This is a genomic window from Streptomyces sp. NPDC058773, from assembly GCF_042746015.1.
In the GTDB taxonomy this organism is placed as follows: Bacteria; Actinomycetota; Actinomycetes; order Streptomycetales; family Streptomycetaceae; genus Streptomyces.
In genome coordinates this window covers 56,390-114,060 of the sequence record NZ_JBHYPE010000022.1, presented here as the reverse complement: position 1 = coordinate 114,060, position 57,671 = coordinate 56,390, and the positions used below count along the sequence as shown (strand labels likewise).

Sequence of the window (57,671 nt, the reverse complement as noted above, 5' to 3'; positions counted from 1 at the left end):
GGCGGGGGTGCGCCGCGACGTGGCGGCGCAGGGGGTGGGATACCGGGCACCGGCAGCGCCGGGAACGGGAGTGCCGGGAGCGGCCGGCGCCAGGAGCGGGCGTACCCGGATCGGCCGGCGCCGGGAGCAGGGGCACCGCGAGCTGACGGCGCCAGGAGCCGCAGCCCCGCGCCCGCAGCTCACTGGCGGTAGAAGATCCGGTCCCCGTAGGCGCTCATCACCCCGGCGTTCCACTCGTGCCCGCCGTCGACGTTGCCCGAGCGCAGCAGCGGCGGGTCGATGCCCCGCTCGGCCAGGGTGCCCGCGGCCGTTGCCACCACGGCCTGCATGATCGCGCTGGTGACGACCGTGGAGGCGGGGGCGAACGGCGCCTCGATGCCCGGCAGTGTCAGCTCCGCGTCGCCGACCGGGACGCGGCTGTCCAGCACGAGATCGCAGTGGTCCTTGAGGAAGCCCCCGGACGCGTGCCGGGAGGCGGTCCGCTCCGCGTACGCCACCGACGTCACGCCGATGACCTTGATGCCGAGGGCGCGGGCGTGCCGCGCCATCTCGACGGGCAGCGCGTTGCGGCCGGACAGCGAGATGATCACCAGCACATCACCCGCCTCCAGCGGACTGGTGTCCAGAACCGCCCCGGCCAGCCCGTCGACCCGCTCCAGCGCGCTGCCGAGGGTCGCGGGCCGCACGTCCACGCCGACCACGCCCGGCACGGACAGCAGATTCATGATCGCCAGGCCGCCCGCCCGGTAGACCGTGTCCTGGGCAGGGAGCGAGGAGTGCCCGGCGCCGAAGGAGAAGACCCGGCCGCCCGCCGCGACGGTGTCCGCGATCAGCGTGCCGGCCGCGGTGATCCGGTCGCCCTCCGTGTCGCGGACCTGTTGCAGCAGGTCGATCGCGGCGTCGAAGTACTTCCCGGCCAGCCGGTCGCTCTCAGCCATTGCCGCGGGCCCCTCTCGTCGGATCTCGGCGCATCTGATCAGTGGCGCGGATCACGTTGCGGTCTGGACCAGTGCCCTGTCAATACGACCGGAAAAGGCGGGGTGCGTGGACGAGGTCACATACGACCGGAAGGGCTGGCGCGTGGACGAGGCGGCACCGTTGTCAGCGGGATGCGTCAGAATTGAGTCCAGGGCCACCGCACCACACATCTAGGGGCACGCATGTCCGGACTGATCGACACAACGGAGATGTATCTCCGCACCATCCTCGAACTGGAAGAGGAAGGTGTGGTGCCCATGCGCGCCCGCATCGCGGAGCGGCTCGAACAGAGCGGCCCGACGGTGAGCCAGACGGTGGCGCGCATGGAGCGAGACGGCCTGTTGCAGGTCGCGGGCGACCGGCATCTGGAGCTGACGGAGGAGGGCCGGCGGCTGGCGACGCGGGTGATGCGCAAGCACCGTCTCGCCGAGTGCCTGCTCGTCGACGTCATCGGGCTCGAATGGGAGCAGGTGCACGCCGAGGCGTGCCGCTGGGAGCATGTGATGAGCGAGGCGGTCGAGCGCCGCGTCGTGGAGCTGCTGCGGCATCCGACGGAGTCCCCGTACGGCAACCCCATCCCGGGGCTGGAGGAGCTGGGCGAGAAGGCCGGGGGCGACCCGTTCCTGGACGCCGGCATGGTGAGCCTGATGGACCTGGACGCCGGGGCCGACGGGAAGACCGCCGTGGTGCGCCGGATCGGCGAGCCGATCCAGGCGGACGCCCAGCTGATGTACACGCTGCGGCGCGCCGGTGTGCAGCCGGGCGCTGTGGTGAGCGTGACGGAGTCGCCGGCCGGGGTGCTGGTCGGCAGCAGCGGCGAGGCCGCCGAGCTGGACTCCGAGATCGCCTCGCATGTGTTCGTGGCCAAGCGCTGAAACCGTTTTCAGCCGGGTTTCCTTTTCGCACTCCCGCCCATACCGCCTGCCGAGCCCGCTGAGCTGCGCTGACGCGCCGTTCGGCGGGCTCGGCAAGTTCTTTCCCGCTGAACGGACTTGTGCGAATCCGTGCGATACGGCCGGTGCCGTGTCACCCTGACGCATGGCCATGCATCGGCCTGTCCTGGCCAGGGAGGGGGCTCGGATGCATCCACTCGTACGGGAGACAGTCAGGGCCCCGGCGCTGCGAGCAGCCGGGGCCCTGCCTCCCCATGTCCCCCACCCAAGACCCGGAGCCCCGAGCTCCCAGGGTCTGTCCCCACGGGCCCCCTTCCCGGTAGGGCCCGCCTCCCGGCAGATGTCTCCCCGTGGCGCGCGCGGCCAATCCTTGAGCGAGGTCACTCGAACGAGGGGTGTTCCGCGTCGGAACGGCGCGTTCGAATAGAGGTTCGATAGTGTGAAGCTGCTCAAGGGACGATTGGGGGTGCCAGGGCACATGGTGCGGCGCATCGATGTAGCAGGGGCCGGCGACGTGCGACTCGCCGCCTGGGAGTTCACCGACCCGCCCAAGATCGGCGGCGGGCTGGAGGAGGGTGAGCAGCGGCCGGGTGTGCTGCTGCTCCATGGCCTGATGGGGCGCGCCTCGCACTGGGCGGACACCGCCCGCCGGCTGAGTGCCCGTCACCGCCCGGTCGCGCTGGACCAGCGGGGTCACGGCCGCAGCGATAAGCCCGCCGAGGGACCGTACGACCGGGGCGCGTACGTCGATGACGCCATCGCCGCCATCGAGCAGCTCGGCCTCGCCCCGGTCGCCCTTGTAGGGCATGCCATGGGCGCCCTGACGGCATGGCAGTTAGCGGCCCGGCGCCCGGATCTGGTCAGTGCGCTGGTCATCTGCGATATGCGGGCGTCGGCGCTCGGCGCGGCCTCGCAGCAGGAGTGGACCGAGTGGTTCCGGTCCTGGCCCGTGCCGTTCGCCACCCTCGCGGATGTCCGTAAGTGGTTCGGCGAGGACGATCCGACCCTGGAGCGGCCCAGGCCCGCCCGTGGCGAGTTCTTCGCCGAGGTGATGGCCGAGCGTGCCGACGGCTGGCGGCCGGTCTTCTCCCGCCGGCAGATGCTCAGCGCCCGTGAGACCTGGGTCTATGACGCCCATTGGGAAGAGCTCGCGCAGGTGTCGTGCCCGGCGCTCGTGGTGCGCGGCCTCGACGCCGAACTCGGCCGCGCCGAGGCCCAGGAGATGGTCCGGGTCCTGCCCCGCGGCGCCTACGCCGAGATCCCCGACGCCGGGCATCTCCTCCCGTGGGAACAGCCCGACGCCTGGTGCGCCGCCATCGAACCGTTTCTCCAGGCGGCCACGATGACGGCTTAGGGGGGACGCACTCCCTGGGGCCGTTCTTCAAAGCCGCGAGGCGGGCGGGAGTGTGACGACAGGTCCTGGCGGGCCGCCTGCCGTGCGCCGAGGCCCCGCGGACCTGGCGCACGGCACGCCGTCGGCTCAGCCGGCGTTGTCGAACTTCCATATCAGCGGGGAGCCGCTCTGGCCCTCGCCCGCCCAGTGGACCTCCACGGACTTCGCGTCCTTGGGGATCATGTAGGTCTGGCAGATGGTGTGGCTCTGCCCCGCCTTCCAGTTCTCGATGTCGAAGGTGTCCTCGCAGCCCGGACCGTCCTCGGCGGCACCGATGAGCAGGCCGCCGCGCTGCCCGTCCGCGTAGATCTCGGACTCGTCGGCGACATCCGGCGATTCCTTGACGACGCCGCCGCCCTTGTTCGTGTACTTCACCCAGGCGGTGGCCGCCACCAGGCCCTTGGCGCGCTTCGGGTCCGAGACCAGCTTCTTGGTCTCGGCCTCGGTGCTCACCTTCACCTTCTGTGCGGCGACCTCGTAGGTGATGGTTCCGCTCTCTTCCTTGAACTTCCCCGTGCCGCTCTGACCGGCCTTCAGTTCACCGCCGCCCGCCGGGGCCGACGAACCCTTTTCCGTCTTGGGCACGTCGTCGGTGTGGGCGCCGGTGGCGCTTTTCTTGTTGCCGCCGCAGGCGGTCAGCGCCAGCGCCAGTACGGCGACGGGCGCGGCGGCACGCAGCAAAGCGGTCTTCTTGTGCAGCACAACATGCTCCTGGCAGTCGTTCTCCCCCGTCGCACAACGCAGTTCCGCGTGTGTGCGAACGGCTGTGTCAGCGGGAGCATAGGAGGCGGCTTTCGGATTTGTCGAAGCATTGCGGGGAAAGGAGTTCGGGGCTGCTGCAAGTGATTCGCGTGAAATTCCCGAAAAGGGTGGGGGGTTTGCCGGATTCGTTGTCCAATTGGGGCTGAATTCAGCGCGATTGCTATGCGCCTTGAATTGATGGAGGAATCGGTGGGGGAGGGGCGTTGCCGGGGCAGGGCGGGGTGGCGGCGCGAGGTGGCAGGCGTTGGTTGCGAGCCGTGCGCCGTGCGCCGTGCGACCTGTGCCTCGCGGCCTGTGCCCGCGACCTGCGACTTGTGCCCCGCGACCTGTGCCCGGCGCATCCGGCGCCCGGGGCCCCGGCGTCCGGGGGCTCTGCGTCATGCCGACCCGGAGCGGATGAACAGCCCAGGCCCGTACGCCGGTTCAGTCCCGGCTGCGGGTGAAGTCGCCGCGCTGGACCCGGGCGGCGAGGGAGTCGTCGGGGCCGTGCAGCAGTGAGCCGTAGCCGGTGGCGGCCCAGAGGCTGTCCTCGGCGGGGACCTCGAAGTACGGGACCGGGTGGCCGTCCCGCCGGTCGGTCAGCACCTCGGGGGCCCGCCGGGTGCGTATCGCGCGCAGACAGGTCTCGCAGGCGGCCACCCGCAGTTGTTCGCGCCGGCCCAGCGGGCGCCAGGGTATGCGCCGGACGGCCGGGCCGTGCAGGGGGTGGAAGAAGCACGGCGGGAGCGCGGCCGCGGCTCCGGAGAGGGCCGCCCGGCCCTCCGCGACCAGCGCGAACACCCCTGCCAGGTCCGGGACTCCACGTGCCCGGTCCAGGACCGTACCGGCCGCGGCGTACGCGTCCAGCGCCCGCTCGACGGCTGCCGGCTCGCCCTGCGCGCCCCGTGCCTCCTCGCCCAGCCGTACGACCTCCTCGGCGGCCCGGTCCCGCACCCCCGCCTCGTCCGAGTGCCGGGCCGCGGCGAAGACCGAGCGCGGCAGCGCGAACGGCGTCGAGAGGTCCCGCAACCGCGACCGGCGCCGCAGCAACAGCCCGACCGCGGCCAGCAGCAGCACCGGTCCGACGACGAGGGACAGCAGCCGCACCACCGGGGAGCCGGGCCCGGACGCGGCCTTCGCGTCCGCGGCGCCCGCCGGGTCCGGCGTCGGCTTCGGTGCGTCAAGATCGGCGGTGGCCCGTGCGTACACCGCGTCGCCGTTGCCCGCCTTGATGATGTCGATCGCGCGGGCGACCCGCTTCGCCGGACCCGCGCCCTTCATGTCCTTCTGGAAGTACACCGAGGCGGCGGCGTGGAACGCCTGATGTGCGTCCGAGGGCCATTCGCGGGCGGAGATGTCCTCCGGGTACTCCCCGAGCGTGACCAGGATGGCCGGGCCGCCGCCCATCCGGTCATGGACCACCTCGGCGAGCTGCTCCGGCTTTCCGCCCCAGCTGTCGCCCTCGACCAGCGGCACCAGCGCGACCCGGATCGGCAGACGGGTCCGCTGGATCTGCGCGGCCAACTCCCGCTGCTGTCCGGCGTCCACCGCCGAGGCCAGGGACGGGTCGACATACACGGGGGAGCGGCGCAGCGCATCGGCGATCTTCTGCCCCGGGCTCCCGGCGGCGGCAGCGGGCGCCGCGGTGCCGCACAGCAGCGCGGCGGAAGCGGCGCCGAGGGCCAGGGCCCTGTGCAGCCGGCGGGGGGTGGCGGCCGGCTGCGGGCCGGCGGGGCGGAGGAGGTCAGTGCACACCGAAGTACTCCCGTACATCGCGGGTGAGTTGGTCGATCCCGACGCCGTCGGCGAGCGCCGTCAGCGGTCCGGGCACGGTGGTGTACGGGGCGTACGCGCCGCGTCCGTCGCTCCGCGGGCGCAGCCGCAGCACCGGTCCGGGCGTCACCCGGCAGGCCTCGCACACCGGCAACGACCGCGCCGGGCCGCCACCGTCGGGCCGTATTCGTTCGTGTCTGTGGGCTGCCCCGTGCAGCGGATTGCGGTGGCAGACCTTTCGGGCGGCGGACGGCTGCGCGCACGTGGTCCGTCCGGCGCGGGCCAGCACCACGGCACAGGCGAGGCCGGCCGGGCCGGCCTCGGCGTCGATCCGGCCGTCGCTGTCGCCGTCGACCAGCAGCGCCGCGGCGTCCAGGCATTCCCAGGCCAGGCGCCGGGCCCCCTCGGGCAGTGAGTCCGGGGCCTCCAGGGCGGCGGTGAGCGCGTCGAGTTCCTGCCGGGCGGTGCGCCGCAGCCAGGACAGGGTGGGCCGGTCCGGCGCCGCGGGGAGCGCGGCGCGGCCCCTCGCTTCGCGGCGGCCCGGCCTCCTGCGCCGGACCCGCCGGCGGGCGAGGGCACGGGCCGTCGCCACCAGCCAGAGGACCAGCCCTGCCGCGAACATGCCGACAACCATGCCCGGTTCGAAGTCCCCGGTGAACAGACCGGGCAGCGCCTTCTCCTCGACGGGGTCGGCGGCGGGCGGCGGATCGTAGGGCCGGGTGCCCGTCTTGGCCTTCGGCGCCTTGCCGACATACGTCAGCAGCTCGTCCAGATGACGGCCCAACTGCTCCTCGGCGGGCCCGGTGTAGGCGGTGTCGCGCGGGCGGTCGAGGAGATATCCGTCGTCGATACGGCGGCTGTAGTTGACGAGTTCGATGCTGCCGTCCGCCGGGTCGGCGAACACCATGAGGGCGTCGCGGTGGAGCCGGTCGTGCAGCTCCTTGGCCAGCAGCTCCATGCTGCCGCCCGACTCGTCGTCCGGCGGGGTGGGCACGGCCGCGACCAGCACCGGAACGTCCAGTTCGCGCAGCCGCTTGCGGAGCCGCTCACGCTCGGCGCCGTCCAGCCGGGTCCGGCTCTCGGGGTCGGTGTAGAGCGGGTCGCGGCGCAGCCCGGCGGACACCCGGTCGAGCCGGGCCCGCATATCGGCGGCCGTGGGGCGGGAGCCGTCGCCGCTGGTCGTGTCGTTGAAGATCTGCGACGCGGTGAAGGCGATCAGTCCGCCCAGCGCGGCGGCGCCCAGCATCAGCGGCAGCAGCCGCGCGCGGGGAAGGGGGCCGGGGCCGCGGCCCGGTTGCTGCCGGGTGCTTACCGCCGTGCCACCGCCGGCCTTCTTGCCACCACCCCGCGGGCCACCGCGCGCCCCCGGTACGGGCACCGGCCCGCCCGCCGCCGTGGCCCGCCGCGCCCGGCGCCACTGCAGCGTATGGATCGTGACCAGCAGCACGGTCAGCGGAATGCCGAGGACGGCCATGCCGGTCACAAAGCTCTGGTCCGCGCGCTCGGTGGGGTCGGTGTGGAATCCGGCGGGCTCGTCCGAGCTGCCGTCGTACGCGGCGCGCGCCTCCTCGGCGCGCTCGTGCGCCTGCCCCGAGGCGAGCACCTCGACGAAGTGCCGGAACACCTCGGGGGGAGTGGCGTCGTAGGGCACCGCGTACACCGATTCCGTGACGGCGTCCGCCGTGCCGGGCAGGTCCACGCCGTAGGTCTGCGCCGCGTCCAGGCCCGATTCGCTCAGGGCGACATACAGGCCCTTGCGCCCCAGCCGGTCATGGACACCGGCCAGCAGGCCGTCCACGGCGCTGCCGTAGGAGGTGTCCGGCAGGACCATGACGTACACCGGAACGCCCAGCCGCCGGGCCTCCCGGGCGAAGGCGGGCGCGGTCGACCGGGGGACCTCGCGCGGGAGCTGGTCGCTGACGTAGACCGGGCTCTTGCGGAGCTGCGCGGCGAGGTACGCGAACTGCGTCGGGTCGCCGGGGGCGTCCGGACCGGCCGGCGCCGCCCGCGCCGCACCGGCGCAGAACACCACCACCAGCCAGCTCGTCACCAGCAGCCATCCGGTGCGCCGCACCGCCCCCACCACCCCTCGTTCAGGTCGTGGACGACGCTACCGCCGCCGCGCGCCGGCCGCTGCGGCCTGTGGATAACTCCGCCTCGGCCCGCCCCGGCCCGCCTCGGCCCGCCCCGGCCCGGCCGGCGCGCGCCTGCTCAGCCCTTGCTGACGGCCCCCAGGATCTCCGGCAGCCGCCCGGCGACCCGCGGCGCCGCCAGCCGCAGCCCCAGCTCCGCGACGCCCACGCCGTAGACCACCCCGACCGGCAGCAGCACCCACAACAGATGCTGCAGGCCCGCGACATGCAGCCAGATCGTCAGCGCCAGCAGCGGTGCGCACAGCACCGCACCGGCCACGACCCCGCCGAGGAGGCTGAACCAGGCGATCGAGCCCTGCCCCGGCGCGACGCTCTTGTTGCCCTCCGAGGGGACCGAGTACGGGAAGAGCGCCGACGACAGTGCCCCGGTGGCCAGCAGCGCCCCCAGCACCGCCAGCGAGAGCCCGTACACCTCCAGGAAGTCCGACCACGGCCCGATGAGGGCCGCGCTGCCGACGACGACCACCGTGACGTACGGGAAGGCCACCACCACGAGCGCCAGTGCGCGGGCCCGCAGCTCCTCGTAGGCGTCCCGCGGTGTGGCGATCGTCGAGGCGACCATCCAGAACGCCGAGGTGTCCTGCCCGAACTGGTTGTACATCTGCAGGCCGAGGAGCGTGGCCGCCGAGAAGGCGGTGTAGATGCTGCCGTTGCCCTGTACGGCCGAGACGACCGGGACCAGCAGTCCGACGCCGAGCGCGGTCGCCCATGACATCTTCGACTTGGGGTCGCGCCATCCGTAGCGCAGCGTACGGAGCATGACCGTGCCGGTGCGCCCGCGCGACAGCAGCCGTGCCAGGCCCCGTTCGCCGCCGCCCCGGCGTGCGCTGTCCTTCTCCACCGCCTGGAGGGTGGAGGAGTCCGGGGACGTCATCAGGGTGGTCAGGGTGCGCTGCCACCACCACAGCAGCAGGATCAGCGCCAGCACCGTCAGCCCGAGCCCGGCCAGCGCCCGCCCGTACGCCCCGTGTCCGGTGTCGTCGACGGCGCCCACCGCGGAGACCGGCGGCACCCAGCGCAGGATGTCGCCCAGCGGCTCCAGTACGGACAGGCCGTCCGGCCGTCCCAGTTTCTGGGCGGCGATGTTGACGCCCTGTGCGCCGAGGGCGATGAACAGGCCGCTCAGCACGGCGAGATCGCGGCCTCGCCGGCTGGTCAGCAGCCGCACCGAGGCGGTGGCGACGGCCCGCGCCAGCGACACACAGACCAGCACCACCAGCACCACGGCCACCACTCCGACGGCCGCGGCGGCCGCCCCGTCCGCCACCGCGACCACCGCGCCGGTCACCAGCGCGAGGGTGACGACCGGGCCGATGCCGACGAGCGAGGCCACCAGCAGCGAGGAGATCAGCGGCCGCGGCCGCAGCGGCAGCATGACCAGCCGGGTCGGATCGAGTGTCTCGTCGCTCGCCGGGAAGAACAGCGGCATCACCGCCCACCCCAGGGTGAGGATGCCGGTCAGCAGCACGACCAGCGCGCCGACATGGGCGTTGCCGCGCAGCGCGACCAGCCCCGCCACGACACCCGCGGCGAACAGCAGGCCCACGACGACGGAGGAGACATACGCCAGCGTGCGCCCGGCCGACTGGCGCAGCCCGTTGCGCAGCAGCGTCAGCTTCAGCCGGACGAAGACGGCGGTCAGGGACGGTGCGGCGGCCGGCCGTGCGGCCACCGCGGCGGATTCGGCGCTCATCGGGCGTCGCCGCCCAGCCAGTCCAGGTGCGCGCCCGCGCCCCGGTCACTCGCGCCGACGAGTTCGAGGAACGCGTCCTGGAGGGAGGGCGCCGCGCCGCGCACCTCGGCGAGCGGACCGTCCGCCCGGATGCGTCCGGCGGCGATCACCGCGACCCAGTCACAGAGCGACTCGACCAGCTCCATCACATGGCTGGAGAAGATCACCGTCGCGCCGGAGGCGGTGTAGCGCTCCAGTACGCCGCGGATGGTCTGTGCCGACACCGGGTCGACGCCTTCGAAGGGCTCGTCCAGGAAGAGGACTTCGGGGTTGTGCAGCAGCGCCGCCGCCAGCCCGATCTTCTTGCGCATCCCGGTCGAGTAGTCCACCACCAGCTTGTGCTGCGAACCGGCCAGATCGAGCACGTCCAGCAGCTGAGCGGCCCGCTTGTCGACCTCGTCGCCCGGCAGTCCGCGCAACCGCCCCGTGTAGCCCAGGAGTTCGCGGCCCGACAGCCGCTCGAAGAGCCGCAGCCCCTCGGGCAGCACCCCGATCCGGGACTTGACGGACACCGGGTCCTGCCAGACGTCGTGCCCGCCGATCTCGACCACCCCGGCGTCCGGCCGCAGCAGGCCGGTCACCATGGACAGGGTGGTGGTCTTGCCGGCGCCGTTCGGCCCGACCAGTCCGATGAAGCGGCCGGCGGGCAGCGTCAGATCGATGCCGTTGACGGCGATCTGCTCGCCGAACTTCTTCCACAGGCCCTGGACGCGGACGGCGGGCGGACCGGCCGCGTCGCCCCGGGGAGCCGCGGGCGGCCCGTCCGGCACAGCGGCCGTGGTGCGCTGCGGCGGTGCCGCCGCGCCCGGATTTTCGGTGTGTTCCGGCTCGTTCGCCACCGGTCCTGCCCTTCGACGTCCCCGCAGAGGCCGGTCCCGGCCCCCGTCCGGCATCCCACGATACGGGCGGGTACCGGGACAGGGCCGGGCCCTTCGTGCTCCTCGGGACAAGAGGAACGGACCGGTCCGGGTCAGCGGCCCCGGAGGGCGACCGCGTCCCGTGCGCAGGCATAGGCGAGCGGGCTGATCAGCTCTTCCGCGTCCGGCAGCCAGCGGTTGGCGGGGGTGGGGCGGCGCGCCCACTGCACCGAGCCGTGCGCGCCCACCCGGGTCGGCGGGGCGGCGATGTACTCACCCTCGCCGCGGCAGATCAGATCCAGCGCGGCCGGCGCCCAGCCCAGGGCGCGCACCAGGGCGGGGACCTTCACCGAGGCGCCGGGGAGGACGAGGAACAGCATCCGGCGGTCCGGGGTGCGGGTCACCGGGCCCAGCGCCAGCCCCATCCGCTCCATACGGGCCAGCGCCAGACATCCCGCCGTTTCGGGCACGTCGAGCGCCTCGAAGGTCCGGCCCGTCGGCATCAGGATCGAGGCCCGCGGCTGCTTGCTCCACATCCGGCGGACGGCGGCCGCGCTGCCGGAAGCCTGTTGGGCCCAGCCGGGCCCGGTCGGGTGCGCGCCGGGTGCCGGGCAGTCGACCGCGTCGCACGAACAGCGCGGTGTCTCGCCGTCGTGCTCCAGCCATGCGCCGGGGAACACGTCCCAGTGCCGTTCCTCCGCGTAACGCACCGCACTGTCCGGCAGTTGCTCGCCTCGCTGCAGGGGAATGGGCGAGGTTTCTGTGGTTCCTATGGTCTTTTCCACGCCGGGCACAACTTCCGCCGTCACCAAGGGTTACGGCTCAGGGGTGAACCTCCCGGCGCATCGTTCTCGTGCGTGGGGCGCACGGGTGCACCGGTGGGGGCGCGTGTGCGGACCGGGCCCGAGGAGCGGGTAGCCACCTGCCTGACGGGCGGACGGACCGCCCGGCGGCAGTCCGCGGTGCACCCGGGGGAGCCCGGCACGGCGGCGCCGCGATCTGTGCACGGCACCGCGCAGCCTTTCCCCACCCGTGAACGGCGCTTGGCACCGAGGAGGCACCGGACAGGGCGCACACCGCTCATGAACGGGCATCCGCCGTAAAGCGCGTATCACACCGATCCCCCCTATTGCGCATATTCAGGATCTCTCGGATATCCGGCATATTCCTGGGGAATCGATCTCGGGGAACGGCGTTCGACGGTGAACGCACAGCGGTACACAGGGGGTACAAGCATGGCCGCCAGGCCACTCGTCGCACGGCAGCCCAACGAACGGCTGCAGACGCTGATCCAGGAAGCCGCCTGTTCCAACGCGGGGCTGGCCCGCCGCGTCAACATGTGCGGTGCGGAACACGGTCTCGACCTCCGCTACGACAAGACCTCGGTGGCCAGATGGCTGCGCGGCCAGCAACCACGGGGCCGCGCCCCGGCCGTCATCGCGGAGGCGCTGGGGCGCAAGCTGGGGCGCACGGTCACCATCGACGAGATCGGGATGGCCGACGGCAAGAACCTCGCGTCCGGGGTGGGGCTCCAGTTCTCGCCGACCGTCCTGGGGGCCATCGAGCAGGTCTGCGAGCTGTGGCGCAGCGACGTCGGCCGGCGTGACTTCCTCACCGGCTCCACGGTCGCGGCCTCCGCCCTGGTGGAGCCCAGCCGCGACTGGCTGATCACCGGGGCGGACAGCCAGGTCGCCCGGAACGCCGGTGCCCGCGTCGGGATCTCGGACGTCGAGGCGGTCCGTGCGATGACCTCGGCGCTCAGCGAACTCGACCACCGCTTCGGTGCCGGGCACGTCCGGCCGGTCGTGGTGCACTACCTCAACAGCGTGGTCTCCGGGCTGCTGGCCGGCTCGTACCGGGAGTCCGTCGGGCGTGAACTCTTCGCCGCCGTGGCCCGGTTGACCGAACTGGGCGGTTACATGGCCGTCGACACCGGGCAGCCCGGTCTCGCCCAGCGCTACTACATCCAGGCGCTGCGGCTGGCCCAGGCGGCCGGCGACCGCGGCTACGGCGGCTACGTCCTCGCCGCGAGCATGAGCCATCTCGCCGCCTCGCTCGGCAATCCACGGGAGATCGCCCAGCTCGCGCGTGCCGCCCAGGAAGGCGCCCGCGGCCATGTCACACCGCGCGCGGAGGCGATGTTCTGCGCCGCGGAGGCGCGCGGACACGCGCTGATGGGCGACGGCCGGGCCTTCCAGGCGGTGGCGGCCCGCGCGGTCGCCGCGATGGAGCGCGCCGACGCCGCCGTCGGCGCGGGCGACGACCCGGTTTGGATCACCCACTTCGACCAGGCCTATCTGGCCGATGAACTCGCCCACTGCCACCGCGATTTGGGGCAGCCGGGACCCGCCGCGCAGCGGGCGCAGGAGGCGCTGGACGGGCATCCGGACGGCCGGGCCCGGCGCCGGGCCATCGGCATGCTGCTGCTGGCCGGCGCCCAGGCACAGCAGCGCGAGGTGGAGCAGGCCTGCCATACGGGCACGAGGGCGGTGGAGCTGCTGAGCGGGCTGCGTTCGGACCGTGGCACGGAGTATCTGGAGGACTTTCAGCTGCGTTTGGAGCCTTACCGGGACGAACCGGTTGTGCGGGAGTTCGGTGCGCGGCTGGAGCTGCGGGCCACGGCGGCGTGAGGATCGCCTCACCGGGGCCGCGGCTGCTTTGTCGTACGGCGTCTGGTTTGTCGTGCGGTGGCGGGCGGCCCGGCCGCCGGGGGCCGCCCGGAGCGGTCCCGGGCGGGCCGGGGCGGTGACCAGGCGACGTGGTCGAACGTCGCTGCGACCCGGTAGCGTGCAGCCGACGATTCCGTAGGTCTGTACGTTGGTAGGAGTCACGGTGACGCAGAGCGGACAGGGTCACGACCCGCAGAATTCTGCGGCCGGTCCCGCGCGAGAGGGCATAGTGCTGCCCGCCAACGGCGAGCCGTGGGTGCCCGACCAGCAGGCCGCGCCGCCGGCCGGCCAGCCGTGGGGCCAGCCCTGGGGCCCCGGCCAGCAGGCCGCCCCCGGTCAGCAGGCCGCACCCGCCCCGCAGCCGTACGGCGAGGCGCCCGCCCAGGGACAGCCCGCCGCGCAGCAGGGGTACGGTCAGCCCCCGCAGCAGGGGTACGCCCCCGCCGCGCCGCAGAACCCGCAGGGCCTCGTACCCCAGCCGCCGCAGGACGGCCAGGGCTTCGCCGCACAGCCGCCCGCGCCGCCCGCCATGCCGCCAGCGCCGCCGCAGCAGGCACCCCAGCAGCCCGCCGCACCGCAGCCCGGCTTCGATGCCGAGGCGACGGCACTCCTGCCGCCCGGCGCGCAGCCCGGCCAGGGTGCGCCCGGCGCACTCCCGCCCGAGGGCACGCAGTCGTACGGCCAGCAGACTCCGCAGCAGCCGTACGGTCAGCAGAGCCCGCAGCCGCAGCAAACCCCGCAGCCGCCACAGCAGTTCGGCCAGCAGCCCCAGGGTGCGAACGGCGCGCTGGTGCGGTCGACCCCGCAGACCGGTGCGCCGCTGCCGCCCGCCGCGGGTGACGCCGAGGCCACCGCGCTGATACCGCCCTTCGGTGCCGGTTCCGGCGGCCCCGCCGCCGCACCGCTGCCGCCCGAGGCCGCCTCGCGCCCCGAGACGCCCGACGAGTCCACGACCATGCTGCGCGCGATCAAGCCGAACCAGGGCGGTCCCCAGGGCCGGCCGATGCCGCAGGCCCAGCCGATGCCCGGCGCCCAGGGCGCGGGCGACGCCGAGGCCACCCAGCTCATCCCGCCGGTCGGCGCCGCCGCACCGGCCCCGCCGCCCGGCGCGCCGTACGGCGTGCGTCCCGGCGCGCCCGGTGACCGCACCACCCCCGCCGAGTTCGACGGCCTGTTCCGCGACGGGCCGGGCGGGCCCGGCCAGACCGGACAGACCGGCTCCCCGGACTCCACCGCACAGCTGCCGCGCTTCGAGGACCCGGGCCACCCGCCGTACGGGCAGCAGGGCCAGCAGTTCCCGCCCGGCGGCTACGACCGGCCGCCCACGCTCGACGGCGACAGCGGCAGCGGCCGCCCCCGCCTCGCCCCGGCCGTGATCGTCGGCATCGTCATCGTGGCGCTCGCGGGCGCCGGCCTCGGCCTCGGCTGGGCGCTGAGCGGCGGCGGCAGCGAGGAGACCGCGAAGAAGCCGGGCTCCGGCGCCGACGCGCCCAAGGAGTCCAAGCAGCCGGAGAAGCCGAAGCCGACCGCTGACCCGGCCGAGGGCCAGGCCAAGCAGCTGGACGCGCTGCTCGGCGACAGCAACAACAGCCGCTCCTCGGTGATCAACGCGGTCAACAACATCAGATCCTGCGACAACCTCGGTGGCGCCGCCAAGGACCTGCGGGCCGCGGCCGGACAGCGCAACGACCTGGTGAAGCGCCTCCAGCAGCTGCCCGTTGACAAGATCCCGAACCACGCCGCGCTGACCGCCGCGCTGACCAAGGCCTGGCAGTCCTCGGCGTCCGCCGACAACCACTACGCGGCCTGGGCCGGACAGGTCGGCGGCAAGAAGGGCTGCCACAAGGGCAAGGCCCGGAGCACCCGGCAGACCGCCCAGGGCAACGCGGCCAGCGGTCAGGCCACCACGGCCAAGCGGCAGGCGGCGCAGATCTGGAACCCGCTCGCCAAGAAGTACGGCCTGACGGAGCGCCGCCCCGAGCAGCTCTGACGGCGGGCCCGGGCGGGCGCCTCCGGGCGGCCCGCCCGCTCAGCTGTCCGCGCGCCGCCGCTCCAGCGTCCTGGTGATGTTGACGAAGCCGTGCTGGGCGGAGACCACTTCGCCGTCCCGTACGACCTGGTAGGTCACCGTCCCGTTCACGATGCGGGGGAAGTCCTGGACCGCGAGCATGTCCTCCTCGCGCCAGCGCAGCTTCGGCGTCAGCCCGCCGGTGTCGACCGGGCGGTCCCCGCGGTCCAGCGCGCCCTGCAGATCATGCGGGGTGATGTCCTCGACACCCGCGTCGTCGAGCTGCTCGATCAGCGACCGCAGCACCGTGTAGGCGATCCAGGTCGTCTGGACGCCCTGGTCGGCGGGGTCGATGCGGTTGTCGTGGAACGCGAAGTCATTGATGACCTTGCGCATCGGCGCCCAGCGTGAGTCACCGGCGGCCGGGTACCAGCCGGTGATGTCCGCCCCCTCAAACGGCCCGGACCGGCCGCCCGTACGGTTCACCAGCGCCTGCCCGACACTGCCGAGCACGGAGGCGACCCGCACCTTGGGGCTGTCCTCCTGGAGCCGCCGGAACGAGTCGAAGAACGCATCGGTGTGATCGCCGAGAGAGGCGGTCACACAGGAGCCGGCCGCTTTGCCGCCGGCCTTCGCGGTGCCGTACACGAGCGGGTCGGCGCCCACCGCGTCCAGGGCGCGGTTCACCGCGGACGCGTAGTCGGTGGCGTCATCGGGCGCCTTGATGTCCTTGGCCGGGTGTCGACTGCCGCTCTCCAGACCGGAGTTGAGCAGGGACGGCATCGTGTCGCCGACGATGGTGTCCGGGCGGACCAGGGCGACCCGCCGGCAGTCGCGGGCCAACTGGCGGCCGTTCCCGGCGAGCAGGGAGGCCTGCCCGCCGTTGACGGGGTAGGACAGCGGACTCTCGAACTCCTCGTCCGAGGCGCCGTAGCCGCCGATGAAGGGGACGCCCTTGACCTCCAGCGGCGACATGAACGAGCGGCCGAACTGGCTGTAGGAGCCGACGACGGCGACGGCGCCCTGGTCCACCGCGCGCTGGGCACACTGTGCGGCGGACACCGAGTCGTTGCGCTCGTTGCAGGTCAGCACCCGCAGATGGTGGCCCCTGATGCCGCCCTGGGAGTTGACCCAGCGGGCGTAGGCCTGCGCCATGGCCGGCATCCCCGGCATATTGGTCGCCTTGGTGTCCTCGGGCGCCCAGGTCATCACCGTGACCGGGCCCTTCCCCCCGGAGTCCCCCGAGATTCCGGGGAGGGAGCCGCAGCCCGAGAGCAGCGACGCCATGACCGCCGTACATGCCACGGCCGAACCGACCACGGGAGCATGAGAGAAAGGGCGGGGGGAGGAGCGTCGCCGTCCGGTCATGACACCGCAGCCTTCCGTCTTGCCCGGAACGTCTGAGTGACGGAAAGGCAATGGATGGTGACAGGGAGGTGAACTCCGGGGGCCGGCTTGAGATCATCCGCGCGGAACGTACGATCCAATACTGTGCAAGGTTCGGAGAAGTCTTCCCGTCGCGGCCGCCGCTCGACCACCATGGGCGCCATGCCACTCAACGACATGCCGTGGTGGCGCTGGCGCAGCAATGTGCGCTCCGCGCTGCACATGCTCTCCGACCCGGCCTTCCAGCAGGAGACCTGGCTGGCCGGCCGGCCGGGGTACGGAGATGTCACCGACGCCGTCTACCGGCTCGTCGAGGACACCTGGCTGGACAACTGGTCCGCCGAGAAATATGTCGGCACGATCTTCCGGGACTCCCAGGAGGCGCAGCTCGTCGATGTCGCCGTGCTGCGGGTGCTGCGGATCATGCACCAGGTCGGTGCGGACGCCCCGGTCACCGCGTACATGGCCCATCAGGGCTGGCCGGAGGCCGTCCACGCGGCCCGTGAGGCGCATGTGCGGCTGGCCGCCGCGGACGGGGAGGACCCCGATGCCGCGCCGCGTTCGCTGGAGGTGCTGGCCATCATGACCGGCGGACCGGACTCCCCGGCCTGACCTGCTCCGCAGGTGTGCGACCCTATGAGGTCATGAGCGAGTCGCAGCCCACCACCCAGCCCGGTCAGCACGATCGGAACGATCAGTACGTCCTCACCCTGTCCTGCCCGGACAAGCAGGGCATCGTGCACGCCGTGTCCAGCTACCTCTTCATCACCGGCTGCAACATCGAGGACAGCCAGCAGTTCGGCGACCACGACACCGGGCTGTTCTTCATGCGGGTCCACTTCAGCGCGGACTCCTCGGTGAGCGTCGACAAGCTGCGGGCCAGCTTCGCGGCGGTGGGCGACTCCTTCGGCATGGACTGGCAGATCCACCGGGCCGAGGAGAAGATGCGGGTCATCCTGATGGTGTCCAAGTTCGGGCACTGCCTCAACGACCTGCTGTTCCGCTCCCGGATCGGCGCGCTGCCGGTGGAGATCGCGGCCGTGGTCTCCAACCACCGGGACTTCGCCGAGCTGGTCGGCTCGTACGACATCCCCTTCCACCACATCCCGGTCACCCGCGACACCAAGGCCCAGGCCGAGGCGCAGCTGCTGGAGCTGGTGGCGGCGGAGAACGTCGAGCTGGTGGTCCTCGCCCGCTACATGCAGGTGCTCTCCGACGATCTGTGCAAGGCGCTGTCCGGCCGGATCATCAACATCCACCACTCCTTCCTCCCGAGCTTCAAGGGCGCCAAGCCGTACCACCAGGCGCACGCCCGCGGGGTGAAGCTGATCGGCGCCACCGCGCACTACGTCACCGCGGACCTCGACGAGGGCCCGATCATCGAGCAGGAGGTCGAGCGGGTCGGCCACGAGGTCACCCCCGACCAGCTCGTCGCGATCGGCCGCGACGTGGAGTGCCAGGCCCTGGCCCGCGCGGTGAAGTGGCACAGTGAGCGCCGGGTGCTGCTGAACGGGAGCCGCACGGTCGTGTTCGCGTAGGGGTGCTAAAGCCGCGACAGCGACGCCGTGGCGAAGAGCACATCGCGGATCGCGTCGCGTTCGCCGTCCTGGCCCGCGGCCGCCTCCTCGGGGGAGATGTGGCCCGCGGCCAGCTGGCAGAACTCGGCGCTGTCCAGCGCGATGTGGGCGACGGTGCGGTCCGGGGTGCCCAGGGCGGCCGGTGAGTCCAGCGCTATGTACCAGTGGCCGCCGCCGTTGCCCTCGACCTCCAGATGGAGCGTACGGCCCGGGGCGCCCGCCTCGACCAGCCGCTGCGGCGGCGCGGCGAGGCCGGCCCGGCGCCGGTCGGCCAGCGCACTGGGCAGCAGCCGGGCGGCCAGGTCGACCATCTGGTGCAGATGCCCGGCGGCCGGGGGTACGTACGGGTAGTCCACCGCCTCCGCGATGTCGCCGGCGTGCACCCAGCACTCGAAGGCGCGGTCCAGGAAGGCGTCCCGCAGCGGGAGCCGGAAGTCGCCGTACGGGACGGCGAGTTCGGCGACCTTGGCGCCGGCGAACGACACCTGCCGCATCAGCGCATAGCTCTGGTCGCGCCACGGGGCGTGCACGGCGAGCGGTCTGTGCGGTTCGCCCGCGCCGCGCCAGAACGTTTCCGTGCGGATGAGCGGGTCCGGGGTGCCGGGCGGGGCGGCCGTGCCGAGCGGGTCGGTCAGCCCCAGCGCCGTCGCGACCAGGCCGTCGACCGCCATCAGATGGCCCATGACACCGGCCACGGTGGTCTCCCGCTCGACCGGGCGCTCGCCCTCGAACCAGCGCAGCCGCACCGGAGCGCGCCACTCCGCCTCGCCCATGTCACGCAGCAGCGCATCCAGCTTGGCGGTCTCCGCGTCGTACGGCGCCGCCCACTCGGGCACCGGGATACGGGCCGGCCGCCGGCCCAGGCAGCCCTCCAGCACGCGGGAGCGCAGCAGCGGATCGGGGTCGAGGCTGTCGGCGGGGTGCAGCAGCCCGACGGCGTCGCGCAGCCGCAGCGCCTCGTCCGCGCAGGAGGCGCAGTCGGTCAGATGCGCCTCGACGGCGGCGGTCTCCTCGGCGGAGCAGGCGGCCAGCGCCCAGGCGCCGAGCAGCGACTTGAGGACGCGGTGCGGCCAGGCGGGGTCCGGGCCGGCGGGCGGCGGCATCGTGGCGGGCGGCCCGGAGCCCGGCCCGGCGCCCGGGAGGGTGCCGAGGGCGTCGGTCGCCGGGTCGCACACGGGCACCGGAGGGGTGTCCGGCAGGGGGCCGTGGTCCTCGGCGGCGGAGCGCGGGGAGGGTATCCGCGGCCGCTCGCCGGGGCTGCCGGGCAGCTCGCGGCCGTCCCATTCGTCCGGGCCGTTCACAGTGACCTTCCATGGCCCGGGCCGGGTGGTGCTCCGGGGCCGGTGTGCCGGGTGTGCGGCGGGAGCGGGCCGCGGGGCGGGTGCGGCGCCGGCGGGGTGGCGGGCGCCGAATGGGCGGAGCGCGGGGCACGGGCGGTGTACGAGGCGCGGTGGCCGGGCGGCAGGGCCGGGTGGTGGTGGGCGGTGGAGAGCAGTTGCAGGCCCAGGCGGAGCCGGCGGCGGGCCTCGTCCTCGGTGACGCCGAGGTCGGCGGCGGTCTGGCGGTAGTCCCGGCGCTGGAAGTACGCCAGCTCCAGTGCGGCCCGCAGGGGCGCGGGCATGGACGTGACGATGTAGTCGGCGCGGGCTGCGGTGGAGGCCTCGCGGATCTTCTGCTCTATCTCGGCGGGCGCCGGGGCACCGTCCCCGCAGTCGCGCGCCGAGGCCGCCTCGGTCTGGCGCAGCCGCTGGACCGCCTGATGGCGGGTGACACCGGCGATCCAGGAGCGCAGCGGGCCCTGCTTGGGGTCGTAGGAATCGGGGTGTTCCCAGATGTAGCCGAAGACCTCGCGGGTCAGCCGGTCGGCGGCGTCCTCGTCGTCCAGGACGCGGTGGGCGAGGCTGTGCACGAGCGAGGCGAAGCGGTCGTAGAGCTCGCCCAGCGCGGCCGCCTCGCCGTGGGCGAGCCGCTGTTGCATCCGCCTGTCCCAGCGCGGTGGCGCGTCGTGTCCCATCGGAACCCCATCCCTGCCCGTCGCCGCCGGGCTCACTCCTCGGCCGTCACCCCGGCACACCCGCTCACGCCCGGAGCTGTGCGCGCGATCACAGAATCCACCGTCCAACGAATGTAATGCGCGGGTCTGACAACGCACGCTCCTTTGCGGCAAACCCAGCCCCGAGGGGGGCGGGGGTGGTAGGGCCCTCCGCTGGACGGCCTCGCTTTGTGGCGATACTGCCCGATCAGAGCCGATCGATGCCGATCGTTCGTGTGCGCATGCGGTGATGTGTTATCCGTGTGTGACCGGATGTCGGCGAAAAGCTGTCGCCTCTGGGGCATAGCCTTAGGCGGACTGCCTGTTGCGCCAAGGATTCGGAAGAGTTTCAGGGGAGAGAGGCCGGGCAGTCGAGGCGGGGAAGGATGAGTTCCGGATGCTGCCGGGCCCATCCGGTCCGAAAGCGAGCGAAAGGCTTCGAGCGCGTGTCGTTGAAGGTGGCAGAGGACGAACAGGGCCCGTGGGCCGTACTCCAGGTATCCGGCGAGATGGACCTGGTCACGTCGCCTGCGGTACGTCAGCATGTGCACGACGCGGTGGCGGACGGCCGGAGATCGCTGGTGCTCGACCTCTCCGAGGTGCGGTTCTGTGATTCCAGCGGGGTGGGTGTGCTGATCGCCGCCCGCCGTCTGATGCGCTCCTGTCAGGGGCGGCTGCGGCTGATCCTCCCCGCGCAGGGCGCCGTGGACGGTTCACACGTCAACCGCGTACTGGCCGCGCTGGGTGTCCGCCGGCTCTTCGAGGTCTACCCGGATCTGCGCACCGCGGTGGACGAGGCCGCCGCACCGCTCTCCGCCTGAGCGTGCCCGGGGCGCAGCCTTTCTGCCCCCGTACATCCGCCTCCGCCTGATTCACCCCGCTCCGTACGGAAACTCGGCCCGTACGACGAAGCCGCCGTCGGAGGTGTGCCGCGCCTCCAGCGTCCCGCCGAGGCTCTGCGCGCGCTCGCGCAGCCCCACCAGCCCGTGCCCGCCCCCGGGAAGCGCCGGAACCGTCGCCGTCGCGTCCGGCGGCCCGTTACGGATCTCCACCCGCAGCCCGTGCGCCGCACGGCTCTCCCCGGCCGGCTCGCCGCGCACGGCCGCTTCAGCGCGTCCGGCCCGCTCGGCCCTTCCGCCGCTCCCGCCCCGCCCGGCCCTCTCGTGGCGCACCGCGGCCACGCCGTCCACCGCAACCACCGTGTCCACGGCGTCCCTCGCAGCCGCGTCCGCCGCAACCACCGCGTCCACCGGATCGACCCGGACCCGGACCCGTGCCCCCGGCGCGTGCTTGCGGATGTTGGTGAGCGCCTCCTGCACCGTACGGAACGCCGCCCGCTCCACCGTCTTCGTGCCGCTGCCGCCGGCCGTCACACCGCCCTCGTACGTCACATCCAGCGCGCTCATCTCGATCAGCCGCGGCAACTCCGCCAAGTCCGGCTGCGGGGCGAGCCCGTGTGCTCCGTCCGCCTCGCCGCCGTCCGCGCGCAGCACGCCCACCATGTGCCGCAGCTCCTCCAGCGTCCGTACGGACAGCTCCCGGATCGTCCTGGCGCCCGCGCGCACCGCCGGGTCCTCCGCGCCGACCTGCAGCGCCCCGGCCTGCAGGCTGATCAGGCTGACCTGATGGGCCACCACGTCATGCATCTCGCGTGCCAGCCGGGCGCGTTCGGTGGTCTTGACCCGGTCCGCCAGCAGCCGGTGCTCACGGCGCCGGCTGCGGGTCAGGTCCTCGACGCGGGAGGCGAGTTCCTGGCGGGTGCGCATCAGCAGGCCCAGCGCGATCGGCGCGGCCGCGGTGACGCCGGCGTCGATCAGCACCAGGGTGTTCTCGCGGTAGACGGTGAGCTCGAAGTCGGTGATCGGGTACGGGAAGAAGTGCGCGGCGATCAGCAGCAGCGCGCAGACACCGAGCCGTGCCCGGCCGGGCCGCCGTACGGCCAGCGTGTAGAGCCCGATCATCGGCGCGAACCAGATGTAGCCGATGTAGAGCCCGGGGAGCGTGAAGAGGAACACCAGCAGGGGGAAGCGCCGGCGCAGCGTCAGGGCCGCCGCGGCCAGCATCGAGACGCCGACCTCCAGGTCGAGTTCGAGGCCGTTGACCAGCATCGAGTCGGCGATCGCCAGCAGCACCGGGACCATCAGCGGGGCGAGGGCACGCAGCCGCCGCCCCAGCGCCCCGCGGGCCAGCTCCCGCCCCTTGGCCTCCCCGCGCGCCAGCACCCGGCACGCGCGCGTCCGCAGCCGGCGCCGACCGCCCCGGGCCTTCACCACGCACCCCGGGGGGCGCCCGCCACCAGGCCGGCCCGGTCGGCGACGATGGCCGCCTGGACGCGGTTGATGCCGCCCAATTTGCCCAGCAGGGCCCGTACATGGTCCTTGACCGTACTGGGGGCGAGCCCCATCCGGTCGGCTATCTGGGCGTTGCCCAGGCCCTCGCCGAGCAGGGCGAGCACCTCCGACTCCCGCGGGGTCAGCCCGCTGACCGCCCGCGCCGCCGACGCCTGGTCCTCGGCGGTCAGATAGCCCCCGATCACCGCACGGGTGACGCCCGGATCGAGCACGCTGCCGCCCTCCGCCAGGGTCCGTACGGCCCGCACGAGTTGCTCCGGATCGGAGTCCTTGAGCAGGAACCCGGCCGCGCCCTCGCGCAGCGCCGCGGTCAGGTACTCCTGGGCGTCGAAGGTGGTCAGCATCGCCACCGCGGGCGGCTCCGGAGCGGCGCGCAGCCGGCGCAGTACGGTCAGCCCGTCCACGTCCGGCATGCGGATGTCCAGCAGCACGACGTCGGCCGCGCAGTCCAGCACGGTCTCCACGGCCTCGGCGCCGCCGCAGTCCGCGACCATCTCGATGTCCGGGGCGGTCCCCAGAATCATCCGCAGTCCCGACCTGACCAGCCGTTCGTCGTCCACCACAGCGACACGGATCACCGGCCGCCCCTTTCTCCTCCGCACCCACCCGAGCCCCCGGAACCGCCCGGCGCTGCGCGATTCCGTTTCCCTGTTCATCCGGGGCCGCCCTGCGGCGGACCCGCACCCCCGCCGAGCGGCGGGGGTGAGCCCGCGACCTCTGGAGGATGCCGTGGGGAGGTCCCCACGGGCAGAGTGGTTCTCATGCTGCACCACTGAAGAGGCCCCGAGCCCAGGACGCGTTGCAGCTCACATCGGCGGCCGCCGCGACCCCCACACGCGGCGGCCGTCTTTGGCGTGCGGGGGCGGTCCGGAGGGGGATCTCCCCCGCACCGCCGGAAGACGACCTGGCGGCCCCTCAAAGCCGCTGGTCAGAGCCCTTTTCCTGGTCCGCGAGACGCTCCCCGCGGCACTCCGCGACCCGCACCACATCCTGTAACGCGGCACGGAGCTGAACCGACAAATACCGCAACTGCCGTGCGTCGGCCGCCGGATCGTCGATCAGGGCATCGGCGTGCGCGAGCATCCCGATCCCCATGCCGAGTTGGAGCGCCTCGACATCGTCGGCATACCGGGCGACATAGCCGCCCTCCCGGTCCGTGAGGAGGTAGCAGGGTTTGTCGCCGGGGGTGGTCCAGGGGAGGAGACGGGGGGTGGGCGGGTTGTCGTCCATCGGGGTGCCTCCGGGGCGTACGTCGTTGTGGCCGTAGTGGCTGTCGTTCCTGACGACGTGGCAACGCTAGGCAGCAGGGCACGGCCCGGACAGTGACGTGCTGTGCCACTTTCCGCGCCTACGGGGACGCCCTGTCCTACCCGTCGAGCCCGAGGCGGTCGGCGAGTTCGGTGAGCGGTGAGGTGCGCCGCCGCTCACGCTGGCGGAGGTCGGCCACGAGGTGGCGGCTCGTGGAGTGGTAGCGCATCCACTCCGGGGCGGTGCGCTCGGCGGTGAGCAGCGCCTGGAGTGCGCCGTCGTCCTTGCGCAGGTCGGCGAAGGCCAGCGCGCGGTCCACGTGGAACCGCGCACGCCAGGTCGGTGGCAGCGCCCCCAGATCGGGCACGGTGCGCGCGGTGCGCAGTGCCTCGGCGCCCTGTTCCATCTCCACCAGGAAGTTGACCTTGGCCACGCCCATGTTGGTCGGGCCGAACGGCGTCGCGTAATCGAGGCGGTCCGCGCCGATCCGTGCCGCCGCCGCGCCCGCCAGATTGAGCAGCTCGCGTACGGTGTCGTGCCGCTCCAGGCGCACCGCGGCCGTTGCCGCGCGCAGCAGCAGGATGCCCCACAGGGCCAGTTCGGCCGGCGGCGAGCGGAACCCCGGCTCGATGCGCTCGGCGGCGTTCAGCGCGACGCGTTCGGCGTCGGCCAGCCGCCCCTGCTTGGTGAGGACCCAGGCGAGGCTGGAGAACCCGACGGTCTGCAGATGGGGATCGTCCCCGGAAGCCGCCGCAGCCATCGACCGTTCCAGGGCGGTGAACGCGGCGTCCTCCTTGCCCAGCGCCGCCAGCGTGGTCGCGGCGACCTGGTATGCCTCGGCCAGGACCGCGTGGGCGGCGGCGGCCTCGGCCCCGGTGGTGGTACGTGCCGCCGCCTTGGCATCCCTGATCAACTGCGGCAGCAGCGCGCCGATTTGCCCCATCCGCCCCTCGCGGCGGATGCGCTCCGTCGAACGCAGCGATGCCCGCAGGGCCGCGATACCCGGCGGATCCTCGGGATCCGGATCGTCGCCCAGTAGGTCGGACACCGGCGAGACGGCCTGCCGCAGCGCCAGGACGGAGGGCTGGTCGCCCTCGCTGCGCACCTCGAAGGTGGCGGGCTGCCCGACGAGCGCGGACGGCTCCACATCCAGCGCTCTGGCCAGCGCATTGAGTGTGGTCAGCCGCGCCGTCCGGCGTACGCCCTGCTCCAGTTTGCGCACGACATCGACACACAGGCCCGCCCGTTCGGCCAGCCCCTCCTGCGTCAGCCTCCGTCGCGCCCGCAGCCGCGCGATCCGCTCACCGATACCGGGTTCCTCGTGGAACAACTCCATGGCCACCCCCGCGAAAAGGACGTACCGGCCACGCTACGCCCCTGGGTGGCGCGGGGTGGCACTCACAGCCACCCCTCCCGCCCCACAACCCCCGTCCGGACCCCCTCCGGGCGGGGGCCGGCGTACGGGCCGAAGCCGCGGGCGGTGGCCAGGACGACGACCGAGGTCATGGCGGCCAGGCCGTAGGCCGTCGTGGCCATCGACAGGGCGCCCTCGGTGGTCTCGAAGGAGCGGTTGAAGAAGTCCGAGACGGTCAGCCACACCACCGTGCGAACCGTCATGTAGAGCTCCAGCGCCGCGAACACCAGGAGCGCGCCCCGGATGTCCCGGCGCCCCCGGAGGGCCAGTACGCCGAGGATCAGCAGGACGAGGACCGAGCCGACGGTGGTGAACTCGGCGGACGCCGCGAGGTCGAGGGCGCCGAGGACCGAACCGTCGACCACACCGCGCAGATAGCGGCCCGCGTCCACGCCGGTCGCGGTCAGATCGCGGACCGCCCAGCCGAGTTCGGCGAGCGCCATGACCAGGAAGAGGACCCCGCAGATCCGGGACAGGCGGCGCCACTGCGCCTCCGGGCCGGTCGCGGTGGGCCGGGGCGGCGCGCCGTCCTGCCGCCGCTCGGTGGCCGGGAACATCGAGAACAGCACCACCAGCGCCACCACCACGCCCAGGCCACGGGTGGCGAGCGCCCAGCTGCCCAGCGGGTCGTTGCTGTACTGGTGGCGGTAGGCGGCGTGCAGCAGGCCCACGCCCTCCCGCAGGGAGAGGGCGAGCAGTACGAATCCGGACAGCAGCGCCGCGGAGCGGGCCACCCGCCGCTGGGCGAGCGCGAGCCCGGCGATCACCAGGAACGCGACGGTGAAGGCCCATTCGTACGGGCCGAGGATCTGGGTCGTGGGGGAGGCGCCCGGGTTGAACAGGCCCTCGACGAAGTCCCAGGTGCTGCCGTCCCCTTGGGAGATTCCGAAGACCGTCCAGGCAGCCAGCACACCGGCGTACAGCGTCAGGCACAGTCCGGTCGCGAGATAGCCGCCGCTGTGCTCCGGAGCGGCCCGGCCCGGATCGGGACCCGGACGGACATCCACCGTTCCGCCGTCCTGCATCACCATGACCGACCCCCGATCCGCCTCTCGTGGCCGCCGCACCGGCAGTTCCCGTACAACAGCCTCACTGTGTCAAGGACGGCGGGAGTGCCGGTGGAGGTTCCACCCCGTGTCGTCCGGCTCCTGCCCCGTTGATCAGCGCACCTGCCGGACGGCGGCCGCGAGGGTGCCCACGACGGCCACCACGCTTGCCCCAACTGCCTCCATGGGGACGGTCGATCACGGCGGACCAGGTCAGCGGCAGGGCGTCGGCGACCATGGCCGGTCCGTGGACGCCGCCCCTGCCGGTCGGGGCGCCGTGCGGCAAGATGGAGCCATGGGGATCTTCGGGGGCGAGGGCCGACTGATCGGTGGCCGGTACCGCCTGGGAATACGGCTGGGCCGCGGCGGAATGGGAACGGTCTGGCGTGCCACCGATGAAGTGCTGGGCCGTCAAGTCGCAGTAAAAGAGCTGCACTTGGACGAGGACACGGCGGAGCCCGAGGCGCGGGTGCAGCGTGAACGGGCGATGCGGGAGGCGCGGACGGTCGCCCGGATCAAGCATCCGAATGTGATCGTCGTGCATGACGTCGTCGAACAGGACGGCCGGCCGTGGATCGTGATGGAGCTGGTGGAGGGCCCGTCGCTGGCCGACCGGCTGCAGAGCGGCGGCCCGGTCGCGCCGCGCGAGGCGGCCCGGATCGGCGTGGCACTGCTGGGCGCGCTGCGGGCCGCGCACACCCGCGGGGTGCTGCACCGCGACATCAAGCCCGCCAACGTCCTGATGGAGTCGGGCACCGGCCGGGTCGTGCTCACCGACTTCGGTATCGCCCAGGTGCCCGGCGTCACGACGCTGACCGACGCCGGCGGCTTCGTCGGCTCGCCCGAATACACCGCGCCGGAGCGGATGGCCGGGCACGGCACCGGCCCCGAGGCCGACCTCTGGTCGCTCGGGGTGCTGCTGTGCGCCGCGCTGAGCGGTGTCTCGCCGTTCCACCGCGACTCGTTGGGCGGTGTGCTGCACGCGGTGGTGTACGACGAGATCGAACTCCCGGAATCCGCCCGCCCGTTGCATGCCGTTGTGGACGGGCTGCTGGAGCGCGAGCCGGAGCGGCGGCTGGGCGTCACCGAGACGGAGCGGCTGCTGCGCGGCTATCTGCAGTCGGGGCGGGCGCCGGAACGTGGGACGGGAGGGCCGGGAGGGTTTGGCGGGCCGGGAGGGCCTGGCGCGCCCGGCGGACCGGGCGGCCCCCTCCCCGGGAGTCCGGACGTCTCGCGGTACTCCGGGCCCGATGTCCACGCTCCCCTGTACGACGTCCCGGAGGGCGGCCTGCCGGGGGAGCACCTGCAGGGGGAGCATCCACCGGGCGAGCACCCGCCCGGCGAGCACCTCCCGCCCGCGGGCACCCCGCCCCCGGGCCCGGCCGCCGCGTCCGGCCGTATGCGCGCCGGGGCCGGAGGAGCCGCACCCGCAGCCGGCCCGGGAGCCCATCCCGGAAAGCCGCCCGGCCGTATGGGCGGCCGCACCCCGGGCCTGCCCCTCCGGGACGCCCTCGACGACCGGGCGCTGGCCGCCGCCGCCCGCCCGCACACCGGCCGGGCCCGTACCGCCCTGCTGGTCGTGGTCGCGGCGGTGGTGATCGGCGGGGCGGGTGCGGGCCTCGCCGTGCTGCTGGTGAACCAGGGCGGCACCGACGGCGGCACCGGCACGGGCAGCCGGCCCAGCCGCTCCCAGCAGGCCGCGGCCACCGGCCCCGCGCAGGGCGGCGACGCCGGCACGGCACATCCCACCGTCACCGCACCCCCGGCGTCCGGAGGCGGCGGCACCGGCAACGCCAAGGTCCCGGCCGGATACCGCCTCGTCCGCGACCCCGTCGGCTTCGCCCTCGCGGTCCCCGAGGGCTTCACCCGCTCCTATGAGAACGACCGGGTCTACTACTACTCCCAGGGCAAGCGGTTCCGGATCGGCATCCAGGTGCAGAAGCCGGTGCCGGAGGGTCCGCTGGGCGCGATGCGCGCGGCGGACGCCAAGGGGCCCGCCGATTACCGCGGTTACCGTCAGGGGCAGGTCACCGAGACCACCCACAACGGGCTCCAGGCCGGTCTGTGGGAGTTCGTCTGGAACGGCAGTTCCCGGGACGGCGGCTCGCGGTACACCTACGACCTCAGCTGGGACGAGGGCGGCCGGATGATCGATGTGTGGATCTCCTGCCCGGTCGCCTCGCGCACCGAGGCCAAGCGGCACTTCGACACCGCCGTCGACGCCTTCCGGCTGTCCGGGGCATGAGCGCGGGGCGTCGCCCCGGGCGCCGCCGTCCCAGACCAGCACCCTTACGGCCAGCGGACACTGGCACGATTGTGCGTGCCGCGTGAAAACTCATTACTGCCGGGTACACAAAGCGCCGGGGGACGAATACGCTCGCCCGCATGACGGACTCGCAGGACACCGGAACAGCCTCCGCCGCCGCGCCCGAGGCCCCCGCGGAAGCCGCCCCCGAGGCCGCCGCGGAGGCTTCCCCCGCGGCCGCCGAGGCCCCCGAGACCCCCGAGGCGCCCGCCGCCACCGCGCCCGACGCGGCCCCGGCCGGCCCGGACGCGGCCGGAAGCGACGGCGGCAACCCGGTCGCCCCCACCCCCGCCGGAGCCCGTACCGCCGCGGACGTGGTGACCCCGGAGATCGCCGCCCGGCTCAGCCGCGGCGTGGTGTCCGGGGGCGGCCGTACCGCCAACCACACCCCGTTCACCGGGGAGAAGCTGGCCGACCTGCCGGAGTCCACCCCCGAGGACGTCGCCACCGCCTTCGAGCGCGCCCGCGCCGCCCAGGAGCGCTGGGCCAGAGTCCCGGTCAGGCGGCGCGCCGCCGTCCTGCTCCGCTTCCACGACCTGGTGCTGCGCCGCCAGGCCGAGGTGCTCGACCTGATCCAGCTGGAGACCGGCAAGGCGCGGCTGCACGCCCACGAGGAGGTGCAGGCGGTCGCCGTCACCGCCCGCCACTACGGCCGCAAGGCGCACGCCTACCTCAAGCCCAAGGCCCGCACCGGCGTCGTCCCGGCCCTCACCAAGGTCACCGAACTCCGCCAGCCCCGGGGCGTGGTGGGGCAGATAGCCCCCTGGAACTACCCCTTCGAGCTCTCCGTCGGCGACGCCCTGCCGGCCTTCGTCGCGGGCAACGCCGTCGTCATGAAGCCCGACACCGAGACCGCGCTGACCGCGCTGTGGGCCCGTGAGCAGCTCATCGAGGCCGGGCTGCCGGAGGACGTCTGGCAGGTGGTGATCGGCGAGGGCCCGGTCGTCGGCCCCGCCGTCGTCGAGCACGCCGACTACGTCTCCTTCACCGGCTCGACCCGTACCGGCCGCGAGGTCGCCCAGGGCGCCGCCGCCCGGCTGGTCGGCGTCTCCCTCGAACTGGGCGGCAAGAACGCCATGTTGGTGCTCCGGGATGCCGATGTGGAGAAGGCCGCCGCCGGCGCCGTCCGCGGCTGCTTCTCCTCCGCCGGCCAGCTGTGCATCTCCATCGAGCGGCTCTACGTCCACGAGTCCCTCGCCGACGACTTCCTGGAGCGCTTCGCCGCCCGCACGAAGGCGATGCGGCTGGGCAGCGCCCTGGCCTACGGCGCCGACATGGGCTCCCTGGTCGGCGAGCGCCAGCTGGAGACCGTCACCCGCCATGTCGACGAGGCCGTCGCCAAGGGCGCCACGCTGGTCGCCGGCGGCCGCCCCCGCCCCGACATCGGCCCGCTGTTCTACGAGCCGACGATCCTCGACGGCGTCGAGGCCCCGATGGCGGTCTGCGGTGAGGAGACCTTCGGCCCGGTCGTCTCGATCTACCGCTTCCGCGACGAGGACGAGGCGGTGGCGCTCGCCAACGCCACCCCGTACGGCCTGAATTCCAGCGTCTGGACCAAGGACGGCCGCCGCGGCCGTGCGGTCGCCGCCCGGCTGCGCACCGGCACCGTCAACGTCAACGAGTCCTACGCCGCCGGCTACGGCAGCGTCCAGGCGCCGATGGGCGGCATGGGCGACTCGGGCCTGGGCCGCCGGCACGGCTCCGAGGGCATCCTCAAGTACACCGAGGCACAGACCGTCGCCCAGCAGCGGCTGATGCCGCTCGCCCCGTCCTTCGGCATGACCGATGAGAAGTACGCCCAGTTCATGAGCCGCAGCCTGCGCGCGATGAAGGCGTTCCGGCTCCGCTGAACCAAAAGCAGCAGGGAGAGCCAGTGCCCCAGGAAAACTCTGCCCGGAAGCAGGACGACAACGGCATGGACAGCGGCAACGGCAACGGCGACCGGGACGCCCCCGGGGCCGACGGCACCCCCGGCACTCCCGACGAGGGCTACGACTACGACGTGCTCGTCGTCGGCTCCGGCTTCGGCGGCTCGGTCTCCGCACTGCGGCTGACCGAGAAGGGCTATCGCGTCGGTGTCCTGGAAGCCGGCCGCCGCTTCACCCGGGAGACCCTGCCGAAGAACTCCTGGGACCTCCGCAACTACCTGTGGGCCCCGGCGCTCGGCTGCTACGGCATCCAGCGGGTGCATCTGCTCGGCAACGTCATGGTGCTGGCCGGTGCGGGCGTCGGCGGCGGCTCGCTCAACTACGCCAACACCCTCTACGTACCCCCGGCACCGTTCTTCGAGGACCCGCAGTGGGGCCACATCACCGACTGGCAGGAGGAGTTGGCCCCCTACTACGACCAGGCCAAGCGGATGCTGGGGGTCCGTCTCAACCCGACGATGACGCCCTCCGACGTCCACCTCAAGGAGGCCGCGGACAAGATGGGCGTCGGCGACTCCTTCCACCTCGCGCCGGTCGGGGTCTTCTTCGGGGACGGCCGGGACGCCGCCGGCGGGGAGCAGGCCGGGACACCCGCGGTGGCACCGGGTACGGAGGTTCCCGACCCCTACTTCGGCGGCCGGGGCCCGGCCCGCAAGGCCTGCACGGAGTGCGGCGAGTGCATGACCGGATGCCGGCACGGCGCCAAGAACACCCTCAACGAGAACTACCTCCACCTCGCCGAGGCGGCCGGCGCCGTCATCCACCCGATGACCTCGGTCGTCACCGTCACCGAGGACTCCCGCGGCGGGTTCGCCGTCGCCACCCTGCCCACCGACAACAAACGCAAGGGCCGGGGCCGCACCTTCACCGCCCGCCGGGTCGTCCTCGCCGCCGGCACGTACGGCACCCAGACCCTGCTGCACCGGATGAAGGACAGCGGACTGCTGCCCGGCATCTCCGGCAAGCTCGGCGAGCTGACCCGGACCAACTCCGAGGCGCTGGTGGGCGCGCAGACCGACAACCGCCGCTACCGCAAGCGGCACGGCACCACGGCCGACTTCACCCGCGGGGTCGCGATCACCTCGTCCATCCACCCCGACGCCCACACCCATATCGAGCCGGTCCGCTACGGCAAGGGCTCGAACGCGATGGGCGCGATGTCCATCCTCCAGGTGCCGGTCCACGGCCGCGGCTCACGCGCCACCCGCTGGGCCGCGAACTGCCTGCGGCATCCGCTGCTGCTGCTCCGGTCGCTCTCCAACCGCCGCTGGTCGGAGCGCACCATCATCGGCCTGGTGATGCAGTCGCTGGACAACTCCCTGACGACGTACCGCAAACCGGACGGCCTCGGAAAGGGCCTGCTCACCGCCCGCCAGGGCCATGGCGCCCCGAACCCCGGGCAGATCCCCGAGGCCACCGAGGCGGCCACCCTGCTCGCCCAGGAGATCAACGGCTTCGCGGGCAGCAACGTCGGCGAGCTGATGGGGACGCCGCTGACCGCGCACTTCCTGGGCGGCTGCCCGATCGGCACGGACGCCGGGCACGGGGTCATCGACCCGTACCACCGCCTCTACGGCCACCCGGGCATCTCGGTCGTCGACGGCGCCGCGGTCTCCGCCAACCTGGGCGTCAACCCGTCCCTGACCATCACCGCACAGGCCGAGCGCGCGATGTCGCTGTGGCCCAACAAGGGCGAGACGGACCCCCGCCCCGCCCCGGGCCGGCCCTACCGCCGGCTGGCCCCGGTCGAGCCGCTCCGCCCCGCCGTCCCCAAGGACGCGTTCGGCGCGCTGAAACTGCCCTTCCTGGCCGTCCCGACGGTCCCGCCGAAGAAGTCGCTGACCTAGCCGCCCACTTACGACGGAGGGCCGCACCCGCACCGGATGCGGCCCTGCGCTGCGGCGGCCGTTACGCGGCGGCGCCGTCCGTCTTACGGCGGCGGACGGCGAAGATCGCGCCCGCACCCACGACCATCGCGACCCCGCCCACGATGCCGATCGTCGGCAGCGCGGAGGAGGCACCGGTCTCGGCCAGGTTGCCGGTCACCGGCAGCTTGTCCATGCCGTTCTTCGGCTTGCCCGTGTGGACCGGCTTCGATCCGCCCTGCGTACCGGGCTTGTTGCCGGGCTTGCCCGGCTTGGCCGGCGGGATCTCGCCCGTGCCGCTGCCGGCCGCGAGGATCGAGAAGTCGTACCACTGCTCCTCGGACCAGCCGCAGGAGCCGTCCTTGTTCTCGTAGTCGCCCGCCACCAGCGCGAAGCCGTCACCGGACTTGGCGCCCTTGTCGGCGCGGATCCGCAGCTTCAGCTCGGCGGTCTGGTGCGCGTCGAGCTGGAACCAGCCGAAGTACTCCCCGTCGGTCCACTCGTCGAACGAGGTCCACTTGCCGGTGTCCGGGTTCTGGTACTCCAGGTCGAGCTGCGACTCGGGGTGGTCGATGTCGCTGTCCGGCACCGCGTAGATGACCGGGTAGACCTCGTCCAGCGTGTGGTCCGTGGTGTTGGCCAGCCGCACGCTGAAGCCCTGCCAGCCGCCGCCCGCGACGAGCTTGGAGGGCAGCCCGGCGACGGTCACCTTGATCGCGGCGTCGTCGACGGTGCAGGCGTCCTCGTCGTCGTCCTCGTCATCGCCCCCGGGCTTGCCCGTTTCGGTGGGCCCGGCCGACGTGGACGGCTTGGGGGAGTTGCCCGCTCCGGTGGCGTCGCCGCCCGGGGTCTGCGGGGCGCCCGGCGTGGTGTCGTCACCGCTCCCGGTCTCCGCACCGGCGGCGTTGCCGTCGCCCGGCGTGGTGTCGCCGGCGGTGGTGCCGCCCGTCGTCGCGTCACCGGCGCCGGGGGTCTCCGGCTGCGCGGTGGTTTCGTCGGTCTCCTCCTGGCCGGCGGTGCCCGGCGTGGGCTCGGCGCTCGCGCCGGCCTCGGTCTCGGGGCCGGTGGCGTACGCGGCGGGGGCCGCCAGCAGAGCGGCGGGGGCTATGACGGCCGTCGCGGCGGCAGCCGTCAGGGCACGGCGAAGCTTCATCGAGAAGACCTCTCGGGGCAAAAGTGCCGGTGTCCGGCACAAATGGGTTGCGGGCCGTCGCGGTGGGGCGCGGTAGGGCCGTGCGATTGCAGGTACATGACCGGCCATGGCTGAAAAAGGTTGTTCGCTCAACCAGAACCGCTGCCGTGATGCCGATCACACCTGTCACAGCAGCCTCACAGGATCGGGACAGGTGGGGCACGGCATCCGCTCGCCGGTGTGCATGCGCCGGGCGCACGCCGGGCACAGCGAAGGGCCCCGGACGCCGTCCGCGAGGGGGGTGCGGACGGCCACGGGGCCCTTGGCTTTCGATGCCGGCGTCAGGGCAGCGCCGGCACCGAGGGGCGGCGCCGGGGGGGATGGCGCCGCTGGCTTTTCGGGGTGGTGCGCGGAGGTGCGAAGCCCGCGAAGGCCGGACCGATGGCGCTGCAAGGTCCCTGCCGGACGCGGTGCGTCGTACGTCAAGCATCGTCCTGGATACGCCTCACCTGGCGCAACCGTTTCGACCGGATGCGGTCGGTCCCGGGCGTCCCCAGGACCGACCACCCCATCGGATGTGGCCGGGCTGCTGTCCCCTGCTGACCGGCCACGGCACCGGAGTGAGGTCCCACGACGCGGGCCGCTGCCGGCGGCCGGCGTCTCATCGCTCCGGGTTCTCCGCCCGTGGGGCGGCGTCTACGCGTAGTCCTGCAGGCCGCGCCTGGCTGGCGTGGCACCGGGAACAACGAAGCCTCGCAGCGGCCGGTCACGCGCCGTACGGGTGAGTCGGCAACCGAACGCAGATCCGGCAGCTGCGCCGGGGCGCGCGGGTCCCTGCACGCGCCGGACCGGCGCGCAAAACCGACCGCGGACCAGCCAGAACCGGCCACGCCGCTGCCGTGTGCCTGCCTCAGATCTGGCCCCGGGACAGCTCCAGCAGGGTCATCGCCAGCGCGGTGCCCGGCCTGCCGAGCTGGTCGCTGTAGTGGGCGAGGATCTCCATCTCACGGGCGAGGTTCACCCGGCGCCCGCCGGAGGTGATCCGCTCGTGCTGGATGACCGCCGAGACGGCCATCCGTTCCTGCACGAGGCCGATGATCCGGCCGTCGAGATCGTCGATCCGCTGCCGCGCGTCGGTGATGATTCCGGCGGCCTCCGGGGAGCGGGCGCCGGTGTCGGGGGCGGTGCTGGTCGAGGTGCTCATGTCCGTGTCTCCTGGGATGGGTGGCCCCGGAGCCGAGGGAAGGTCCCGACAGACGCAGACGCCCCGGACCTTGTCGGCCCGGGGCGCCTGGGAAGTTGCTCGTCAGTGGATCAAGCAGCACGACCATGGCAGCCGGTTGGGCCGGTGCCATAGGTAAAGACGAAGGTGAGCTGCTTGTTCATGGGGCTCAGTATGAGCCCGTTAGAATCGAAAGTCCAACCCTGCTCCACACCGCCGGAAGGCCGCCGAAGTGCCATCAGCGCCCCCTGCCGCTGCCCCGGACGTCGTCCTCGTAGTCGACTTCGGCGCACAGTACGCCCAGCTCATCGCCCGCCGCGTCCGCGAGGCCCGGGTCTACAGCGAGATCGTGCCGTCCACCATGCCGGTGGCCGAGATGCTCGCCAAGAACCCCAAGGCGATCATCCTCTCCGGCGGTCCCTCGTCGGTCTACGCCGAAGACGCTCCCAGCCTCGACCGTTCCCTGTTCGAGGCCGGTGTCCCGGTCTTCGGCATGTGCTACGGCTTCCAGCTCATGGCCATCACCCTCGGTGGCACCGTCGACAACACCGGCGCCCGTGAGTACGGCCGTACCGCCCTGACCGTCTCCCGCGGCGGCTCCACCCTCTTCGAGGGCACCCCCACCGAGCAGCCGGTGTGGATGTCGCACGGTGACGCCTGCTCCGCCGCCCCCGAGGGCTTCACGGTCACCGCGTCCACGGACATGGTCCCGGTCGCCGCCTTCGAGAACGACGAGAAGAAGCTCTACGGCGTCCAGTACCACCCCGAGGTCATGCACTCCACGCACGGCCAGCAGGTCCTGGAGCACTTCCTCTACCGCGGCGCGGGCATCGAGCCCAGCTGGACCACCACCAGCGTGGTCGAGGAGCAGGTCGCCGCGATCCGCGCCCAGGTCGGCAGCAAGCGCGCCATCTGCGCACTGTCCGGCGGCGTGGACTCCTCGGTGGCCGCCGCGATCGTGCAAAAGGCCATCGGCGACCAGCTGACCTGCGTGTATGTCGACCACGGCCTGCAGCGCAAGGGCGAGTCCGAGCAGGTCGAGAAGGATTTCGTGGCCGCCACCGGCGTCCAGCTGAAGGTCGTCGACGCCGAGGAGCGCTTCCTGACCGCACTGGCCGGGGTCAGCGAGCCCGAGCAGAAGCGGAAGATCATCGGCCGGGAGTTCATCCGGGTCTTCGAGCAGGCCCAGGCCGAGCTGGTCGCCGAGGCCGGCGCCGAGGGCGAAGAGGTCGCGTTCCTGGTCCAGGGCACCCTCTACCCGGACATCGTCGAGTCCGGCGGCGGCACCGGCACCGCCAACATCAAGTCGCACCACAACGTCGGCGGGCTCCCCGACGACATCGAGTTCGAGCTCGTCGAGCCGCTGCGCCAGCTGTTCAAGGACGAGGTCCGGATGGTCGGCACCGAGCTCGGCCTGCCCGACGCGATCGTCCAGCGCCAGCCGTTCCCCGGCCCCGGCCTGGGCATCCGGATCGTCGGCGAGGTCACCAAGGAGCGCCTGGACCTGCTGCGCGAGGCCGACGCCATCGCCCGCGAGGAGCTGACCGCGGCCGGTCTGGACCGCGAGATCTGGCAGTGCCCGGTGGTCCTGCTCGCCGACGTCCGCTCGGTCGGCGTCCAGGGCGACGGCCGGACCTACGGCCACCCGATCGTGCTCCGTCCGGTCTCGTCCGAGGACGCCATGACCGCGGACTGGACCCGGATGCCGTACGACGTCCTGGCCCGGATCTCCACCCGCATCACCAACGAGGTCGCCGATGTGAACCGTGTGGTGCTGGACGTCACCAGCAAGCCGCCGGGCACCATCGAGTGGGAGTGACCCCACCCGTGGGGCCGGGGTGATCCCACCGGCCTTCTGATGACGCCGCCGCTCAGCCTTGTTGAGCGGCGGCGGCGTCGTTGTTGGTGGCTTCCTTTTCGTGGGGCGGCAGGGGGCGTTGGGTGTGCCGCCTGCCGCCTGCCGCCTGCCGCCTGGCTATCTCGGCGCGGCCGGAGTGGCGGACCCGGGGGCCGTGCCGCCCATGCCGCCCGTACCGTCCGTGCCGTCCGCGCCGTTCACCGGCGTCAGTTCGTGGCGCCAGCGCTGTCCGCCGATCAGTCGTCGGCCGCGGACCTCACCCCAGGTCTCCCAGGCGATCAGCCGGTCCTTCTCGTACTCCACGACGACATTCACCGACCGGTACGCGATGCCGCCCTGCGCCATCCCCATGCTGAACCGGTCTCCGGGCCCCAGCGGCGACGGCCCCTGCGGGCGGCCGCGCAGCATGCCCGAACCGTCCAGCTCGGCGTGCCGGGCCGGGTCCCGGAGGACGGCGAAGATCTGCCGTGGTGCGGCGACGATGTCCCTGCTGACCGATACGGCCCTCATGGTGTGCCCCCTCTGCTGCCGTTGGTGCCCTCATCATGCAGGTGACCGGAGCCGGTGCGGTCGCGACCCTGGCTACCTGCGGTAGTGGAAGGTAGCTTCCGCTTCGAGCGTCAAGCGCCGTACGTGCCAGAAGGAGAGCCGTGATGCCCGAGCCGACGCCCATACCCACCGATCAGCTGTACTTCGCGATGCCGCCGACACACGAGACCGTCGAGGGCGAGCGGCGCCACCGCAAGGAACGCCTGGTCGCGGCGCTGCGGCTCTTCGGGCGCCATGGCTTCGAGGAGGGTGTCGCGGGCCATATCACCGTGCGCGACCCGGAGTTCCCGCACTGCTTCTGGGTCAACCCCTTCGGGATGTCCTTCCGGCACCTCACGGTCAGCGATCTGATCCTGGTGAACGCGGAGGGCAAGGTGGTCGAGGGCCGCTACCACGTCAACCAGGCGGCGTTCGCGATCCATTCCCAGGTCCATCAGGCCCGCCCCGACGTCATCGCGGCGGCGCACAGCCACTCCACTTACGGCCGGGCGCTGGCTGCTTTGGGCGAGCTGCTGGAGCCGATCACCCAGGACGTCTGCGCGTTCTATGAGGACCATGCGCTCTTCGACGACTACACGGGCGTGGTGGTGGACGAGGCGGAAGGGCGGCGGATCGCGACCGCCCTCGGGCCGCACAAGGCGGTGATCCTGCGCAACCACGGGCTGCTGACGGTGGGCGACTCGGTGGACGCGGCGGCGTGGTGGTTCCTCACGATGGAGCGCTCCTGCCAGGTGCAGCTGACCGCCAAGGCCGCCGGCAAACCGGTCCTGATCGACCACCACAACGCCGTCCACACGCGCGAACAGCTGGGCAACGACCTGGTCGCCTGGATCAACTACCAGCCGCTGTACCAGCAGATCGTGCGCAGCGAGCCGGATCTCTTCGATTAGCGAGCGGTCGGGGTGCGGTCGGCGCGCGGTGTAGTGGAGCCGGGGGCGGCCGGCCGGGGTAAGGGCGGCAAGTGCGCTGCGGGACGTCCGTTTCCGTACGTCCCGCAGGGCACTCACCCCCCTCACACGTGTGGGAACAGATCGCGGAACGGCGCGACCGTCGCCGAGATGCTGCGGCTGAACGGTGCGTCGAAGTCCCAGACCAGGAACAGCAGGAAGGCGATCAGCGCGCTGAAGAGTCCGGCCATCAGCAACTCCCGCCCCGAGCGCCGGATCTGCAGGGTGAACATGACGCCGATGGAGATCGCGCCCCCGATGATCAGCCCGAACCACACCACCCCTGGGAGCGTCGAATCGGCCGCGTTCCCACGGGCGGAGCGGGCGCCGTCGGCCACCGCGACCTGATCGACGAGGGGCTGGTACGACTGCCCCTCGAAGTCGTTGTGCGGACGGTAGTCGGTGACATCCGCCCGCACCTTCGTCAGCAACGCGGTGCCGCGCGGGGTCAGTTCCCCCTGCTCGGCCATCACCGGCCACTCCTTGTGCACGACATGCGTCACATACGCGTCGACATCCGCGCGGATACGGTCCCGCACCGGCGCGGGGTAGGCCCGCGCCCGCGCGCTGACCTCGTGCAGCGCCTGTGCCTCGGTCCGTACGGTGTCCTCTGCCGCGCTTCGGGCCTCCCACACACCGGCGATGGCCAGCCCCAGCACGATCGCGTACACCACCCCCACCATCATCGTCAGATACTCGATCACATCGGGTGTTTCGGACGGGTCGTCGTCCTCGGTGATCCGGCGCTCCTTGAGCACGGTGATGGTCAGGACGACGCCGCAGGCAGCGGCCATGGCGATGGTCAGTACCAGCCATTGCGACATGGGGACCTCCTACGAGGAACGGCGCCCGGCGGAACCGGACGAGGAGCTCGAACGGGGACGGAGGGCGGCGCCGGCCAGCACGGCCGGGGCGGTGATCAGCAAGGTCGTGGTCACCATCGAGCGCCCGCCGCGCGGCCGGTGGGACGGATGCGCGTAGTTGCGGGGCACCACGGGCGGCGGTGACGCGGGGTGGTGGAGGAGGGGCGTGGGTGTGGGCTTGGGGTCGGGCTTGGGTTTGGGGCTGGGCTTCGGCGAGGGCGGCGGGGGCGTGGGGTGGGCGCGGGGAGTGGGCGGCGACGGCGGCGGGGGCGGCGCCGGCCGCGACGTGGCGGGCGGCGGCGGTGGCGGCGGTGGTGCGGGCGCGGGGGGACGGGGGCGGGGCGTCGGCCGGTGGGACGGCGTCGGCGGGGGCTTGGTCCCGGTGCAGGGGAAGTGCCAGCCGTGCGGCATGGGCCAGCCGGTGGGTACGTCCACGGGTGGCGCGGTCCCGGCGTAGGCGCAGTTGTCACCGGTGGGAGGGTGGTGGTGCCGGGCGAGGGCGGTGGCTGTTGGTGCGATGAGGAGCAGGGCGGCGCATCCGGTGAGCAGGAGGAGCGCGGCGGTGGTCCGCCTCTGGGCGGCGGCCCGGCTCCGGGTCGTGACCCCTTGCAGGCCGGAACCGCGGTGCGGTTCTTCCGGCTTGCGCGCTCCGGCCCGTCCGCGCGGCTCGTCCGGTTTCCGCACTCCGGCCCGTCCAGGCGGCCCTTGCGGCCTCCGCGGGGCGTTCGTTCCGTCCCCGGGCAGGTCAGCGCGGCCGCGCGAGCCGTGAAATCCGTGTATGTGGCGCACGGCGGAAGCTTGCGCAGCGCGCCGACCGCTCAGCCGTCGCCGTGGCCCGGTTCGCCCGAATGGGGGAAGCGGCGGCGTTCCGCGGTCGATGCGCCGGTCAGGTGTGCGGGGCCCGCGGCCTGTCCGGCGCCGGGCGTCAACGCACCGCTGGGCCCGCCACCCGCCACCAACTGGACGTTTACCGCGCGCCCCCATGGAGTGCGGCACAATTCCCCCTCGGACAGGTCAAGTTGATGATCAGCGGTGGCGGGCGGTAGCGGACGTGTCGGTGGATGCGGCGGGCAGCAGGGCCGGAACGGGCGAGCCGGGGGAGGGCGCGGAGCGTGCCGACGGCGGTGAGTGCCGGTGTGGACGGTGCCCGCACGGCGCCCGTGCGGGGCACCGGCAGGCGGTTGCCGCGTTCGTCGCGCTCCGCGAGGACTTCGCCGCCGGGCGCGGGGTGCCGGCCGGGCTCGCGCGTTCGGTCGGTGCGGCCCGGCAGTGGGTCTCCGACGAACTGACCCTGTCGGCACGGGAGGTCGCCCGGCGGCGCGCCGAAGGGAAGACCGCCTGGCTGGCGGCCGTACGGTGGCGCACCCTGCTCGCCGTCTGGAGCGCGGTGGTCGCGCTGCTGCTCGGGCAGGCGCTGACCGCCCTCGGCACGGGCTGGACCGCGACCCGTACGGCGGGGCTGCTCGCGGCCGTCGTCCTGGCCGTGGCCCTGACGGCGGCGGCCTGGTGGCACCGGGCGCACGGCGGGGCGCTGGCGCCGCTGATCGGTGAGGACGGGCGGCTGTCCACCTCGCGGACGGTGGCGGCGGCCTGGGTGGCCGCGGTGCTCTACGCCGTTCTGACGGTCGCCGTGCGGCAGGTGATCGCCGCGGCCCCGGGCGAGCACCCGCTCCTCCAGGGGCCGGCCCTCGTACGGTCCGCCGCCCTGCTGGTCGCGCTGGCCGTCGGGTGCACGGTGGCCGTGCTGGCCCACGGGCTGGTCGCTTCACGCGTGCGGGCCGGGCGGCTGCAGAAGGTTCCCGCGGACCGGCCGCGGGCCGCCGATCTGCTGACGGACGACGCCGGGCGGGGCAGCCTCCTGGACGTGCAGTACGTCCTGGTGCAGGCGGCCGTGCTGGTCTGGGCGCTGGTACTGCTGGCCGGGCGGCCGGCGCAGATGCCGCAGCTGCCCTGGGTGTTGGTGGTGCTCCTGGTGCTCTCCGGGGCGACGTATCTGACGGGGAAGGCGACGGCGGGCGGCCGTCCGGTGATCCTCTCCGTGGTCCGCTCCCGTGAGCTGGGGGATCTCGCCGCGCCGGTCCGTACCGGCGACGACATCGAGATCCGCGGCGCCGGTTTCGTCCCGCCGGGCGCCGGAACGCCCGACCGGCTCGCCCGGACCGTCGTACGCATCGGCGATGTGCATGTCCCCGTACCGCTGGTCCCGGTAGCCGGCGGCTTCGCCAATCCGGCCGACGGGGTGCTGACGGTCCCGGTCCCGGTCGACGTCGAGCCCGGCCGCGTGAAGGTCCGGGTGATCACGGCGGCGGGGGTGGAGACGGCCGCCTATCCGCTGGATGTCGTGGACTGAGTGATTGCTTGGGTGGCGGCGGGCGCGCTCGGACCGGGGGGTGGGCCGTGCCGTCCGCGGGCGGGGACGAGCGGGTGCCGTTGGGCGGGCCGGACGAGCGGGTGCCATCGGGTGGGCCGGACGAGCGGGGTGCCGCCGGACGGCTGGCGCGGGCGGTGCCACTGCCGCCCGCCTTGCCGCCGCCACCGGCGTTGCGTGACGATTCCGTGTGCCGCGGTCGCCCGAAGTGCATCGGTCCGTTGAACCTCTTGTGCACGTGCGTACGTATCTCCCCAGGAGGCGTGGGCGGGGGCACAATCGTCTGCGCCCGGCGGCAACGGAGAGGCGGACGTCATGGTGCATGCGAATCGTACGATCGGTGCCGAATTGGGAGGGGCGGGTGTCGAGAGCGCCGGGGCCGGCTTGCGGGGGCAGCTGGCGCGCCATGCGCTGCTCCCGCTGCGGCTCTTTCTGGGGGCCACCTTCCTCTACGCGGGCATCGACAAGCTGACCGATCCGGCGTTCCTGTCCCCCGGCGGCGCGGGTTCGCTGGGCGAGACGCTGCGCCAGGTCCATGACGCGGCGGCGCTGCCACAGCTGGTGGAGCTCGCGCAGCAGAGTCCGGTGAGCTTCGGCTATGCCATCGCGGCCGGTGAACTCGCGGTCGGCCTCGGGACCCTGGCCGGGCTGCTGGGGCGGCTGGCGGCGTTCGGCGGCGCGCTGATCTCGCTGATGCTGTGGCTCACCGTGAGCTGGGCGACCACGCCCTACTACTACGGCAACGACCTCGCCTACCTGATGGCCTGGATCCCCCTCGTACTGGCCGGCACGCCACGGTTCTCCCTGGACGCCGCCTTCGCGAACCGCCGCAAGCGACATGGGGCGCAGCTGTTCGGGTAGGGCGGGCGACGCCTGCCGTGGGTTGCCTGCGTTGTCGGGGTCGTCCTCACGGAGCCCTCTACGGGGACGACGCTCCGCCTTGCTCGTGCGGTGCGCCGGACGGTCGCGAGGCGCGGCCTCCGGGGGAGCGAGGGCCTCAGGCATCTCGGCGCGGCCAGGTTGCAGGTGTTCCGCACCTTGCACTTCTTGCACCCCCCGCACTACCCGTACCTGTTGTGGGGCGGTCGGCGATGGCGCGCGCGGCCCCCATCGCCCCACGTCAGGCACCCCTCGCCTCGCGCCCGGCATCACGGCTCCATAGCCGCGGAGGCATCCGTGTGCGGGTGCCGGGACCGGCCCCGGACCGCGGTGACGATGCCGGAGAGGATCAGGGCGGCGGGCAGGGCGAGGAAGAGCCAGGGGCCGGGGGCCTGCCAGAGGGCGAGGGCGTCGAGGCCGTAGGCCGTGGCGAGAGTGAGGGCGGTGAGGCCCCAGATCAGACGGGCCGGTTCGAAGGGGTGGCGCATCAGCGGGGGGCTCCCTGGGGAGTCGGGGCGGTCGGGGTGGCCGGCGCGGTGGGGGCCGGGAGGTCAGAGGCCGGGAGGTCAGCGGCCGGGAGGTCAGCGGCCGGGAGGGCGGCTGCCGACGTGGTGAAGGTGGCGGGGGTGGTGCCCGGTGCGGCGCGTTCGACGGCGAGCTGTCCGGCGCCGAGGTCGAGGTTCAGAACCACCGAGCCGTGCGGCCTCTCGCCCTTCTTGAGGCCGTCGGCGGGGAGGTCGACCGTCCGCTCCCGGCTCGCCACGAGGTCCACGTCCTGGGGCGGTTCGCCGGGCAGTTGGATGTCCCCGAGGCCTAGCGAGAGGTGCAGGCGGGCCGTGACACCGTGCGGCAGCGTCACTCGAAGGAGGCCGGCGCCCACGTCCACGCCGGTGTGGACGGTACGGTCCGCCTTGAAGGGCAGGCCGGTGAGGTCCAACTGCCCCTCGCCCGTGCCGAGCTCGTAGTGCGGCCGGACGGCGGCGGCCGTGGTCGGGAACCAGGTCTGGTTCTGCCACTGGGCGGTGAGGTTGCCGGGCAGCGTCGTCGCGCCCGCCAGCAGCAGGGACATCAGCACCACCATGAAGACCGTGCCACCGCCGGTGCGTCCGTACCAGGCGCTGAGCACCAGTCCCAGACCGAAGATCAGCAGCGTGCAGGCCAGGCCCGCCTGGAGGGCCGGCGTCAGGCCGTCATGGCGGGAGACGGCGAGCGCGGTGCCGGCTCCGGCGAGCAGGGCGAACAGGAAGGTCCAGCCGCCGATCGGGCGTCCCTCGCGGCGACTTCGGCGTGGGGCCCCGGCGGGCGTCGCACCGTCCGGCGGCCCGGACCGGCCGGCGAGGCGGTCCGCGTCGGCCCGGGCAGCGTGCGGGGCCGGGGCGCCGGTCGTGTCTGCGCCGTGCACGGTGCGGTAGCTGAGGTCGAGGGGCAGCGGGGTGGTGTCGGGCCCCCACAGATAGCCCGGACCGGCCGACTCCCCGGAGCGCTGGGCGCGCCACCAGGAGGGGCCGGTGGGCACGGGGGGTGCCTTGGTCTCGGGCGGGGCGTCGGCGACCGCCTGGGCGGTGGCGGTGTCCATCGCCTCCGGGCCCTCGGCCTCCACGATGCGCCGCCGCCGCGACCAGTAAGCGGAGCCGGCCACCGCCAGCGTCACCATGATGGCGAACGACATCATGCTGCCCTTGGAGAGGCTCGTCAGGAACAGTCCGCAGCCGACCAGCGCGAAGAGCAGGGCCGTCAGCGCGGAGCCCTCGACCCGGCCGGAGAGCAGTCGGCGGGCCTCGTTCTCCTCCTCGCCGTCGAGGGGAATGAGCAGCCAGGCGAAGCCGTAGACGATGAGGCCGAGGCCGCCGACGGAGAGCACGGCGAGCACGACCCGGAAGATCACCGGGTCGAGGTCCCACTGCCGGCCCAGCCCGCCGCAGACTCCGCCGACCACCTTGTGCCGCCGGCTGCGGCGCAGCGGCGGATGCGATGAACCGGAACCGGCGGAACCGGCGGGCGCCGACTGCTCGGCATGCGCTGCATCGTTCATGGAGCCATGGTGACAAGAGCGACCGCGCCGCGACATCGGTGGAAACCCTGGCAGATCCCTGAGATCCCCTGATGGCGGCCCCGAGATGCCCCAGGGGGCCTGAAATCCCTCGCGCGTTCGCATATGCCCCGGTGGTGGTGTCCGGCCGGAAGGGGAGATGTGGAAGGGCGGTGGCCGACGGGCTGTACGGCGGCATCGGCGACTATCGTTGCGCCTTGGATACGTACGGGTTTCCGGAGGGGCGTGCGGTGACGGAGGCGGCGTCGGTGGACGAGGGGCGACTGGTCGCCAGGCGATATCGCCTGGTTGAGCGGATAGGCCAGGGCGGTATGGGCACCGTCTGGCGTGCCCGGGACGAACTCCTCGGCCGTCAGGTCGCGGTGAAGCGTCTGCATGTCTCGCCGCAGCTCGACGAGGACGAACTGGCAACGCGCTATGAGCGCACCACTCGTGAGGCTCAGGCAGCTGCCCGTATCAATCACCCCAATGTGGTGAGCGTCCACGACGTCGTCGACGACGCCGGGATGCCGTGCATCGTCATGGAGTACGTCCCCTCCACGACGCTCGGCGACGCCATCAAGCACGCCGCGCGGACCGACAGTTCGGTCGAGCCGCGCGAGGCCGCCCGGATCGGCCGCGGCATGGTGGCGGCGCTGCGTGCCGCGCACTCCGCCGGTGTGCTGCACCGTGACGTCAAGCCGGGCAACGTGCTCCTCGGCGAGGACGGCCGGGTCGTGCTCACCGACTTCGGCATCGCGGTCGCCAGCGGCACCTCCACGCTCACCAAGACGGGCGAGCTGGTGGGCTCCATCGACTACTTGGCGCCCGAGCGGGTCCGCAGTGGCACCCCGGGGCCCGCCTCCGACCTGTGGGCGCTGGGCGCGACGCTCTATCAAGCGGTCGAGGGACGCCCCCCGTTCCGGAAGGCCACCGCGGTCGAGACCGCGTATGCGATCGCCATGGACCCGCTCGAGGCACCGCGCAACGCCGGGTCGCTGGGCCCGCTGATCGAGGCGCTGCTCGCCAAGGAGCCGGCCGACCGCCCGACGGCCGAGGTCGTCGAACAGGCGCTGCGGGCCGTAGAAGCCGAGGCGGACACGGCGCTGATGGGCTGGTCCACGATGGCTCTGGGGACGGTCGGACGCGGCCGCCCCGAGGCGGCCGACCCGAGCGGGGAGACCGAGTCGCCCACCCGTCCGGTGCACCATACGGGCGAGGTGGCGGCCACTTCGGTCCGCGGCACCGGCACCGGCACCGGTACCGGGGCGCGTACGGGCGCGGTAACGGGTGCGGGGACCGGCGCCGTTCCGGGCGCCGGCGGCGAGGACGTGACCGGACCGGTCGCCCTTCCGGACGGGACGGGCGCCGGACGGTCCGCCGACGGTGCCGACGTGCTGCCCGGCGGCACGGCGCCCCCTAAGAAGCGCGCCCGGATCGTGGTCTGGAGTGTCGTCGGGGTGCTGCTCGCCGGCGGCGGCGTGGGCACGGCCTGGTACCTGATGCACCCCACCGAATCCGGTGGCTCCAGCCAGGCGTCGGCGAACAAGAGCACCAACCCCAAGCTCCCCAAGGCCCCTGACCACAGCATGGGACCGCCGCCGCCCGTTCCCGACGGCTATCACAGCGTCAAGGAGGCCGAACTCGGCGTCAGCTTCCCGGTCCCCGACGGCTGGACGCGCCAGTCCGACGACGTCGGCCGGCAGATCATCTACAGGACGCAGTTGGCGCAGATCACCGTCAGCGTCCTGGACTTCTCCTCGGGGGACCAGGTGCAGCACTTCAAAGACGTGGAGAAGGCCGTCAAGGCGAAGTACCCCGTCTACTCGAACCTGCGCTTGCAGCCCACGGTCTTCCAGGGCGATCCGGCCGCGATCTGGGAGTTCACCTTCGGGGGCCGGGCCCGTCTCTTCCGGGGGGTCGACCTGGGCTTCGGCCGCGAGGGCGGTAAGGAGTACGCGATCTACGTGTCCGCACCGAACGCCGACTGGGCGAAGTACGAGAAGGTCTTCTCGACGGTGAAGGACGGCTTCCGCCGGACCGACCCGCAGAGCTGAGGGACCCCGGGCCGCCGGGCCGTCGCCGGCGCCCGGTCCCTGACCACACCCCGGAAACGTCAGGGACAGGCTCAGGGACGACCCTGATGCCCCGGGCACGGGTGTCGTGTGACGATCGGGGACATGACCACCGCCCCGCCCCGCGCCGAGACGAGCTACGCCCCGGCGCCGGACCCCGACGATCCGCCCGTGCGCAAGCTCTACCGCAGCGCCGACGGGCGGCTGCTCGGTGGCGTCGCGCGGGGGCTCGCGGGCCATCTCGGGCTGCCGGTCTCCTGGGTGCGGGTCGTGTTCGTGGCGCTGTTCATGGCCGACGGGATGGGCGCCCTGCTGTATGCCGCGTTCTGGTTCTTCGTCCCGCTGGGCGTCGGCGGTGTGGATCACCGGCAGCCCGCCCCGGCGGACGGCAAGCGCCTTCGGCTGCGGCACCGTCCCGACAAGGGCCAGGTCTTCGCGCTGATCGCGCTGCTCATCGGATCCTCGATCGTCGCCTCCCGTTTCCAGCTGGGCCAGGCCAACGGCTATCTCTGGCCGGTGCTGCTGATCGGCGCCGGTGTCGCCCTGGTGTGGCGGCAGGCGGACAACTCCCGCCGCGCCCAGTGGCTGGAGCTCGGCCGACGCAAGGGCGTGCTGCCGATGGTGCGCGGCGCGGCCGGTGTGCTGCTGGTCGGTGTCGGCGTGACCGGCATCGTCGTTCTCCAGGGTTCGGTGCGGCATCTCGGTTCGGTGCTCCAGGCCTCGCTCGCCGTCGTCGTCGGTATAGCGCTGCTGGCGGGCCCCTATCTGGTCCGGATGGCGCAGGACCTCTCCGAGGAGCGGCTGATGCGCATCCGCGCCCAGGAGCGTGCCGAAGTGGCCGCCCATGTCCATGACTCGGTGCTGCACACCCTCACGTTGATCCAGCGCAACGCCGACGACCCCCGGGAGGTGGCGCGGCTGGCCCGCGCCCAGGAGCGTGAGCTGCGTGCCTGGCTCTACAAGCCCGAGGGGCGCGGCAAGGAGGAGGACGAGGAGCCGGCCACCCTCGCGGAGGCGGTCCGCAAGTCCGCCGCCGAGGTGGAGGACCACCACGGCGTCCCCCTTGAGGTCGTGGTCGTCGGCGACTGCCCGCTGGACGAGCCGCTGGGCGCCCAGATGCAGGCCGCGCGCGAGGCGATGGTCAACGCCGCCAAATATGGCGGCGAGGGCGGCGCGGTGCAGGTGTTCGCCGAGGTGGAGGGACGCACGGTCTTCGTCTCGGTGCGCGACCGCGGCCCCGGTTTCGACCTGGACGCGGTCCCCGAGGACCGGATGGGCGTACGGGAGTCCATCATCGGCCGTATGGAGCGCCACGGCGGCACGGCCCGGCTGCGTACCGCCCCCGAGGGCGGCACGGTCGTCGAGCTGGAGATGGAGCGCGCGGCGGAGGAGAGCGAGATATGAGTGCGCCCGAGCCCGAGCCCGAGCCGGGGCAGAGGCAGGGTCCCGAGCCGGAGCCGAGGCAGGGACCCGGGCCGGACCCGGACGCGAGGCGGCCGGAGGCGGCAGCGCGCGCCGGGGCGGGGGATGATGACGGGGCAGACACCGAGGGACGGGCGGAAGAGATGAGCAGCGACGGCGCACAGCAGGGCGGGACCGACGGCGGGACGGCCGGGGGCCGCACCGCACGGGTCGTGCTGGTCGACGATCACCGGATGTTCCGTACGGGCGTCCAGGCCGAGATCGGCGAGACCGCGCGCACCGGCGTCGAGGTGGTCGGCGAGGCCGCCGACGTCGACCAGGCGGTCACGGTCATCACGGCCACCCGCCCCGAGGTCGTCCTCCTGGACGTCCACCTCCCCGGGGGCGGCGGCGTCGAGGTGCTGCGCCGCTGCGCGGCGATGGCGGCCGACACCGAGCGCCCCGTCCGCTTCCTGGCGCTTTCGGTCTCCGACGCGGCCGAGGATGTCATCGGCGTCATCCGGGGCGGCGCCCGCGGCTACGTCACCAAGACGATCACGGGTACGGACCTGGTCAACGCGATCTTCCGGGTCGCCGACGGCGACGCGGTGTTCTCCCCGCGGCTGGCGGGCTTCGTCCTGGACGCCTTCGCCTCGACGGACGCCCCGCCGGTCGACGAGGACCTCGACCGCCTCACCCAGCGTGAGCGGGAGGTGCTCCGTCTGATCGCCCGCGGCTATGCCTACAAGGAGGTCGCCAAGCAGCTGTTCATCTCCGTGAAGACCGTCGAATCCCATGTCTCCGCGGTGCTGCGCAAGCTCCAGCTCTCCAACCGCCATGAGCTGACCCGCTGGGCCGCGGCCCGGCGGCTGGTCTGACCTGCGGGGCCGCGATCCGGGCCGGGTGACGCACCACCGGCGGACGAGGGCGTAAACAAGCACCAAAGAGGGGCAACCAGGACCCCGCGGATCACCATCTAAGGGCGCGGAGAGGCTCACTGCCGAAGGCGGGGGCGGAACCACCAACCACCCCACGTCCTTCGCTCAGTTTGTCCTGGAAACGAGATCCCGATGAGCCTGACGGGCACGCCCTTCTTCCTCACCTCGATCGCGCTGCTGGTCGTCGCCCTGGTGCTGCCGTTCGCCCTCTGGGGCCGAATAGCCGGGCCGGCCCCGGTGCGCGGCCTCGCCCGGTTGCTGATGCTGCTGTTCGCGCAGGTCACGGCCATCACCGTGGTCTTCGTCCTGGTCAACAACGCCAACAGCCTCTACGACAACTGGGACGACCTGCTCGGCACCGGCAGCCACGTCGAGGCGGCCCGTGACCTCGGCCCCGACGGCATGGGCGGCCGGCAGATCAGGCACGAGCCCAAGCAGCTCCAGCAGTTCCGTCCGGCCGACGACCCCAAGGTCGGCGCCGGCGTCCGGATGACCGACCTCCAGGGCCGGATCTCGGGTGTGCGGGGCGAGGTGTACGTCTGGCTCCCGCCGCAGTACGACGACCCCGCCTACCGCGACCGGAAGTTCCCGGTGGTCGAGCTGCTGCCCGGCTACCCCGGCTCGGCGAAGTCCTGGCTGGGCTCACTGAACGCGGCCCGGCAGCTCATGCCGCTGATGCGGAGCGGTGCGGTCAAGCCGGCCATCCTGGTGGCGCCCCGGACCAACCTCCTCCCCGGTGTGGACACCGGCTGTGTCAACCTCCCCGGGAAGGTCAACGCCGACAGCTGGCTGACCGTCGACGTCCGCAAGATGGTCCTCGACAACTTCCGGGCCGGCGACAAGCCGGACTCCTGGGCCCTGGCCGGGTATTCGGCCGGCGCGCACTGCGCCGCCAAGCTGGCGCTGGCCCACCCCGACCGCTACCGCGCCGCGGTCGCCATGTCCGGCTACAACGACCCGGCGCTCGAACGCGACTCGCTGGCCGGCAAGGACCCCAAGCTGCGCACCGAGACCAACCCGCTGCACATCCTGAAGTCGGCCAACGCGGCCGGCAAGCCGCCGCGCACCGCGCTGTATGTGTCGGGCGCATCGGGCGACGGCTACCAAGCCGGCCTCGCCCTGCGGCAGTTCGCGCTGCCTCCCACGACGGTGACCGTACGGCAGATCCCGTCGAACGCGGGCGGCCACACCACGGCGGTCTGGGCGCAGCAGGTCCCGGAGGTCTTCCGCTGGCTGGGGACCCAGCTCAGGGCCTGAGCGCACGGCAGCAGCCGCGGCCCCCTACACCGGCCGGGTCGCCGCCGCGAACGGCATCTGGTCGACCGGCGCGATCCGTACCGGCGCCCCCGGATGCGGTGCGTGGATCATCTGGCCGTCCCCGACGTAGAGCCCCACATGGCTGATGCCGGAGTAGAAGAACACCAGGTCACCGGGGGCTAGTTGGGCCCTGCTGATCCGTGGGCCGGAGCTGATCTGGGTGTACGTCGTACGGGGCAGCGCGACCCCGGCGGCCTTCCAGGCGGCCTGGGTCAGCCCCGAGCAGTCGTAGGCGGAGGGGCCCGTCGCGCCCCAGACATACGGCTTGCCGAGGGCGCTGTAGGCGAAGGAGACGGCGCGGGCGGCACGGGGGCTGGGGGCCTGCGCCGCAGCCTGCGCCGCGGCCCGCGCGGCGCCGGGAAGGCCGGCCGGCGGGGCGCCCGCGCGGTCCGGCCCGCGATCCGTACGGCCCCGCTCCGCCGCGCTCCGTGCGCCGTCCCGGGACGCCATCCGCTGCCGCTGCTCCGCGGTCAGCCGGGACAGCAACTGCTCGGCGGCGTCCAGCTTGTGCACGACGGTGACCCGGTGCTTCTTCAGCCGGGCCTCGGTCTTCGCCAGCCGCTCCACGGTCTCCTCGGCCCGCTCCCGGATCTGCCGGACGCTGCCGAGCCGGCGGGCGTACCCGGCCACCGCGGTCGCCTGATGGCTGCCCGCGCGCTCCAGCACCGTGGCGCCGTCCAGATAGCGCTGCGGGTCCGCGGACAGCAGCAGCCGTACGGTCGGGTCGATACCGCCGGAGCGGTACTGGCTGCCGGCCAGGGTGCCCAGTTCGCCGCGGGAGGCGTTCAGTTCGCGGGTCCTGCGGGCGGCCTCGTCCTGCAGCCTGCTCAGCTCCTGTCGTGCGGTGTCGGCGGATTCCTTCGCGCCGTTGTAGCTCTGCGTGGCCACCTCTGCCTCCTGGTACAGCGCGTCGACCCGGTCCTTGACCTGGGCGGGGGTGGGCCGGGGTGCGGCCTGGGCGGTGCCGTCGAGACCGGCGGCGGTGGCGGTGGCGGCACCGGCCAGGGCCAGGGTGGCGGCCGTACGGGCGGTGCGCGCGCGGCGCGAGCCACCGCCGGTGAGCGAGGCGAGCGGATGCTGCCGGGGCTTGCGGTGCGAGGCCACGGTGGCCGTTCCTTTCCTTCCTTGCACGCCGTTCGGGCCCGGCGGCGGTCCGTCACGGGGGCAACGGACCGCCGCCGTACCTCTCGGCGGGACGGCCGACGGAACGCCGGTGGGAGACCGGCGAGGCGGGGAGTCGGCCGCCTGGAGGAGGACGCTAAGCCCGGGTGTCTCGGTAATGGGTCGGCTTGCCCGGCATTGTTCGCTTTCGACCGCGACAGGTGCGCGGGTGACCGCGGCATCGTGACCGTACGGCCCGGGAGTGGTCTGGCCTGACCGAAGCGGCGATAGTGGGCGCCCTGCCCGAAGCGTCGTGCTATACGGGGACTACGATCCAGCACTATGGACGTAGTAACCAATATCTTCGTCGGCCTGCACATCATCGGCATCGCCTCCCTGCTGGGCGGCTTTCTGACCCAGATGAAGGCGATGAGCGCGGGCACCGCCCGCTTCGTGCCGGCCATGCTGCACGGCGCGCTGACGATGCTGGTCACCGGCATCGTGCTGGTCGGCCTCAACCAGGCCCAGGACCACCCGCTCAACAACATCAAGCTCGGCATCAAGATGGCCGTACTGGTGGTGATCCTGGCGCTGGTCTACGTCAAGCGGGACGAGGAGACCGTCGACAAGGCGGTCTTCGGCGCGGTCGGCGGTCTGACCGTCGCCAACATCTTCATCGCGGTGCTCTGGACCTGACGAGCGCCTCCATACAGCACACCGCGCGGTCCACCCCTCCGGATTCGGAGGCGGCGGCCGCGCGGTGGCGTGTGGGGGGTGACCGTGGGGGGTGGTCTGGTGGGGGAGCGGGTGGGCGTCAGCCCGGACGGACGCTCCCGTAGATCGGCATGTAGTAGATCGACTCCTCCCGGACGTTGGCGCCCGGCTTCGGAGCGTGCACCATCTTCCCGTCGCCTATGTACATGCCGACGTGGCTGATGTCGTCATAGAAGAACACCAGGTCGCCGGGCTGCAGATCCTTGGTGGCCACCCGCTGGCCGACCTTGATCTGGTCCCAGGTCGTACGCGGCAGATCGACGCCCGCCGCCTTCCACGCGGCCTGGGTCAGCCCCGAGCAGTCGTAGGAGGCGGGCCCGGTCGCGCCCCAGACGTACGGCTTGCCGATCTGGGCGCGGGCGAAGGCGAGCGCCTTCTCGCCCTTGGTGGAGGCCGAATCGCCGGTCGAGCCGCCGGTGGACCCGCCCGTGGACCCGCCGGTCGAGCCGCTGCCGTCCTGCTGCCGCTGGCGCTCCCGCTCCTGCTGCTTGCGCGCCTCCTCGGCGGCCCGGCGCTTGGCCGCCGCCTCCTTCTGGCGCTCCAGCTCCGCCAGCCGCGCCTTCTCCTGGGCGGTCAGCCGGGACAGCAGCTGCCGGGCCTCGGCCAGCTTGCCCTGGACGGAGGCCTTGGACTCCTTGAGGGAGGCCTGCGACTGCTGCAGCTTCTCCAGGCTGCGGGTCGCCTCGGCACGCTGCCGGGTGGCCGCCGCCTGCTGCTCCTGGTAGTCCGTGACGGCCTGCTTCTGCCGCCCGGTCAGCCGCTCCATGAGGTTGTTGCGGTCGACGAACTGCTGCGGGTCCTTGGCGAGCATCAGCTGTGCCGTCGGGTTGACGCCGCCGGTGCGGTACTGCGCCGAGGCGAAGGTGCCCAGCCGGCGCCGGGACTCGTTCATCTTCTCGGCGCGCTCGGCGGAGGCGTTCAGCAGGTCGTCCACGGTGCCGCGCTGTTCGGCGGCGCGCTCCTTGGCGGCGTTGTACTTCTGGGTGGCCACCTCGGCCTGGTGGTAGAGGTTGTCGACCTTCTCCTTGACCTCTTCGATGGTCGGCTTGGGTGCCCTGGGGGCCGCGTCGGCCGACTGCGAGAGCAGGGTGACCGAAGCGAGAGCGGCGCTGGTGAGCCCGGCCGCGGTACGACGGCCTGTCGGCGAGGCGAGAACGCTGGTGCGCGGCTTGCGATGCGACGCCAAGACCGGCAACTCCTTCCGTGGACCGCCTACCGGGTTAGCTGTCGGGTTCGGGCGGTGTCACTGACGGAAGGCTTGCCCTACGGTCCGGACGTCCACTGGCGACGGCCGTACGGATCGATTCACCCCGGTGGTGCTGATGGGTCCCCGGCTCCGGGTGCCTGGGGCAGGGCCGGACTCGGCGTCGGCGGCCCGTGCGAACCTGTCGTCCGCGGGGAGGCGGGCTGCCTGAGCGAGGACGTTAGCCAACTCGTGTGGCTTCTGTGAAGGCTGATGTTCGATATGCCCGAAACCTTTTCGTGACCTGAACGCGATGCGGGGCTGGTTGTGGCAGATGTCGGATTCGGGTAGACGAGGCGCCGCCCTTTCGGGCTGTGGTTGCGGCCGTCCCGCCCCTGCCGCTCCGGTGCCCGCCCCACAGGCGGCCCGCATTCGGCGACTCCGCGGCGGACTGTCAGTGCGGCGGCCTAGACTCGGTGGGCGATGAGCAGCCTCTTTGACGACAGCTTCCTGGCGGACCTCGGCCACAAGGGCGAGGAGGAACACCCCCCGCCTCCCGAGGACGAACACGGCCCGGCCCCGGAGGAGATCCCCGCCGACCTCTTCGGCGGGCGTTTCGACGCGCCCGCGCCCAGGGAGCCGTACTACCGCGATGGCGCCGCCCGCCCGGCCGTCGACGCCGCGGCGCTGCTGGAGGGGCTCAACGACCAGCAGAAAGCCGCCGTGGTGCACACCGGCGGCCCGCTGCTGATCGTCGCCGGCGCCGGCTCCGGCAAGACCCGGGTGCTCACCCACCGCATCGCGCATCTGCTCGCCGAGCGCCATGTCCACCCCGGCCAGATCCTCGCGATCACGTTCACCAACAAGGCCGCCGGTGAGATGAAGGAGCGCGTGGAGGACCTGGTCGGCCCGCGGGCCAACGCCATGTGGGTCTCCACCTTCCACAGCGCCTGCGTCCGCATCCTGCGCCGCGAGTCCAAGAAGCTGGGCTTCACGTCCTCGTTCTCGATCTACGACGCCGCCGACTCCAAGCGCCTGATGGCCCTGGTCTGCCGCGACCTCGACCTGGACCCCAAGCGCTACCCGCCCAAGTCCTTCAGCGCGAAGATCTCCAACCTCAAGAACGAGCTCATCGACGAGGAGACCTTCGCGGGCACGGCGGCCGATGGCTTTGAGAAGACGCTGGCCGAGGCGTACGCGATGTACCAGGCGCGGCTGCGCGAGGCCAACGCGCTGGACTTCGACGACATCATCATGACGACGGTCAATCTGCTCCAGGCCTTCCCGGACGTCGCCGAGCACTACCGCCGCCGCTTCCGCCATGTCCTCGTCGACGAGTACCAGGACACCAACCACGCCCAGTACACCCTCGTACGCGAACTGGTGGGCCCCGCCGAGACCGCCGCCGAGCTCTGCGTCGTCGGTGACGCCGACCAGTCGATCTACGCCTTCCGCGGCGCCACGATCCGTAACATCCTCCAGTTCGAGGAGGACTACCCGGACGCGACCACGATCCTGCTGGAGCAGAACTACCGCTCGTCGCAGACGATCCTGTCCGCCGCCAACGCCGTCATCGAGCGCAACGAGAACCGCCGCCCCAAGAACCTCTGGACGGACGCCGGCGCCGGCCCCAAGATCACCGGCTATGTCGCCGACACCGAGCACGACGAGGCCCAGTTCGTCGCCGACGAGATCGACCGGCTGACCGACACCGGCGACGCCAAGGCCGGCGATGTCGCGGTCTTCTACCGCACCAACGCCCAGTCCCGGGTCTTCGAAGAGATCTTCATCCGGGTCGGGCTGCCCTACAAGGTCGTCGGTGGTGTGCGCTTCTACGAGCGCAAGGAGGTCCGCGACGTCCTCGCCTATCTGCGGGTGCTCGCCAACCCCGAGGACACCGTCCCGCTCCGCCGCATCCTGAACGTGCCCAAGCGCGGTATCGGCGACCGCGCCGAGGCGATGATCGAAGCCCTGTCGGCGCGCGAGAAGATCACCTTCCCGCAGGCGCTGCGCCGGGTCGACGAGGCCTACGGCATGGCGGCCCGCTCCACGAACGCCGTCAAGCGCTTCAACGTCCTCATGGAGGAGCTGCGGACCATCGTCGAGTCCGGCGCCGGCCCCGCCACCGTCCTGGAAGCCGTCCTGGAGCGCACGGGCTACCTCGCCGAACTCCAGGCCTCCACCGACCCCCAGGACGAGACCCGGATCGAGAACCTCCAGGAACTTGCCGCCGTCGCCCTGGAATTCGAGCAGGACCGCGGGGAAGAGAATCCCGGCACCCTCCCCGAATTCCTGGAGCAGGTCGCGCTGGTCGCCGACTCCGACCAGATCCCGGACGAGGACGAGGAGGGCAGCGGCGTGATCACCCTCATGACGCTGCACACCGCCAAGGGCCTGGAGTTCCCCACCGTCTTCCTGACCGGCATGGAGGACGGCGTCTTCCCGCACATGCGCTCGCTGGGCCAGACCAAGGAGCTGGAGGAGGAGCGCCGGCTGGCCTATGTCGGCATCACCCGCGCCCGCGAGCGGCTCTATGTCACCCGCTCGACGATGCGCAGCGCCTGGGGCCAGCCCTCGTACAACCCGCCCTCCCGGTTCCTGGAGGAGATCCCGGACGACTTCGTGGAGTGGAAGCGGACCGGCCCGGCGACGCCGTCCGCGTCCATGGGCGGGCTCTCGGCGGGCGGCGGAGGCGGCTTCGGGTCCTCGCTGTCGTCGTCCCGTGCCAAGGGCCCCAGCGGTTTCGCGACCCGCCGCGGCACGGACCGCCCGGTGGTCCCGCTGGCCGTCGGCGACCGCGTCACGCACGACAGCTTCGGCCTCGGCACGGTCGTCGGCGTCAAGGGCAGCGGTGACAACGCCGAGGCGACGATCGACTTCGGCGGCGAGAAGCCCAAGCGGCTGCTGCTGCGGTACGCACCGGTGGAGAAGCTGTAACGGGAGCCGGAAGCCCCCGGGGACACACCCTGGGGGCCGCGCCGCGGGGGCGGCCGGGCTCAGTTCGGGTCGAGGCCGTGGTCGCGCAGCCAGGGCAGCGGGTCGACCGCCGCGCCGCCGCCGGGACGCACCTCGAAGTGCAGATGCGGACCGGTGGAATTGCCGGAGTTGCCCGAATAGGCAATCTGGTCACCGGCCTTGACCGACCCGGAGCGGATCTTGGTGCTGCTGAGGTGGCAGTACCAGGTCTCGGTGCCGTCGGGCGCGGTCACGATCGCCATGTTGCCGTAGGCGGAGTTCCACTGGGTGCGTACGGTGCCGTCGGTGGCGGACATGACCGGGGTGCCGTAGCTGACCGGGAAGTCGATACCGGTGTGCAGCGACATCCAGTTCACCCCGGCCTGGCCGAACTGGGCACTCAGCCCGTGCTGCTTGACCGGCAGCAGGAACTTGGGCCGCATCGCCTCCTTGCGGGCGGCCTCCTCCGCCTTGCGCTTGCGCTCCTGCGCCTGGCGCTCCTTGAGGTCGATCCGCTCCTGGGTGCGGCTGGCCCGGTCGCGGAAGTCGTCGGCGCTGGCGCTGAGTCCGGCGAGCTGGGTGTCGAGCTTGTTGTTGGCCGCGGACGGTTTGACCGGCGCAGCGTCGGGCGCGGCCTGGGCGGTCGCTTCGTCCTTGTCGTCCCCGCCGAAGTTGGCGACGGACGCGGCGGCCACGGCGCACACGCCCATGGCGGCGACCGAGGGCACCGCGACGGTCAGCAGCGCCGACCGCTTCGCCGTACGCTTCCGGCCCCGGCCGCGGACGGCCTTCCCGGCGTCCGGCCCGGCGACCCGGCGGCCGGTGGTGGAGGCGGGTGCCGCGGGGGTGACCGGCATGGCCTGCGTCATGGCGTCCGCCACGGCCGCGGCCTCGCGGTAGGCGTCGCCGGGAGTGCCGTCGTCGCCCTCGGTCCGGCCGGTGTCGTACGGCTCGCCCGCGGGCCGGTCGCTGTCGGGGGCGCCCTGGGCGAGATGCCCGGCCTCGTCCCAACTGGCGCTGTCCCACTGGAGGGTGTCGGCCGGCGGCGGACCGGCCTGCGCCGGGATGCTGCTGATCAGGTCCTGGTCCGTGGTCGACCAGATCGCGGTGGCCTCGTAACTCGCGGTCTCCTGGACCGTGGTGGCCTGCCGTCCGAACGCGTCGAAGGCGTCGGAGGTGTCGGTGGCGTCGTACCCGCCGGCGGTGTAACCGTCGGTGTCGTAGGCGCCGGTGGGATGGCTCCCGGTGCCGAAGCCGCCGTGACCGTACGCGGTGGCCTCGTAGCCGGCCGTCTCGTATCCGGTCGAGGGGTACGCGGTCGCGTCGTGCGCCGCGGTGTCGTAGGCGGTGTGCGCATACGGGTCGTAGCCCGCGCCGGCCGCGTGCGGGTCGGCGACCGCGTAGGCGCCGGTGTCCCAGCCGCCGGTGTCCCACTGGGCCGTGCCGTAGTTGCCGGTGTCGTACGCGCCGGTGGCATAGCCGTCGCCCGCCGGGTACGTCCCGGTGTCATAGGTGCCGGTGCCGTAGGAACTCATGCCGTAGGCGCCCGCCGTGGCGTGGGTGCCGGTGTCGTACAGCCCGGTGTCATAGGCGCCGGTCTCGTACATGCCGGTTTCGTACGAGCCGGGGAGCGAGCCGAAGAGCGGGTCGCCGTCGCCGTATCCGGGGCCGTCGGCGTAGGAATCGTAGGCGGGATAGTGCGCATACGAGGCGTCGGAAGCAGAGCCGGTC

Annotated in this window: 44 protein-coding genes, 1 pseudogene and 1 riboswitch (1 of these 46 cut by a window edge); of the genes and pseudogenes, 21 read left to right on the top strand and 24 right to left on the bottom strand. The window is 72.8% G+C overall.

Annotation, left to right across the window (positions count from 1 at the left end; genetic code table 11):
• Positions 1-179 precede the first annotated feature (179 nt).
• Positions 180-938 (bottom strand): SIS domain-containing protein, encoded by a 759-nt coding sequence (locus ACFW5B_RS20445; RefSeq protein ID WP_386441172.1) that lies wholly within the window; start codon positions 936-938, stop codon positions 180-182.
• Between the two features lie 222 nt (positions 939-1,160).
• On the opposite strand from ACFW5B_RS20445, the gene ACFW5B_RS20440 reads away from it, so the two are divergent.
• Both ACFW5B_RS20440 and ACFW5B_RS20435 read left to right on the top strand, forming a co-directional pair.
• The gene (locus ACFW5B_RS20440) at positions 1,161-1,853 is read left to right on the top strand and encodes a metal-dependent transcriptional regulator (protein WP_018089633.1); all 693 of its coding nucleotides are present in this window, start codon (positions 1,161-1,163) and stop codon (positions 1,851-1,853) included.
• A 496-nt stretch (positions 1,854-2,349) separates the two neighbouring features.
• Complete coding sequence (locus ACFW5B_RS20435; RefSeq protein ID WP_386441193.1) at positions 2,350-3,225, top strand: alpha/beta fold hydrolase; 876 nt, start codon at positions 2,350-2,352, stop codon at positions 3,223-3,225.
• A gap of 126 nt (positions 3,226-3,351) precedes the next feature.
• On the opposite strand, the gene ACFW5B_RS20430 is transcribed toward ACFW5B_RS20435, so the two are convergent.
• The 6 genes from ACFW5B_RS20430 to ACFW5B_RS20405 form a co-directional block, all read right to left on the bottom strand.
• On the bottom strand, positions 3,352-3,966 hold the full coding sequence (locus ACFW5B_RS20430; protein WP_386441168.1) for a hypothetical protein: 615 nt from the start codon (positions 3,964-3,966) through the stop codon (positions 3,352-3,354).
• A gap of 483 nt (positions 3,967-4,449) precedes the next feature.
• A complete protein-coding gene (locus ACFW5B_RS20425) occupies positions 4,450-5,760 on the bottom strand; it encodes a hypothetical protein (RefSeq protein ID WP_386441165.1) in 1,311 nt (436 codons plus the stop codon).
• Positions 5,750-7,852, bottom strand: a complete 2,103-nt coding sequence (locus tag ACFW5B_RS20420; protein ID WP_386441163.1) for a hypothetical protein — start codon at positions 7,850-7,852, stop codon at positions 5,750-5,752. Before ACFW5B_RS20420 ends, ACFW5B_RS20425 begins: the two co-directional genes overlap by 11 nt.
• A 137-nt stretch (positions 7,853-7,989) precedes the next feature.
• Positions 7,990-9,624: a transporter gene (locus tag ACFW5B_RS20415; RefSeq protein ID WP_386441160.1), complete on the bottom strand. Its 1,635-nt coding sequence runs from the start codon at positions 9,622-9,624 to the stop codon at positions 7,990-7,992.
• Entirely contained in the window at positions 9,621-10,502 is an 882-nt protein-coding gene (locus tag ACFW5B_RS20410; RefSeq protein WP_386441157.1) for an ABC transporter ATP-binding protein, read from the bottom strand. The genes ACFW5B_RS20415 and ACFW5B_RS20410 overlap by 4 nt, the downstream gene beginning before the upstream one ends.
• 131 nt (positions 10,503-10,633) lie before the next feature.
• On the bottom strand, positions 10,634-11,305 hold the full coding sequence (locus ACFW5B_RS20405) for a bifunctional DNA primase/polymerase (protein WP_386441154.1): 672 nt from the start codon (positions 11,303-11,305) through the stop codon (positions 10,634-10,636).
• Between the two features lie 450 nt (positions 11,306-11,755).
• Here ACFW5B_RS20405 and ACFW5B_RS20400 point away from each other — a divergent pair, with 450 nt between their 5' ends.
• Positions 11,756-13,150: a transcriptional regulator gene (locus ACFW5B_RS20400; RefSeq protein WP_386441151.1), complete on the top strand. Its 1,395-nt coding sequence runs from the start codon at positions 11,756-11,758 to the stop codon at positions 13,148-13,150.
• A gap of 202 nt (positions 13,151-13,352) precedes the next feature.
• Positions 13,353-15,179 carry a hypothetical protein gene (locus ACFW5B_RS20395; RefSeq protein WP_386441148.1) on the top strand — a complete coding sequence of 609 codons (1,827 nt, stop codon included), beginning with the start codon at positions 13,353-13,355 and terminating at the stop codon, positions 15,177-15,179.
• Between the two features lie 39 nt (positions 15,180-15,218).
• Here ACFW5B_RS20395 and ACFW5B_RS20390 read toward each other — a convergent pair whose 3' ends face one another.
• Positions 15,219-16,565, bottom strand: a complete 1,347-nt coding sequence (locus ACFW5B_RS20390; protein ID WP_386441145.1) for an ABC transporter substrate-binding protein — start codon at positions 16,563-16,565, stop codon at positions 15,219-15,221.
• Positions 16,566-16,736: 171 nt separating this feature from the next.
• Here ACFW5B_RS20390 and ACFW5B_RS20385 point away from each other — a divergent pair, with 171 nt between their 5' ends.
• Positions 16,737-17,195, top strand: coding sequence for a hypothetical protein (locus tag ACFW5B_RS20385; RefSeq protein WP_386441142.1), 459 nt, complete (start codon positions 16,737-16,739; stop codon positions 17,193-17,195).
• A 32-nt stretch (positions 17,196-17,227) separates the two neighbouring features.
• Positions 17,228-18,121, top strand: a complete 894-nt coding sequence (gene purU, locus ACFW5B_RS20380; RefSeq protein ID WP_386441139.1) for a formyltetrahydrofolate deformylase — start codon at positions 17,228-17,230, stop codon at positions 18,119-18,121.
• A 5-nt stretch (positions 18,122-18,126) separates the two neighbouring features.
• Here purU and ACFW5B_RS20375 read toward each other — a convergent pair whose 3' ends face one another.
• Together ACFW5B_RS20375 and ACFW5B_RS20370 are read right to left on the bottom strand one after the other, a co-directional pair.
• On the bottom strand, positions 18,127-19,461 hold the full coding sequence (locus ACFW5B_RS20375) for a zf-HC2 domain-containing protein (RefSeq protein ID WP_386441136.1): 1,335 nt from the start codon (positions 19,459-19,461) through the stop codon (positions 18,127-18,129).
• Positions 19,462-19,610: 149 nt separating this feature from the next.
• Positions 19,611-20,174 (bottom strand): annotated as a pseudogene (locus ACFW5B_RS20370) (sigma-70 family RNA polymerase sigma factor); the annotation flags it as partial.
• A gap of 464 nt (positions 20,175-20,638) precedes the next feature.
• On the opposite strand from ACFW5B_RS20370, the gene ACFW5B_RS20365 reads away from it, so the two are divergent.
• Positions 20,639-21,013: an STAS domain-containing protein gene (locus ACFW5B_RS20365; protein ID WP_262041265.1), complete on the top strand. Its 375-nt coding sequence runs from the start codon at positions 20,639-20,641 to the stop codon at positions 21,011-21,013.
• Between the two features lie 51 nt (positions 21,014-21,064).
• Here the strand turns inward: ACFW5B_RS20365 and ACFW5B_RS20360 are convergent, their stop codons facing one another.
• The 5 genes from ACFW5B_RS20360 to ACFW5B_RS20340 form a co-directional block, all read right to left on the bottom strand.
• A complete protein-coding gene (locus tag ACFW5B_RS20360) occupies positions 21,065-22,414 on the bottom strand; it encodes a sensor histidine kinase (RefSeq protein WP_386441131.1) in 1,350 nt (449 codons plus the stop codon).
• 44 nt (positions 22,415-22,458) lie between these two features.
• Positions 22,459-23,121 carry a response regulator gene (locus ACFW5B_RS20355; protein ID WP_386441128.1) on the bottom strand — a complete coding sequence of 221 codons (663 nt, stop codon included), beginning with the start codon at positions 23,119-23,121 and terminating at the stop codon, positions 22,459-22,461.
• Positions 23,122-23,458: 337 nt separating this feature from the next.
• Positions 23,459-23,773, bottom strand: coding sequence for a hypothetical protein (locus ACFW5B_RS20350; protein ID WP_386441125.1), 315 nt, complete (start codon positions 23,771-23,773; stop codon positions 23,459-23,461).
• Between the two features lie 136 nt (positions 23,774-23,909).
• Positions 23,910-25,127, bottom strand: coding sequence for a helix-turn-helix domain-containing protein (locus ACFW5B_RS20345; RefSeq protein WP_386441123.1), 1,218 nt, complete (start codon positions 25,125-25,127; stop codon positions 23,910-23,912).
• 62 nt (positions 25,128-25,189) lie between these two features.
• Positions 25,190-26,236 carry a hypothetical protein gene (locus tag ACFW5B_RS20340; RefSeq protein ID WP_386441120.1) on the bottom strand — a complete coding sequence of 349 codons (1,047 nt, stop codon included), beginning with the start codon at positions 26,234-26,236 and terminating at the stop codon, positions 25,190-25,192.
• 310 nt (positions 26,237-26,546) lie between these two features.
• Between ACFW5B_RS20340 and ACFW5B_RS20335 the strand changes: the two genes are divergently transcribed.
• The 3 genes from ACFW5B_RS20335 to ACFW5B_RS20325 all read left to right on the top strand — a co-directional run bounded on the left by ACFW5B_RS20335 (position 26,547) and on the right by ACFW5B_RS20325 (position 32,331).
• Positions 26,547-28,496: a serine/threonine-protein kinase gene (locus ACFW5B_RS20335; protein ID WP_386441118.1), complete on the top strand. Its 1,950-nt coding sequence runs from the start codon at positions 26,547-26,549 to the stop codon at positions 28,494-28,496.
• A gap of 140 nt (positions 28,497-28,636) precedes the next feature.
• Positions 28,637-30,406, top strand: coding sequence for a succinic semialdehyde dehydrogenase (locus ACFW5B_RS20330; protein ID WP_386441115.1), 1,770 nt, complete (start codon positions 28,637-28,639; stop codon positions 30,404-30,406).
• 65 nt (positions 30,407-30,471) lie between these two features.
• On the top strand, positions 30,472-32,331 hold the full coding sequence (locus ACFW5B_RS20325; RefSeq protein WP_386441191.1) for a GMC family oxidoreductase N-terminal domain-containing protein: 1,860 nt from the start codon (positions 30,472-30,474) through the stop codon (positions 32,329-32,331).
• A 61-nt stretch (positions 32,332-32,392) separates the two neighbouring features.
• Here ACFW5B_RS20325 and ACFW5B_RS20320 read toward each other — a convergent pair whose 3' ends face one another.
• On the bottom strand, positions 32,393-33,502 hold the full coding sequence (locus ACFW5B_RS20320; protein ID WP_386441112.1) for an LAETG motif-containing sortase-dependent surface protein: 1,110 nt from the start codon (positions 33,500-33,502) through the stop codon (positions 32,393-32,395).
• Between the two features lie 889 nt (positions 33,503-34,391).
• Positions 34,392-34,685, bottom strand: coding sequence for a chorismate mutase (locus ACFW5B_RS20315; protein WP_386441109.1), 294 nt, complete (start codon positions 34,683-34,685; stop codon positions 34,392-34,394).
• 250 nt (positions 34,686-34,935) lie between these two features.
• On the opposite strand from ACFW5B_RS20315, the gene guaA reads away from it, so the two are divergent.
• On the top strand, positions 34,936-36,522 hold the full coding sequence (gene guaA, locus ACFW5B_RS20310; protein ID WP_386441106.1) for a glutamine-hydrolyzing GMP synthase: 1,587 nt from the start codon (positions 34,936-34,938) through the stop codon (positions 36,520-36,522).
• Between the two features lie 156 nt (positions 36,523-36,678).
• On the opposite strand, the gene ACFW5B_RS20305 is transcribed toward guaA, so the two are convergent.
• Positions 36,679-37,071: an SRPBCC family protein gene (locus ACFW5B_RS20305; RefSeq protein WP_386441103.1), complete on the bottom strand. Its 393-nt coding sequence runs from the start codon at positions 37,069-37,071 to the stop codon at positions 36,679-36,681.
• A gap of 143 nt (positions 37,072-37,214) precedes the next feature.
• Here ACFW5B_RS20305 and ACFW5B_RS20300 point away from each other — a divergent pair, with 143 nt between their 5' ends.
• Complete coding sequence (locus ACFW5B_RS20300) at positions 37,215-38,000, top strand: class II aldolase/adducin family protein (protein WP_386441100.1); 786 nt, start codon at positions 37,215-37,217, stop codon at positions 37,998-38,000.
• Positions 38,001-38,122: 122 nt separating this feature from the next.
• On the opposite strand, the gene ACFW5B_RS20295 is transcribed toward ACFW5B_RS20300, so the two are convergent.
• On the bottom strand, positions 38,123-38,881 hold the full coding sequence (locus ACFW5B_RS20295; protein WP_386441097.1) for a hypothetical protein: 759 nt from the start codon (positions 38,879-38,881) through the stop codon (positions 38,123-38,125).
• Between ACFW5B_RS20295 and ACFW5B_RS20290 the strand changes: the two genes are divergently transcribed.
• From ACFW5B_RS20290 to ACFW5B_RS20280, 3 genes are all read left to right on the top strand, one after another.
• Entirely contained in the window at positions 38,880-39,038 is a 159-nt protein-coding gene (locus ACFW5B_RS20290; RefSeq protein WP_386441094.1) for a hypothetical protein, read from the top strand. The genes ACFW5B_RS20295 and ACFW5B_RS20290 overlap by 2 nt on opposite strands.
• Positions 39,039-39,971: 933 nt before the next feature.
• Positions 39,972-41,270 carry a hypothetical protein gene (locus tag ACFW5B_RS20285; RefSeq protein ID WP_386441091.1) on the top strand — a complete coding sequence of 433 codons (1,299 nt, stop codon included), beginning with the start codon at positions 39,972-39,974 and terminating at the stop codon, positions 41,268-41,270.
• A 333-nt stretch (positions 41,271-41,603) separates the two neighbouring features.
• Positions 41,604-42,149, top strand: a complete 546-nt coding sequence (locus ACFW5B_RS20280; RefSeq protein ID WP_386441088.1) for a TQO small subunit DoxD — start codon at positions 41,604-41,606, stop codon at positions 42,147-42,149.
• Between the two features lie 287 nt (positions 42,150-42,436).
• Here the strand turns inward: ACFW5B_RS20280 and ACFW5B_RS20275 are convergent, their stop codons facing one another.
• Positions 42,437-42,655: a hypothetical protein gene (locus ACFW5B_RS20275; protein ID WP_386441085.1), complete on the bottom strand. Its 219-nt coding sequence runs from the start codon at positions 42,653-42,655 to the stop codon at positions 42,437-42,439.
• Positions 42,655-44,199 carry a PspC domain-containing protein gene (locus ACFW5B_RS20270; RefSeq protein WP_386441082.1) on the bottom strand — a complete coding sequence of 515 codons (1,545 nt, stop codon included), beginning with the start codon at positions 44,197-44,199 and terminating at the stop codon, positions 42,655-42,657. The genes ACFW5B_RS20275 and ACFW5B_RS20270 overlap by 1 nt, the downstream gene beginning before the upstream one ends.
• A gap of 248 nt (positions 44,200-44,447) precedes the next feature.
• On the opposite strand from ACFW5B_RS20270, the gene ACFW5B_RS20265 reads away from it, so the two are divergent.
• From ACFW5B_RS20265 to ACFW5B_RS20250, 4 genes are all read left to right on the top strand, one after another.
• Entirely contained in the window at positions 44,448-46,253 is a 1,806-nt protein-coding gene (locus ACFW5B_RS20265) for a serine/threonine-protein kinase (RefSeq protein ID WP_386441188.1), read from the top strand.
• Between the two features lie 123 nt (positions 46,254-46,376).
• Entirely contained in the window at positions 46,377-47,675 is a 1,299-nt protein-coding gene (locus ACFW5B_RS20260) for a PspC domain-containing protein (RefSeq protein ID WP_386441079.1), read from the top strand.
• 161 nt (positions 47,676-47,836) lie between these two features.
• Entirely contained in the window at positions 47,837-48,550 is a 714-nt protein-coding gene (locus ACFW5B_RS20255) for a LuxR C-terminal-related transcriptional regulator (protein WP_386441076.1), read from the top strand.
• 192 nt (positions 48,551-48,742) lie between these two features.
• Positions 48,743-49,867: an alpha/beta hydrolase gene (locus tag ACFW5B_RS20250; protein WP_386441073.1), complete on the top strand. Its 1,125-nt coding sequence runs from the start codon at positions 48,743-48,745 to the stop codon at positions 49,865-49,867.
• A 24-nt stretch (positions 49,868-49,891) separates the two neighbouring features.
• Here the strand turns inward: ACFW5B_RS20250 and ACFW5B_RS20245 are convergent, their stop codons facing one another.
• Positions 49,892-51,031 carry an NlpC/P60 family protein gene (locus tag ACFW5B_RS20245; RefSeq protein WP_386441070.1) on the bottom strand — a complete coding sequence of 380 codons (1,140 nt, stop codon included), beginning with the start codon at positions 51,029-51,031 and terminating at the stop codon, positions 49,892-49,894.
• A gap of 339 nt (positions 51,032-51,370) precedes the next feature.
• Here ACFW5B_RS20245 and ACFW5B_RS20240 point away from each other — a divergent pair, with 339 nt between their 5' ends.
• Positions 51,371-51,724 (top strand): hypothetical protein, encoded by a 354-nt coding sequence (locus tag ACFW5B_RS20240; protein ID WP_386441067.1) that lies wholly within the window; start codon positions 51,371-51,373, stop codon positions 51,722-51,724.
• A 118-nt stretch (positions 51,725-51,842) separates the two neighbouring features.
• Here the strand turns inward: ACFW5B_RS20240 and ACFW5B_RS20235 are convergent, their stop codons facing one another.
• The gene (locus tag ACFW5B_RS20235) at positions 51,843-52,988 is read right to left on the bottom strand and encodes an NlpC/P60 family protein (RefSeq protein ID WP_386441063.1); all 1,146 of its coding nucleotides are present in this window, start codon (positions 52,986-52,988) and stop codon (positions 51,843-51,845) included.
• A 7-nt stretch (positions 52,989-52,995) separates the two neighbouring features.
• Positions 52,996-53,179: riboswitch (cyclic di-AMP (ydaO/yuaA leader) on the bottom strand.
• A gap of 289 nt (positions 53,180-53,468) precedes the next feature.
• Between ACFW5B_RS20235 and pcrA the strand changes: the two genes are divergently transcribed.
• The gene (gene pcrA / locus ACFW5B_RS20230) at positions 53,469-55,922 is read left to right on the top strand and encodes a DNA helicase PcrA (protein ID WP_386441060.1); all 2,454 of its coding nucleotides are present in this window, start codon (positions 53,469-53,471) and stop codon (positions 55,920-55,922) included.
• 59 nt (positions 55,923-55,981) lie between these two features.
• Here the strand turns inward: pcrA and ACFW5B_RS20225 are convergent, their stop codons facing one another.
• Positions 55,982-57,671, bottom strand: partial view of a peptidoglycan DD-metalloendopeptidase family protein gene (locus tag ACFW5B_RS20225; protein WP_386441057.1) — the 3' portion only. 35 nt of this gene lie beyond the right edge of the window; the window shows 1,690 of its 1,725 coding nt (coding positions 36-1,725); its start codon lies off the right edge, out of view; its stop codon occupies positions 55,982-55,984.

Bases quoted from the DNA above. Each gene is read 5' to 3' on its own strand.
- ACFW5B_RS20445 (WP_386441172.1), bottom strand. From the start codon at position 938: ATGGCTGAGAGCGACCGGCTGGCCGGGAAGTACTTCGACGCCGCGATC.
- ACFW5B_RS20295 (WP_386441097.1), bottom strand. From the start codon at position 38,881: ATGTCGCAATGGCTGGTACTGACCATCGCCATGGCCGCTGCCTGCGGC.
- ACFW5B_RS20275 (WP_386441085.1), bottom strand. From the start codon at position 42,655: ATGCGCCACCCCTTCGAACCGGCCCGTCTGATCTGGGGCCTCACCGCC.
- ACFW5B_RS20290 (WP_386441094.1), top strand. From the start codon at position 38,880: ATGGGGACCTCCTACGAGGAACGGCGCCCGGCGGAACCGGACGAGGAG.
- ACFW5B_RS20305 (WP_386441103.1), bottom strand. From the start codon at position 37,071: ATGAGGGCCGTATCGGTCAGCAGGGACATCGTCGCCGCACCACGGCAG.
- ACFW5B_RS20440 (WP_018089633.1), top strand. From the start codon at position 1,161: ATGTCCGGACTGATCGACACAACGGAGATGTATCTCCGCACCATCCTC.
- pcrA (WP_386441060.1), top strand. From the start codon at position 53,469: ATGAGCAGCCTCTTTGACGACAGCTTCCTGGCGGACCTCGGCCACAAG.
- ACFW5B_RS20270 (WP_386441082.1), bottom strand. From the start codon at position 44,199: ATGAACGATGCAGCGCATGCCGAGCAGTCGGCGCCCGCCGGTTCCGCC.
- ACFW5B_RS20240 (WP_386441067.1), top strand. From the start codon at position 51,371: ATGGACGTAGTAACCAATATCTTCGTCGGCCTGCACATCATCGGCATC.
- ACFW5B_RS20415 (WP_386441160.1), bottom strand. From the start codon at position 9,624: ATGAGCGCCGAATCCGCCGCGGTGGCCGCACGGCCGGCCGCCGCACCG.
- ACFW5B_RS20300 (WP_386441100.1), top strand. From the start codon at position 37,215: ATGCCCGAGCCGACGCCCATACCCACCGATCAGCTGTACTTCGCGATG.
- purU (WP_386441139.1), top strand. From the start codon at position 17,228: ATGAGCGAGTCGCAGCCCACCACCCAGCCCGGTCAGCACGATCGGAAC.
- ACFW5B_RS20345 (WP_386441123.1), bottom strand. From the start codon at position 25,127: ATGGAGTTGTTCCACGAGGAACCCGGTATCGGTGAGCGGATCGCGCGG.
- ACFW5B_RS20330 (WP_386441115.1), top strand. From the start codon at position 28,637: ATGACGGACTCGCAGGACACCGGAACAGCCTCCGCCGCCGCGCCCGAG.
- ACFW5B_RS20350 (WP_386441125.1), bottom strand. From the start codon at position 23,773: ATGGACGACAACCCGCCCACCCCCCGTCTCCTCCCCTGGACCACCCCC.
- ACFW5B_RS20390 (WP_386441145.1), bottom strand. From the start codon at position 16,565: ATGACCGGACGGCGACGCTCCTCCCCCCGCCCTTTCTCTCATGCTCCC.
- ACFW5B_RS20400 (WP_386441151.1), top strand. From the start codon at position 11,756: ATGGCCGCCAGGCCACTCGTCGCACGGCAGCCCAACGAACGGCTGCAG.
- ACFW5B_RS20280 (WP_386441088.1), top strand. From the start codon at position 41,604: ATGGTGCATGCGAATCGTACGATCGGTGCCGAATTGGGAGGGGCGGGT.
- ACFW5B_RS20255 (WP_386441076.1), top strand. From the start codon at position 47,837: ATGAGCAGCGACGGCGCACAGCAGGGCGGGACCGACGGCGGGACGGCC.
- ACFW5B_RS20320 (WP_386441112.1), bottom strand. From the start codon at position 33,502: ATGAAGCTTCGCCGTGCCCTGACGGCTGCCGCCGCGACGGCCGTCATA.
- ACFW5B_RS20385 (WP_386441142.1), top strand. From the start codon at position 16,737: ATGGGCGCCATGCCACTCAACGACATGCCGTGGTGGCGCTGGCGCAGC.
- ACFW5B_RS20315 (WP_386441109.1), bottom strand. From the start codon at position 34,685: ATGAGCACCTCGACCAGCACCGCCCCCGACACCGGCGCCCGCTCCCCG.
- ACFW5B_RS20260 (WP_386441079.1), top strand. From the start codon at position 46,377: ATGACCACCGCCCCGCCCCGCGCCGAGACGAGCTACGCCCCGGCGCCG.
- ACFW5B_RS20340 (WP_386441120.1), bottom strand. From the start codon at position 26,236: ATGGTGATGCAGGACGGCGGAACGGTGGATGTCCGTCCGGGTCCCGAT.
- ACFW5B_RS20435 (WP_386441193.1), top strand. From the start codon at position 2,350: ATGGTGCGGCGCATCGATGTAGCAGGGGCCGGCGACGTGCGACTCGCC.
- ACFW5B_RS20250 (WP_386441073.1), top strand. From the start codon at position 48,743: ATGAGCCTGACGGGCACGCCCTTCTTCCTCACCTCGATCGCGCTGCTG.
- ACFW5B_RS20325 (WP_386441191.1), top strand. From the start codon at position 30,472: ATGGACAGCGGCAACGGCAACGGCGACCGGGACGCCCCCGGGGCCGAC.
- ACFW5B_RS20335 (WP_386441118.1), top strand. From the start codon at position 26,547: ATGGGGATCTTCGGGGGCGAGGGCCGACTGATCGGTGGCCGGTACCGC.